The organism is Paenibacillus luteus (assembly GCF_006542765.1).
In the GTDB taxonomy this organism is placed as follows: domain Bacteria; phylum Bacillota; class Bacilli; order Paenibacillales; family Paenibacillaceae; genus Pristimantibacillus; species Pristimantibacillus luteus.
This window is the reverse complement of record NZ_SKCD01000023.1, coordinates 1-57,671: the sequence shown is the minus strand read 5'-3', so window position 1 is coordinate 57,671 and position 57,671 is coordinate 1. Positions and strand designations below refer to the sequence as shown.

Here is a 57,671-nt window from a genome sequence, read left to right as displayed (position 1 = left end):
CGTGCTCATGCCCTTGGATATCCTCGTGGCTATGATCATGCTTGCCCCCTTGCTTATCTTCGTGGCTGTGTCCATCATCATCACTCTTGTCACTACGTAAATGGGAGTGCGCTTGTACGGTTTGAGAATTCTCAACTCCGGGTAGAGCATTCCTTTCCTTTCTTGCTTGTTCGTCTTTGCTGCTCATCTTTCATTCCCCCGCTTCATTGCAAACCAGTTTGATTAGTTTGCATCATATCCAATCATTTCATCAGTTTTATTACTCTAATCAGTTGTTTCGCTTATTCAAGCTTCATCACCATGCTATCCTTTATCTCTGTGACCTTAATCAAATAACATATGAATACATGCTCATATGTATATTATATGAAAAACTTTCCTATCATGCAACCCTATCTTGGATGGAATACAAATAAAAAACCAACTTATCCTTATTTTTCGAGCAAACCATAACAAAGAAGAGACGCATTTCTGCGTCCCTTCTTTGCTAAATTTTTATTTAAGGCTAACTTGCTTATTTTCTCAAGCATCCTCTATGCATTGATTAAGCCTGCAAAGGCTCGACCGCCTCTACCAGCTTCTCTTCTAGCTCCACGGTATACGCATCGCGCTGCTCCTGCGTCCAGTGAAGAAGCTCCGCCATGGCCGCGATAACCGGCTCTTTCCATTGCTGTACGTAGCCAATGCGGAAAAACAAATCGCCCGTACGCCGAATGAAGAAATCGGCCGGCTTTACGGTCATTTCCGCTTCAAGGGAGTAACGAAGCTGCGTGGCCAGCACGAGCGGCAGCTTAAAGGCCGCTGCCTGCTCGGAAGCACTCTTAGCGAGCGCGAACAATGCATCCACATTGGACCCGTAGCGCTGCGCAAGAAACGCTGCTTCTTCCTTGCCGAAGCCAAACTGAGCGCCTTCCTTCGTTTTTCTTTGCACAAAGGCTTCAAAACCGGCGGAACCGCCTAAATCCCCGCCCGACATCGGTATCCGCTTGGTTTCGCTGGCCGCATAGCTCTTGCCGCCTTCGGCTCCGACCAGCTCCACTACTTTGTTAACAACAGTCTCGGCCATTTTGCGATAGCCGGTAAGCTTGCCCCCTGCGATCGAGATCAAGCCGGAGTCCGATACAAAGATTTCATCGCGCCGCGAAATTTCCGAAGGTGATTTTCCTTCTTGTTGAATAAGCGGACGAAGTCCTGCCCAGCTCGACTCTACATCTTCTTCCACCAGCTTCAGACTCGGGAACATAAAATTAACCGCCTGCAGCAAATACGTACGATCCTCCAGCGTCATGACTGGATTAACCGTATTGCCTTTATAGTTGGTATCGGTTGTGCCGAAATAGGTTTTGCCCGCGCGAGGAATCGCGAATACCATCCGTCCGTCCGGTGTGTCAAAATACACCGCTTGCCGAAGCGGAAATCTGCTCTTGTCGAAAACAATATGCACGCCCTTGGTCAAACGCAGCGTTTTCCCCTTCTTCGATCCGTCCATCTGGCGAATGTCATCGACCCAAGGACCGGTTGCGTTAATGATTTTCGCAGCTGCAATCTCAAATTCCTTACCGCTAATCGTATCTTTCACCAACGCGCCTGTTATTTTTCCGTCCTGTCCATAGCGCAGCGTCTCTACCTTCGCATAGTTAACCGATAGAGCACCCGTCTCTACAGCTTTCTTCATCACTTCAATGGTCAGGCGCGCATCGTCCGTCCGGTATTCCACATAATAACCGCCGCCCTTCAGGCCATCGCGTTTCAGCAGCGGCTCCTTGGAGAGCGTGTCCGCCACACTCAACATTTCCCGCCGCTCCTTACGCTTAACACCCGCCAGAAAGTCGTATACGCGCAAGCCAATCGACGTCGAAAACTTGCCGAAGGTACCGCCTTTATACAGCGGCAGCAGCATCCATTCTGGTGTTGTCACATGCGGCCCGTTCTCATATACAATCGCACGTTCTTTACCCACCTCTGCCACAACACCAATTTCAAATTGCTTCAAATACCGAAGGCCCCCATGCACAAGCTTAGTTGAACGGCTCGATGTGCCCGCAGCAAAATCCTGCATTTCCACGAGCGCTACCTTCATTCCCCTAGCAGCCGCATCCAGCGCTATGCCTGCTCCTGTAATGCCACCGCCGATTACCAATACATCCAAAGGCGAACGCTGCATCTCCTGCAGCACCTGCTCCCTATTTTTTGCTGCGAAAATTTCTTTTGTTTGATTGTTTGTCATCATGTTGCCCTCCCGATCCTCTATTTATTTAGTATTCTGCCAGATGCTGCTGGCTACTCACTCCTGTATAAAAGAAGCCCTGTACAAGGTGAAACGGCTGTCGCCGTCTTTTGGCTAATTTGAAAATCCGAAAAATGGTTATACTATAAAAAAAGAGAAACCACGCAAACCGCTTCCCCATCCCTATAAAGGGCTTGGAAGCGGTTCTTGTGGTTTCTCCTGATCTCCAACCGTTATTAACTTGGAATTAGTATACCATAATTATTGCGCAAAAGCCATGGCGGCTTTGACCGCGCGATGCCAGCCGCTATATAGGGAGTCTCGCTGTTCATCTTCCATCATAGGCGTAAACACCTTATCCACCTTCCGAAGATTAGCAAGCTCCTCACGATTTTGCCAAAATCCAACTGCAAGCCCGGCCAAATAAGCGGCTCCGAGCGCCGTTGATTCGTTAACCACCGGCCGCTCAACCGGAACGCCCAGCAGATCGCTTTGGAACTGCATAAGCAGGTTGTTTGCCACAGCCCCGCCATCCACAGAAAGCGATTGAAGCGGCAGACCTGATTCTTCCTCCATCACAGAGAGAACATCCTTGGTCTGGTAGGCCAGCGATTCCAGCACCGCCCTTACAAAATGAGCCTTCGAGGTGCCTCTGGTCAGCCCAAACACCGCACCTCTCACATCGCTGTTCCAATAAGGCGTTCCCAGTCCAACAAAAGCGGGAACTACATATACGCCTTCCGTGCCTTCTACCTGCTCCGCCAGCGCTTCCGATTCAGTAGCAGATTCGATAAGCTCCAGCCCGTCGCGAAGCCATTGGATGGCCGCGCCAGCTACAAACACACTGCCCTCAAGCGCATACTCCAGCTTGCCGCCCACTTCCCATGCAATCGTGGTAAGCAGCCCTTTCTCTGACACAATCGCCTTGGTTCCCGTATTCATCAACATAAAGCAGCCGGTCCCGTACGTATTTTTGGTACAGCCTTCTTCGTAAGCATTTTGACCGAACAACGCCGCTTGCTGGTCGCCCGCAGCGCCAGCCACCGGTATGCTGCGCCCTAACAGCTTCTCCTCCAAATGTCCGTACACCTCCGAAGAAGAACGAACTTCCGGCAGCATCGCTTTAGGAATATTCAGAATGTGCAGCAGCTCATCATCCCAGCTCCGCTCATGGATGTTGAACATCAAGGTGCGGGAAGCGTTCGTCACATCCGTAACATGCACGGCTCCGCCGGTCAGGTTCCAGATCAGCCAAGTATCGATCGTACCAAACAGAAGCTCACCATTCTCTGCCCGCGCCCGCGCGCCCTCCACATGCTCCAGCAGCCAGTTCACCTTCGTGCCGGAAAAATAGGCATCAATGAGCAGACCTGTCTTCTCGTGAAAGACCCGTTCGTAACCCGCTTGCTTCAGTCCGTCACTAATCCCTGCCGTTTGCCGGGATTGCCATATAATTGCTGGATAAATCGGCTGGCCTGTCGCTTTGTCCCACACCACTGTAGTCTCACGTTGGTTCGTAATGCCGATTCCTGCAATTTGTTCGGCGGCAATGCCCGTTTTAGTCAACAGCTCAGCCATCACCTTTTTCGTTGATTCCCATATAAATAGAGCATCCGCCTCCACCCACCCTGCATGCGGGTATTGGAGTGGAAGATCCTCCCTTACCATATCCACAATCGTTCCGCTCCGGTCGACGAGCAGCGCGCGCGTGCTTGTCGTGCCTTGATCAAGAGATAAAATATACGTTTCCAATTAGTCTCCTCCTTGCTATGAAGCCGGCTCTAGTTCCCGGTCTTCCATAGATCCTTCCTTGATGTCGTAATTGCCGAAGCGCCTGCTTCCAAAGCCTGCTTCACATGCTCCGAGGTCCGAATCAGCCCCCCCGCGATAATGGGAATGCCGCTGCGCTGCTTAACCTCGCTTATAATATCGGGGATGACCCCTGGCAGCACTTCAATAAAATCAGGACGGATCTTGTCCAGTACCGAATAGCTTCGCTCCAGCGCATCCGAATCGATCAGAAACAGCCTTTGGATGGCAATCAGTCCATTCTGCTTGGTCCGTCCGATTACGCTTGAACGAGTCGAGATGATTCCGGCAGGCCGAATCGTCTGGCACAGAAATTCTGCTGCATATTCGTCGTTTTTCAGGCCGTCGATGAGATCGGCATGCAGCAGTACCTTTTTGCCATGCTGGCCTACCAAATCCACAATATTTTTTAATTGCCCCAAATGCCCGCCAAGCAGCACCATATAGGAATAAGGAGAAGCTAGCACAGCCTCCACGTCCTTAAGCTTATGCACTGCTGGCAGAACGCTCTGACCGTTCAATAGCGACGCCATGCCGGCCACCTCCGTGAGTTTTGTCGAAGCTTTATCCATTCGAAGGCATCGCACTGCTGGCACGCAATTGCAAACGGGTCGGCAGCACGATTTTTTTCGAAATTTCACGTTTATGTGCCATCCGATCAGCAAGCAGCTCCACCGCAGTCTCGCCCATATGCTCCATATGCACTTTAACCGTCGTCAGCGGCGGCTGTAGAAATTCAGAAATGGCAATATCGTTAAAGCCGACAATCGATACCTCTTGCGGTACGCGGAGATTAGCTTCATGAAGTGCGCGAAGCGCCCCAACCGCCATGGAATCATTTTCGATAAAAAACGCAGTCGGACGATGTGGAGCACTAATCGCCTTCTTCATGAGCATGTAGCCATCCTCCGAATATAAATGATCGCCCGTAAAAACATATTCGGCATGAAACAAGCCCCGTTTGGACAGCCACTCCATAAAGACCAGCTCGCGCTCGTCTCTTACTCGTTTGTCATTTACTTTATTATGCCCACCTATATAACCAATGGCTGCATGGCCAAGCCCTACTAGATAATCAAGCACCTCGAACACAGACTTTCTCAAATCGATCACAACGGAATCAAAACGATTGTCATCCGGCGTCGAATCGACGAAAACAATGTTTTCAAAGCCTTCGGGAAAGCAATCCAAGTCCTCTTTCTCGAAACGGCCAATGGCAATGATGCCATCCAGAGACTCGCAGGGCAATCCTTTGTTCCCTGTATTCCCATGTACAAAAAATTTGACCAACTCAATTTGCCGCTGAAAGCATTCACGTTCAATGCCTAAACGAATCGCCAAATAATAAGGATCGAGCATTTCCTCCTGATCCGAATACCAGTTCACCAGTCCAACCTTGTAACGCTCTTTGACGACAGTTCCGTTGCGCTGGCGAAGCGTTTTGTAGTTAAGCTCCTGAGCAACCTCAAAAATTCGTTTACGAGTTTCATCCGCGACTGAAATGCCCGGATCATAATTCAGCACCCGCGATACGGTTGCAATCGATACCTTGGCTTTCAGCGCAATATCCTTAATGGTGGCCATTGTACCGTTCCCTTCTGAATGCACTTGTCATCAATCTAAAGCTCAAAAGCATACGCTATCATGTAAGCGATTTCCGCAAGATAAGTAAAATTATATATTATTTTTACTAAAAATCAAGCGATTTTTATAACGTTCCTGTCGCATATAAAAAAGGCCACCCAAGGGATCATCTCCCTGCTGAGCAGCCTTCGCCGATTATTATTCATGCTTCAAATGCTGAAGCGTCAGTAAAAAAATTTGCTCTACGTGATCGTCGTCAAGTGAATAATAGACGGTCTTGCCAACCTTTCTACGCTTAACAATTCGCATGTTCCGAAGCAGCCGAAGCTGGTGGGAAACGGCCGATTGGCCCATTCCGAGCACTTGCGTGAGATCGTGAACGCACAGCTCCGATTGAACGAGCGCATGGATCATTTTCACCCGCGTCGGATCACCTAGTGCCTTAAACAAATCAGCTAGTTGGAGAGCGGTAGTCTCCGGAATCAATTTACTGCGTACATTCTCTATATTGACCTCCGAGCCTGCGCAAGAATCATCGCATGCTGCGGCCATTTGATTTTCCATCATTATCCCACCAACCCTATATGTCCTAAAGCCTATTATAACATGTAATTCATAGCGCTGCTCATTGCCGCAATTAAAGGATACAGCTTTGCAGCAGACGCATGACACAGACAGATTCGTTAGCCGGATTCTCAACCCTTGCAGCTCTCCGGCACCCCAAGTAATTTTACGTGTTCGCCTTCCTTGCCTCTTGTCTTTCCATTATAATGATAAAAAAACAGTTGCCGCTCTGGCGGCGCAGCGCGTTTCATTCCGAGAAATATAGAGAAAGGATGGCGAAATGATATACTTTCCTATATTTTAAGAAATTCCATCGCCCGGCATGGCACTTAGACTGGAGGTTCTATACCCACATGCTTACATTGAAAGAAAAGCTTTATCTGCTCCAATTGCTTAAGAAGCAAAATCGGAAGAGACTGTTCAGCTTCGGAAAAAAAGACCCGTCCCACGACCAGCTAGTAGAGAAGCTTGAACAAATGATTCGCAACGAGCAGGTCAACCGTGAACAACTATAATCGACTGCCATAATTCACAATTACGCATCGTCAGTCACAGGAGGAACTATGACAGGAAAGACCCATCTCGCCATTGGAGCTGCCGTAGGGGCAGCGGCCTCTGTATATTACCCCTTTTCCTTAGAAAATGCCGCGTTGTATATAGCGGTTGCCGGTTTCTCCGCGCTGAGCGCCGATCTCGACGGCCCAAGCATGCTAAGCAGCAAGCTTAGCAAAATATCCAAGCTGATCCGCGAATTCACCCTTTGGTCAGGCATTTTGCTCGCCGGCATCATTTGTTATTATTTTTTTACCGATCGATCGCCTTCCCCTTTATATATAGGTGTTGCAGCTGCTGTCTTCCTTCTTGGACTTGTCGCCAAGCAGGGTGTTATCCGAAACGTGCTCGCCAGCACGGTTGGCTGCATCGTCATGTATGCGGGTTATTATTACCAAATGAACTGGCTCATTGGCTTCGGCCTTTTTGCCGCATGGGTACCGTGGCTTAAGCATCGCGGCATGACCCATACGATCTGGGCCGTACCGATTTGGGGAGCCATCGGCTGGGGGCTCGAAAACCAGCTGCAAGTGGAAGGCGTAGCCATCGTTGCCATGCTCGGCTACCTCTCCCATCTTATTGCCGATACCCTCACGCCTAGCGGCGTGAAATGGCTCTATCCATTAACGAAAAAATCATTTAAAATTCGGCTGTAAACCGAATCTAATGAAAACAGGCGCCAGAGCGGCTGGGGAGGTTATCCCCTGTGCTGCCTGCGCCTTTATTTTGATAACTCTACTTTGTCTTATGTGGACATTACCTTGCTAAACCATTTAGGAGAAAGCTTCAGGAGCCGCGCGGTGTCTCGTCGCCTGCTCGAAACCGTACGCGATTTTGATCAGGGTCGGCTCACTGAAGGCGGGACCGATGAATGTGATTCCCTGCGGTCCCTTGGTCGAGTAGCCGCCCGGCGCAATGATTCCATTGTCAGCAAAGCCGCCCGGTACGGTAATAACCGGATACCCTGCTCTCGCTGCAAGATCGTCGCCTTCATCGCAGCCAAAAAACAATAAAGCATCCAAACCATGCTGCTCCAAGGCAAGATCAATGCCTAACCTACCCGCCAGCTCTTGGTTTCTGGCTTTGCTGTCCAAATACTCCTGCTCGGTCAGCGTACCGCTGGTTTCCTCTGCCCAAAGCAGCGTCCCCTGCCCATACTTCAAAGCAACTTCCGCGTGGGCTTCATTATAGGCTATCAGCTCTGCTAGGGAATGGATGGGTACGGATTCATCCAATGCTCCCAAATAGTCATTCACATATTTTTTAAACTCATAGCGCATCACATCCCCGTCCCACTTCGTCTGCTCACACGCAAGCTCCACCGAATCAATGATTGACGCACCAGCATCCTTCAACATGGTTATGGCCGCTTCAATCACCGCAAGCCTATCCGCGTCCAGATGCCCATAATAAAAACGCGGAACGCCAATCCGTGCCTGCTTAATAAATTCAGCATCCAAAAATGGCGTGTAATCCTGATAGGCATACTGCGCGCCTGGCACAGTGACCGGATCATGTTCATCCGCACCCGTTAACGCACCAAGCAGGATAGCCGCATCCGCTACCGAACGCGCCATAGGCCCCGCGGTATCCTGGCTATTCGTAATCGGAATAATGCCGGTACGGCTGACTAGCCCGATCGTTGGTTTAATGCCTACCAAAGAGGTTTGGCAAGCCGGGCCTATAATCGAACCGGAGGTTTCCGTTCCTACAGCGGCAGCCGCCAAATTTGCCGCTGTTGCCGCGGCAGAGCCTGAGCTGGAGCCTCCGATAAACAACTCTCCGGGCCCATAAGGATTAAGCACTTGCCCGCCTCTGGAGCTGTACCCCGCCCACATCGTGCCAGACATAAAGTTAGCCCACTCCGTCATATTTGCTTTGCCAAGCAATACAGCCCCAGCTTTGCGTAACTGAGCCGCTACAAACGAGTCACGGGATGCCACGGAATCCGCTAGCGCCAGGGAGCCCGCACTGGTATGCATTTTATCGTGGGTATCGATATTGTCCTTCAACAAAATAGGAATGCCGTGCATTCGTCCTCTGCTTCCACGCTCCAAACGTTCTATATCCAATGCTTTTGCAATCGCGACTGCATCCGGGTTAATTTCCATGACGGAACGAAGCTCCTTATCATAAGCCCGAATCCGTTCGATATACGTTTTAGTCAACTGTTCAGAGCTTAGTACGCCCGCTTCCATAGCAGACTGCATACTCCTAATATCCGCTTCTATAATCCACTTATCCAAATCGATTGCCATACCGCCGCACGTCTCCCTTGTCCATTGACTCCAAGTGCATGTATCTGCATCATGAAGATGATGATTCTCCATTGAGCATATCCCAATTGATGGAAGATGTCTTCGTAAAAAACAGTTATAACCAATCTTGGCTTGTTCACTTTAGCCACCCATGCCCTATTTCTGACGCAGCTCAAGAGGTGGCACGCCGCCCTTTTCTTCCCGCTGCGTTCGCGCCTAATACGCCCACTATGATGACTGCCGCACCTACAAAATGATAATAAGCCAACTGTTCATTCAAAAAGATAAAGCCGCCGATAATCGAAACGAGCGTAGCTAGATGATTAAACACGCTAACTTTAGACGCCTCCAGCTTCGACAAAGCGTAGTTGCTGAGCAGACTGGATACGAGTGAGGATAATACGCCTAGATACAAAATGGAAATCAAAAATATCGGATGAGCAAAAGGTGTAAAATAATGACCAAGCGTCCCTTCAGCCAGATGACTGCCGACGGCCATCAGGTTAAATACAAGAAAGCCGATTGCCGTCATCACATAAGTCATGGACATAACCTTCATGCGCGAAGCAAGCCTTCTTGCCATTACGCTATAACCTGCTAAGGAGAGCGCGGACAAAAGAATAAGCAGCGTTCCTTTGACATTCGCTAGATCAATTGAGCTTCCTTTCATGACAAATATGAAGATGACGCCGGCAACGGAGAGCAGGGTTGAGAGCCTTTGCAGTTTGGTCGTCCGCTCCTTTAAGAAATAGGCTGCTGCAACCATGGTGAAAATCGGCACTGTCGCATGGATGATGCCTGCTTCCGCGGAACTCGTATATTGCAGTCCATACGCTTGAAAAGCAAAAAACATCGACGGATAAAAGACGGCGAGCGGAAGAACCGTTAGCAAATCTTTTAAGGTTAGCTTTAGTTTGACCCAGCCGAAGAGCACAGGTATCGTTGCCGCAGCAAAGGATATTGTAAAGCGATGAGCAAGACTGTCTAGCGGGCTTGCGACGGTTAAAGCCAATTTACCGAATAAGAAGGAGAGACCTACGATAATGGAATAAATGATGATGGCTGAATAGGCCAAACGTTTGCCTTTTGAATCAATATTAACGGTTTTCATGATGCGCCTCCTGATCATACGATTGTAGCTCTATCGTATCTTCCCGCTCCACATGCTACAATGTTCAAAAAAGTCATCTGTACCGATACAGATAACCGAAGGAGGCTGCCCCATGTATGTCTATTTAAAGCTAATGAACGAACTAGAACAATTAATATCGGTGCAGCCGTATAAGGATGGCCAGAAGCTTCCTTCCATTCGCACGCTTGCCGCGCAGTTTGGCTGCAGCAAGAGCAGCATCATCAAAGCGTTGGACGAGCTTGAGAAACGACACCTCATTTATGCGATGCCAAAAAGCGGCTACTATGTCGTCAAACGCGCGGATGCTGTCGACTTCGCGCCTAACGGTATCCTCGATTTTGCCGCCTCTGCCCCAGATCCTGCTCTGTTTCCTTATTTGGACTTCCAGCATTGCATTAACAAAGCGATCGACACTTACCAGAAGGATTTATTCATTTACGGCACCGTCAAAGGAATGGACTCCCTGATCGATATCGTCTGCAAGCAGCTGGCAGGCTACCAAGTATTTGCGAGCGAACGGAATCTGTTTGTGGTGTCCGGGATCCAGCAGGCGCTGTCACTACTGGCCGCTATGCCTTTCCCGAATGGAAAGGAAAAGATTCTGATTGAGCAGCCAGGCTATCATTTGTTCATTGAATATTTGGAGACGAGGGGGATTCCGGTCATTGGCATCAAACGAACCTCCACTGGCATTGATTTCGATCGACTGGAGCAGCTGTTTCGAACGGAGGATATTAAATTTTACTATTCCATGCCCCGGTTTCATAACCCGCTTGGCAGCTCTTTCACCAAAAAAGACAAACAGCAGCTGGCTAAACTGGCTGACAAATATGATGTATATATCGTTGAAGATGACTATCTGGCGGACTTTGAGCAGGACAGCAAGGCTGATCCTATCTTCGCTTACGATGGCTCGTCCCATGTCATTTATTTAAAAAGCTATTCCAAAATTATTTTCCCCGGTCTGCGGATCGGCATTGCCGTCATACCCGATTTGCTCACCCCATCCTTCCGTTTGTACAAAAAACAAAGCGATATCGACAGCTCCATGCTGTCTCAAGCCGCGCTGGAAATTTATTTGCGAAGCGGCATGTTTGACCGTCACCGCTCCAAAATACGCAGCCGCTACAGCGCCAGAGCCGCATGCTTGGATAACGCGCTTGCAAATGAGGCATTACGCAGCAGAGGTTTAATGGTCTATCAGCGCCCAAAGCAGCCTATTATTCATACGCATGTCACACTTGACCGTACGGTTTCAATGCCACGGCTCATCCAACGGCTCAAGGAAGAAGCCATTCTCATCGAGTCGATAGAACGTGATTATTTGACTGCGTTTCCAAAGGAGAACCTATTGAAGCTAAATGCTACTAATGTCGATGAAACGGAGATCGAGCGGGGAATTGAACGGATTGGCATCATCCTTGCCCAATCCGTCCGCATTTAAAGACTAAAACCTTTCGGATACCACTTTGGCTTGCATAAAGAGCAGCAAATAATCTCGTCCGCCTGCTTTGGAATCCGTACCCGACATATTAAAGCCGCCGAAAGGATGTACGCCCACCAATGCGCCCGTACATTTGCGGTTAAAGTACAGATTGCCTACATGAAATTGCTCTCGGGCCTGCTCTAGTCGGCTGCGGTTCCGCGAGATGACCGCTCCCGTTAAGCCATATTCGGTATTGTTGGCGATATCAAGCGCCGCATCGAAGTTGTCGGCTTTGATAAAGGCCAATACGGGACCGAATATTTCCTCCTGTGCGATACGCGCATTGGGAGCTACATCCTTAATGATCGTTGGTTCAATGAAATAACCGCTGCTGTCCCCGATTTTCCCGCCATGCACAATAACACCTTCGCTTCGGCCCACCTCAATATATTTTAATATGCTCAGATACGCCCTCTCGTCAATAACCGGACCTATATGATTACCCTGCTCACTGGCCTTGCCCAGCTTTAACAGCTTCGTACGTGCCACTACCTTCTCGATAACCTCATCATAAACAAGCTCATGTACGACTGCCCTTGAGCATGCTGAGCATTTCTGCCCTGAATAGCCGAAGGCGGAAGCCGTTATCGCATCGGCGGCCAGCTCCAGATCCGCATCCGCATCTACAATGATCGTATCCTTGCCGCCCATCTCGGCAACGACGCGCTTTATCCATTTTTGGTCCTGCTGGGTCTGTGAGGCCTTCTCATTAATCCGAAGCCCGATCTCTCTGGAGCCCGTAAAACAAACAAAACGGGTCAATGGATGCTCGACCAGAAAATCGCCTACTTCACTGCCTGCTCCGGGGAGAAAATTAACCACGCCGTCAGGCAGACCTGCATCCTCCAACAGCGCGACAAACTTGGCTGCAATGACTGCCGTCGCACTCGCAGGCTTCACAACGACCGTATTGCCCGCAACGACTGCTGCCATGGTCATCCCTGCGAGTATTGCTAGCGGAAAATTCCATGGCGGTATAATAATACCGACCCCAAGCGGAGTGTACACAAGCTCATTATCCTCGCCAGCCAGCGCAACGAGGGGCTGACGCTCTGACAGCCGCTCCATCTCGCGGCCGTAATATTCAAGAAAATCAATCGCCTCCGCGGTATCGGCATCGGCTTCGGACCAGCTTTTGCCCGCTTCGTAAACGAGCCAGGCGGAGAACTCATGCTTGCGCCGCCGCAGCAAAGCTGACGCCTTATACAGCACCCTCGCTCTTGCCAGAGGCGCTGTTTTCTTCCACTCCTCAAAGGCAGCCGCTCCCGCCAAAATCGCCTTATGAGCAAGCCCGGTATCCGCTTGCGATACGATGCCGACCAACTGCTTCACATCGGATGGATTGATTGATTTGCGTTTTTGTATCGTCTCTACCCAATCTGGGCCGATCTTCAGCATGTATTCCTGTCCAAGCTCCGATTCTACCTTACGCAGCGCCTCCTGAAACGCAACGATATGGTCCGTAATTGAGAAATCGGTAAAAGCCTCATTCTGAAATGGCTCCCGCATGGGCGTACTCCTCCTGTCCATTCGAATCACTTCAAGCGGCTGCCGCAGCCATCGTTACAAAATCTGATCGCCAAGCAGCGTGCCGATGAGCTCTACCGCAAGCTTAGCTGTCTGATCATGATGATCGAGGCTCGGATTAACCTCAACCCATTCTGCCGACGTAACAAGCCCCGACTGGTATAGAAGCTCAAGCGCAAGATGCGCTTCACGGTAGCTTAAGCCACCTTTGACCGGCGTTCCTGTACCTGGTGCTTCGATCGGATCGATGCTGTCAATATCGAAGCTGACATGTACGCCATCCGTTGTTTGCGCCAACCGCTGAATTACCTTTTCCATCACCTTAGCGATACCCAGGCGGTCGATATCATGCATCGTATAGCAAGTAATGCCGAGCTTGCGGATAAACTCCTTTTCGCCTGTATCCAGCGACCTTGCTCCTATGATGACTACATGTTCCGGTTTTATTTTGGGTAAGATGCCTCTCAAGCCCGTCAGCAGCGGAATGCCTCTTCCGAGACTTATGCCCAGTGACATGCCATGAATATTGCCAGAGGGACTCGTATCCTCCGTATTCAAATCCGAATGCGCATCGAACCATAGAACCCCAAGATTCTCATAATGTCCAGCCAGTCCCGCGACCGTTCCGATCGAAATGCTATGGTCACCGCCAAGCACGAGAGGGAAATCGCCCGACGCTACAATATCCGAGATGCGCTCCGCAAGCTGACTGGCAACCTCATGCACATCGGACAAATGCTTGGCATTGCCTGCATGAATCGGCAAGGGAGCCGCGGGCAAGGACACCGCCTCCGCCAAACGGCAGACAACTTTCAACTCAGTCAGTTTTTCTAAAAGGCCTGCGGCATTCAAAATATGAGCCGGACCGAGCTCCGTTCCTGCAATGCCTGCCCCTTTCCCGAAGGGGACGGCCACAATCGCTACCTGTTGCTGCTTGCTCATCGCTGTCACTCCCCTGCCATGGCGTTAGTCGCGAAGACAGCTGCTATTCGTTCATAAGCCCAATCTATCTCACTCTCTGTAATGACTAGCGGAGGAGCCAGCCGAATGACATAATCATGGGTTTCTTTGCAGAGCAGTCCCTGCTGCATCAATTGCTCACAATAAGCTCTTGCTGGTACCGTTAGCTCAAGCGCAATGAACAAGCCGCGTCCCCGAATTTCTAAAATATCCGGATGCGCGAGCCCGGCCAGCTTCTCCATCATGTAGCTGCCCAGCCGAAGCGAGCGTGCAGCAAGCTGCTCCTCCTCGACAACCTCAATCGCAGCGATGGCAACCGCACAACTGAGCGGATTTCCACCGAAGGTTGAACCATGAGAGCCTGGTTCAAAGACGTCCATGACCGTTCCGTCAGCAGCGATCGCCGACACCGGCAGAACTCCGCCACCGAGCGCCTTGCCCATAATATAAATGTCAGGGGTAACCCCTTCCCAATCGCAAGCGAACCTACGGCCCGTGCGGCCGAAGCCGGTTTGAATCTCATCCGCAACGAGAAGCACCTTCTCTTCTTTGCATAGCTGTGCCGCAGCAGCAAGAAAGCCATCCGCTGGAATCCGAATACCTGACTCACCTTGGATCGGCTCGAGTAGGACAGCTGCGGTATTCGGCTGAATTGCTGCTTTTAATGCAGATAAATCCCCATAAGGTATCATGCGAAAGCCAGGCGTGAACGGGCCAAAGCCTTGACGGTACGCCTCTGTTGAGGAGAAAGAGGTAAGCGTCACCGTCCGCCCGTGAAAATTGCCTTCAAAAACGATAATTTCCGCTTGATCCTCTGAGATGCCTTTAATTCGGTAAGCCCAACGCCTTACCGCTTTAATAGCCGTCTCGACCGCTTCCGCTCCTGTGTTCATAGGTAGAATCCGCTCTTTGCCCGTGTATTTGGCCAGCTTCTCACAGAACGAGCCTAGCAGTTCGTTATGAAAAGCTCGCGAAGTGAGCGTAACCTTGCCTGCCTGCTCAATCAATGCCTCCATAATGCGCGGATGACGATGCCCTTGGTTCAAAGCCGAATAAGCGCTAAGCATATCCATGTAGCGCCTGCCCTCCGAATCCTGCACCCAAACGCCCCCTGCGCGGTTAATGACAATCGGCAGGGGATGATAATTATGGGCGCCATACTGCTCCGTCTGCTCAATATCCTTGTGTGCCCTGTTCATCTCCTGCTCCTCTCTGCATAGTTTTGCAAAAAATAGCTGTTTTTGAATGTTATGCGGCACGCTGCCGACTCATAACAAAAGGGTCGCTTATCGCATCCATTATCGTAAGTTAAATAAGTTGAACTAACCATTTGGGTTTTGGTCGCTGCGCGAGCAGATCATGATATAGAAGCTTTAAAGCAGCCTGCAAAAAAAAGCAGCGGCCACCATATCCATGGCACCGCTGCTAACGATAATTGCTATTATTTCCTTTTACTTCGTCCTAGACGGAGCTATTCAAAGCTGACTTCCAAAAAACGTTTCCAGCCTTGCTCCATATTCTCAGCTGCCCATTTCAGATGATTAAGATCGTCATACTGGCGGAAAGGACATTCAATCAGCAGGATAAGATCAAGATACAAATCATAGAGCGCTCTTCTCCCCCGCTGCTGCGGCGTCAGCTCACCCATCCCATACCCTTCCAGAAAGGAAGGAGAGCCATTGAAGTGGCTAAAATAATGCTCCATCAGCGGGTCGCCCCATAGCGCGCGCTCAAAATCAATGATTCCCTCCACCGCTCCATCCTTGATGAACACATTGCCATCCCATAAATCCCAGTGCAGCAGTCTCGGGTCTGTAACCTCATCCAATACGTCTAACCGAAGCGCGACCTCAGATCTGATCGCATCGTATGCTGCCGGGAGACGAACGCCTTCGCTCTCGCCGTCAGCAAGAATGCCGAGCAGCAAGCGATGAAAGCTCTCTCTCCATGAAGCGCTAGCTTCTTCATCAGCCGCATAAAGGCCAAAACGCTCTCCCCGAATTTGATTCAGATGACGGTTATAAACGCCAAGCTGGTAATCGATCTGATTGCGCTCCTGCTCGGTCAAGCTGCCCTTTACTTTATTATAAGGCTCACCATCCAGCTTCTCCATGATAAAATACTCACAGTTCACAAGAGATTCCGAAACATCATGGGCATATACAGATGGAACCGGCACAGTGCCTGCCTGTTTCACAAGCTTCAGCACCTCGACCTCCGCCTTCATCAGTCCCTGCTCATAGCTCATCAGCTTCGTTCCCGCAGGCGGAGCCGCCTTAATGATGACCGAGCGGCCATCCTCAAGCTCAACCAGATAGGCCGCATTGGCCCATCCATCCGTCAGCTCAGTAGCCGCCGTTGTCACTTGATTGAAGGCTTGCCCCGCAATCGCATTTAATTCGTCCCCAGTCAGCTTGCGTTTAATTACACTCTCCATCAGAGGTCAACTTCCTTCCATGGTTATTGAGGCGTATCCTGATTATTCCCCTCGTAACCGCCGGCCTTTGCCGCTTCCCTGCGGCGTTTAAACCAAGACCAAATAGCAGCAGGAATTGCAAGGAGAACGAACCAGAATTTTTTGAGAAGCAAAGCTCCCGCTACAAGCAACCCTGCTTTCTTAGCAGCAAGCAAGCCCGCTCCTCCTAATATCAGACCCGTCAAGCCATACTCGGACACTTTATCCGTTTCTTTATTAAAATCAGTGTAAAGCTGCCCGCCCTTAACGGTAAAGTTAGGCAAAATAAGTGTATTAAGCGTTTGAACATCTTGATCCAACCGTTCCGGATCCGTTACTAATAGCGTAGAGATATAACCTTGGCGAGTCAAGGTTCTCACGTTGTAATTAATGATAGGATAGCCTTCGCTGTCTTTGGCTTCGAGAGCCCAAACGAGCGTACGATCCGCTTCATTGTAATAAGGCTCTGTATGCCATCCCGTCACATACAAGCGGTCTTCTTCCGCAAGCTCCTTATTGGACTCTTCGGTTCCTTCCTTATAGCTTTTGAGCAGCTTGTCCCCGTCAATTTTGTCCTTTTCCTTGTCGGAGATATGACCCACTTCTTCATATTCGAACAGAACAAACCAGTTTTGGCTATCATCTGCCGGGAATACACTCCCGAGCTCCGTTCCATACCAATGATTGCCTATGTATTCCTGAATCGTTTTTGTATCCGCCTTGTTTAAATAAAGCAGCGATTGATCCAGCTTAAGCATGGCCATGTCTTCCACCTGCACCGCTTTGCCGCCTTCAACCCAATTTACCTCCGGCGAAGCTTCGGTAGCATACGCCGTTGTTGTCAGCAGCAGCACAGCCGCCAGCAAACCCACCATCATTTTGAACATCTTCATCATAATCCTCCTGCTATCTTTTAAATTTCCCTGATTCTTATCATTTCTTGTCGAAAATGACAAATTTTCAAGTCATATGTGAGTATATTAGCATAATTCCGAAAAAATAGAAGGGGTTTTATGGAAAAAAATGCAGAAAAAAATAGGACACAATCATTTGTGCCCTACTTCGTCTTATGGCTATTCGGTCTGGCTATAATGCTCCGAACAAAATTCGAGTACCATCTTTTCTTCATCTTCCTCAAGCTCAAAGTCAAGATAAGTGTTTGTGGTCATCGTTAGAAACTCGTATTTGGCAATGCGCGGCCCACTCTCCTCGATGACATAAATGACCCGCAGGGAAATGCCCTCCTCGTGATCAAGCTCATCATCCTCGGGGATCTCCAGGTCAAGCACCATCTCATATCGCTTGCCGGATAAGATGCCAAATGGATCTTTAACCAGTTCACTGCTGAACTCCTTGATTGCAAACATGCCGTCCGCTCCTTCTTCGTTGTGCGATTATCCAGCTCTAGTATAACATCATAACAAAAAAACAGCCCGAAACTTGCAAGCAAGCTTCAGACTGCTTCTGCCAAACGGTCAAGCGGCTTTTCTTACAGACTGCTAAGTGTTTCTGTAAGCACAGGAACGATTTGCGATTTGCGGGAAACAACGCCCTTCAATACCGCTTTATTGTCGGACAAAGTCACGTTGTAAGCTTTCTCTACCGCATGAGCTTGAGCGCCGAGTGCAAGAGCTACGGAATCATTGTTCAAAATATCCGTAACAACAAGCACGAACAGGTCAAGGCCTTTCGTTGCGATAATATCCGTAAGAGCTGCTTCAAGCTCAGCCTGACGGGAAAGCACATCGTTTGTATCCACCGCGTTCACCTGTGCAATTTCAACTTTATAGCTGCCCATCGCAAATTCTTTCGCATCAAGGGAGATCAATTGAGCAATGGTTTTGTCGCTTAGGTCTGCGCCTGCTTTAAGCATGTCAAGACCATAGCTTTCCGCATTTACGCCAGCAATTTCAGCAAGCTCGCGAGCTGCTGCAACGTCTTGTTCTGTGCAGGTTGGCGATTTGAACAGCAAGGAATCCGAAATGATAGCGGACAGCATCAGACCAGCAATTTCCTTACGGATTTCTACGCCGTTCTCTTTATACAATTTATTCAAAATCGTCGCTGTGCAGCCTACTGGCTCAGCGCGGAAGTATACCGGGTGGCTTGTCTCAAAATTAGCAATACGGTGGTGGTCGATAACCTCGAGAACACGTACTCTATCGATATCGTTTGCGCTTTGTTGACGTTCGTTATGGTCTACCAAAATAACCGTATCTGTCTCGTCTGCAACATTCTCAATCAAACGGGGCGCAGCAATACCGAAATAATCAAGCGCATATTGCGTTTCACCGTTTACGTCCCCAAGGCGAATCGCCTCAACGTCAGCACCAAGCTTTGTTTTCAGCTCAGCGTATGCAATCGCTGATGTAATTGTGTCGGTATCCGGGTTTTTGTGCCCGAAAATAAGCGTTTTAGTCATTTTGGAGTACTCCTTAAAGGTTATTTGTTAGAAAGGCTTGAACTTGGCTCAGCAGCCTAGGTCCCTTGGTTGATTATACACCAAGCAAACAGGGCTGTCGCCGTCCTGTAACGGCTATCGTACGAATCGAAGGAATGAACTGCACCAGCTCGTGTACGATGCCTACTGCCGTCTTTTCTAATTAAAACCATTATAAATTTAAGCTTTCTTTATTCCTATACCTTTACACTGAATTCAATCATGAAATTCGTGAATAATCATTTTCGATTACACAATAAAACGCTTGTTCAATGAAGTAAGCTCGTTGGACATGGTGCGGATTTGCTCCGCGGAGCCGCTCACCTCGTCCATCGCTGCAATCTGGGCGCCTGAGTTGGATACGATCCCTTCAAAATGCTGCGCCGCCTGGCGCGAAATTCGCTCCATCTCCTCGACCGAGGCTGCGACCTCCTCCGATTCGGAAGATACCTCTTCCGATGCTGCTGATACCTCCTGCAATTGCACGTTCACCTGCTCCAGTCCCGATACAATCACTTGAAACGAAGCCCCTGCATCCTTCACAAGATGAAGTCCTGATTCCACCTTCGTCGCGCTTAGCTCCATGTTCGAAGACAGCTGCGCTGTTTGCTCCAAGATCGCGGCAATTAACTCGCCAATCTGCTTGGCAGAATCTTGCGACTGTGTAGCGAGCTTACGCACTTCATCGGCCACAACCGCAAAGCCCTTGCCATGCTCGCCCGCATGGGAGGCTTCGATGGCAGCATTTAACGCAAGCAAATTCGTCTGCTTCGCAATGCCAGCCATGACGTTCGTAATCGCGCCGATTTCACCTGAACGGCCCTCGAGTCTTCTTGTTGCTGCCAGCATGTGCTCCGCTGTCTCGTGAATCGCCTGCATCTCCGTCATCGCATGGACAATCAGGCCGTTGCCCCGCTCGCTTTCCTCCATCGTCTCCTGCGCGACATGAGACACGATTGTAGCCGATTCCGTGATGCGAAGCATGCTATGCGTCATGCCTTCCACTGCCTTCGTCATGTCGGCTGCCCTTATGACCTGTATATTAGCCCCTCCGGACGCATCCTGAATGCTTGCCGCAATCCTGCGACTCGCTTCTGTTGTGGTACGGGCATGATTCGAAACGCCCTCCGAGGTATGGAGCAGCCGCTCGGAATTATCCCGCATGCTGCGGATAACTGATCGCGTGTTTGAGACCAATTGGTCAAACGTATTGGCCAAATGGCCGATCTCGTCCTTTCGGCCGGCTTGGATTGCGACCGTCATATCCCCTTCCCGCACCCTAGCTACTTGCGTGGTCAGCTTGTTTAATGGCCGTGTCAAGTAGCTCGCCATCAAATAAACCAGAATAATCCCCGCCGCAATAATGCCAAGAGTTACATAAAGCGTGGCCTTTTGATTGTCCTTCATAAGCTTAAACACACCGGATGCATCAAAATCTGCACCAACAACGCCAATCAGCTCGCCATCTTTGCTTTTGAGCGGAACATAGGCGGTAATCGTTGCACCGTATTCCGGATCATCCGACAAATCCCCTACTTGCGGAGTGCCTTCGGCAAAAGCTTGAATCATGCGTGGATAGTCATTTTCCTCTGGGTCTCCAAGCGCCGAAAAACCCTCAGTCTCTGTATCCAGAGGTGCTCCATCGACGACATAATAATAAACGGCTTGCCCGCCTTCCTCTTTCTTTGCCAGCGTATATAAATATTTCAAACCATTCATTTCGCGAAGCTCGTTTAGCTGGGTGCGCAGGCTTGTATAATACTCGTTCTCCCCTGCTTCGACGCTAATCTCGGCATACGCCTCAAGATCAATTAGTTTGGCTGCATTTTCCGCCACAAGCTGTGCCTGTGCTCCCAATGAGTCCTCCACCAAGCCCGTGGAAGAACGATAAATGGTAAATCCAAGCACAGCGCCCGCAAGTAAAATAAGACTTGAGAAAAACAAAACCATCCTCGTCAATAAGCGATTCAACCTTATCCCCCCTTCCCATGTCACAAAACATTACTTAGCACCATTTTACAAGATTCGACAGCTTTAATCTATCCTTTCATCGGTTTTGTAGCGTTGGTTGGACTCAGGCGGAATGATATCCTTCGTTGCAAAAAAAGAGAGGCTTCCTCTCGCATATCCTGTGATATAATACTATAAATTGGAACACAGCTTGATTCAAGGCCTTGCCTCCTTGCCACCAAACTCAAAACACTTGCTGCATATGGCAGCTTCATAACAAAGGAGAGATCGCATATCCGTCCGTTCATTCGCATTTTTTTGGTCTATCTATTTATTTTTATTATCTCTGCCATTCTAGCTTCCCTGAATGTAACGCTCCCTTATATTTTCGGCAACGGTTTTCTAATTGCCGTGCTTTTTCTTGGTGTTCCTTACTGTTATATGTTGTTTCGAGAGACGAATATGGACCGTCTTGAAAAGTTTTTAATCAGACAGCGAAGAAAGCCTGCCTTGTACTTATTTTATGTGAGTGCGAACAGGCAAGATGAGGAGTTTGAGCGCGTGATCGATCAGTTGCTGAGGAAATACAAGCAGCCAGCAAGACAAGCCCTGTATAAGGTGGTCCATGGTGTATATCACAAGAATATTTCTACATTAAAAAATGAAATCCCCCATATCCGGCCGATTCAGTACCGTCAATATTACGAAGCATATGTTCAAATTGAGGAGGGCAAGCTTGAACAGGCACGGGCCTCAGCGGCTCAAATGGCCAAGCCATGGATGAGATATGCCCTACTCTGTGAGATTGAGCTAAAGTCGGGCAACCGAAGCGAAGCCATTGCACTCGCCAGAGAAACGCTGCGACACTGCAAAGGATTGCAAAGATACCTTGTGCACAAAGGCTATGAGCTTGAGCTGCCTGAGGCTGTAGCGTAAGTTTAGGAAACGCCAGCATGTAAAACAAATCGTGAGTTTGTGGTGAAAGTTTAAGTATGCCAGCCCTAGAGACAATCGCAATTCAGTTGCGAGCGTTAGGATGGGGGGAGGCACACCTCAATGCTCAGTCATCTTCTATAGCAAGTTAATTTATAATTGTGAAGTTCCGGATACGCGGAGAATAACCTTTAAGTAAAGCAAACTGTTGACTTATGGTTGCTGTGATTGCTAGTTTGCTGTGTAGATACGATAGCTAATTAACTGTATTGACTATTATGCGGGGTTTACTGTGTGACTTGGATGCTAGTTTGCTGTGTGCCATGATAGTTAGTTGGCCGTGTTGGCTATAATGCTGTTTACCATGATGGTTAGTTGGCCGTGTTGGCTATAATGCTGTCTACCATGATGGTTAGTTGGCCGTGTTGGCTATAATGCTGTGTGCAATGATGGTTAAGTTGGCCGTGTTGGCTATAATGCTGGGTGCAATGATGGTTAAGTTGGCCGTGTTGGCTATAATACTGCGTGTTATGTATGATGGCTATCCTGTACGCCTGCATTAACTTTATACTTTTAGACTCTTCTTTGGATGCTATCCTGTATATCTGCACTAAAAAGGGCTGATTCCACGCCCTAGTGAACGATTATCAGAGCCTATATTGTAAAACTACAACATAAATCTAGCCCGACGGAGCAAAGCAGCCGCTATCCTGCAAAAGTGCAAGATAACGGCTGTTCCGTGTTAATTATCAAACATTTTGACATGTACTGCATATGTCCCTTTTCTACAGTCCGTATGCTTAACTTCAACACAGCTTTTTCTGCAGTTAATGCTATGTTAGCTGTATTGGCTATAGTGTTATGTTTGCTGGGTTTGCTGGGTTTGCTGGGTTTGTTGTCTGGCTTGGATGCTGTGTGCCATAATAGTTAGTTGGCCGTGTTGGCTATAATACTGCGTGTTATGTATGATGGCTATCCTGTACGCCTGCATTAACTTTATACATAGAGACCCTTCTGCGGCTTCTATCCTGTATATTTGCACTAAAAAGGCCTGCTTCGACACCTTAGTGAGCGTTTATCAGAGCCTATATTGTAAAACTACAACATAGATCCCGCCTGACGGAGCAAAACAGCCGCTATCCTACAAAAGTGCAGGATAGCGGCTGTTGCATGTCAATTATCTAATCATTTTGACCTGTACTGCATAAGTCCCCTTCCACACTCCGTATGCTTAGCTTCAACAAAGCTTCTCCCGCAATTTTACAAGAAACAGTCTTTGTGCATACGTCTTCTCTATTTCTTCTTCAAGATGCGGCTATCACTACACCATTACTTCCCTAGGGTTTCGTCAAGTTATGGCCAGCACTACACCATTACTTCCCTAGGGTTTCGTCAAGTTGTGGCCAGCACTGCGCCATTTCTTACCTAGGGTTTCTTCAAGTTGTGGACAGCACTGTGCCATTTCTTCTAAATAACCTCTTCATATCAAGGCAACTGCCTCGCTATACTTCGCCATCACTTCTCCATTTGCCCACTCTATTTCTTCCTCAGACTATCTTCAGCAATGCTAGCTTTCGACAACCCTATTTCTTCCTTGCACCTCTGATCCTCTACAGCGCAAATTGTGGCAAATAACGCTGATGTGCCGCAAGCAATTGGTCAAGCACCTGCTTCGCTGCCGCCACCGAGCCTATGAGCGGGTGTATGCAAAGCGCCTGCAGAGCTTTGTCATAGTCGCCGTGAACAGCTGCTTCGACCGTTAGCTCCTCGTAGGCCTTCACGACCTGCAGCAGTCCGCGAATTTGTGGTCCCGGCTGCTCGGATAACGCGATTGGATGCGCTCCTTCAGCATCGATAATCGCATTGACCTCTACACTGGCATCATCCGGCAGGCAGGCAATAATGCCATTATTGCGCACATTAACCGTCTGGACATCGCCTTTATTGTTATAGATTGCCGTCATCAGATTAACCGCTACCTCGGAATAGAAAGCTCCGCCCCGCTGCTCCAATTGGGGAGGCTTAATCGCAAGCTGAGGGTCTTGGTACAGCTTGAACAGCTCGTCTTCCAGCCGCATGACCGTTTCCGCTCTCGTTCCACCGGACTGTATCGCCGCAAACTGCTCTTCCAGCATCTCATCGCGCAAATAATAGTAACGATGATAGGCGCATGGCAAGGCCCCTAGCGATTGCAAAAACTGCGGATCCCAGTCCAGATCGGGTATATTTTTCATGGTCATTCCACCCGCGCCTGCCATCTCACGCAGAAATTGCTCCGTAATATCTCTGCCCCGCACGATAATGCGGGTGGTCCAGTTCAAATGATTGATGCCCACCCATTCCAACTGGACTTCGGACACGGGAACCTCACACAGCTCCGCAATCTGATTGCGGAGTCCAATGGGCAAATTGCACAAGCCAATCGTCTTTACGCCTCCGTATTTCAGCACCGCTTCCGTAACGATTCCTGCTGGATTGGTAAAGTTAATCAGAAAGGCATCCGGCGCAAGCTCACGGATGTCGCGGCAAATATCAAGAATGACCGGAATGGTGCGCAGCGCTTTAGCAAAACCTCCCGCGCCGGTCGTCTCTTGCCCAATCATTCCGAGCTCGGCAGGAATGCGCTCATCGAGTGAGCGCGCCGCCAATTGCCCTACGCGGATTTGTGTGCTAATGAAATCAGCATCCTTAATCGCTTCACGCCGGTCGAGAGTCACGCGAATATCGACCGCAAGCCCCGCCTTCTCGAACATCCGTTTCGCAAGCTCGCCGATAATACGCAATTTCTCGGCGCCTGCCTCCACATCAACAAGATAAAGCTGTTTAATCGGAAATTGATCATAGTTTTTAATAAACCCTTCCATAAGCTCCGGCGTATACGAAGAGCCTCCGCCAATAACCGCGACCTTCAAATCTTTATGTTTCATTCTTGATAGCCTCCATATTGTACAAAAATAGGTTCGAGCGCTTCCGTCTCATAAATACCCGCTCGCTCCAGTGCAAGCAGTACCGCGCCATACACAGGCGCCATTTCTGGAATGACAAGCTGGTCATCGTTGTTCTCCGACCGCAGCATCGCCTGCAGCTCGTTCATCAAGTGGGAGCTGCGCCCCTTTTGCAGCACGCTGCCAATCAGCACGATCGGAATAGGCCTAGCTTGGTGCCCGCCCAACTTGCGGATAACGGCGCTTGCTGCCAGTCCAAGCTCTCTTCCCGTATCTTTCAATAGCCTGATAGCGAGCGTATCCCCCTTAGCGGCCGCTTCATGCAATACGATCGTAAGTGCTTCCGGTACGGAGGAAATATCCTCGTCGAGCAGCCGCTCAATGGTAGTACCCAGATGGTCATCGCCAAAGTAGGCAGCTACGTGATCAGTCAGCTTGCTAGCCGCTTCCCGGCCTTCCCATGAGCGAACGGCAGCCTGAAAAGTCAGCGCGGCCAAATATTCCCCGCCTGCCCGGTCACCGAACAGTTCGCCAAAGCCACCTACCTGGACGATCTCCCCCTCGCTGTTTCGACCGGCCGCATTCGTCCCGCTGCCGCAAACGAGTACGACACCGGTATGGCTCCTGCTGCCCGTCCGCAAGCCGATCATCGTATCGCAGACAACATCCCAGCTTTTGAACGGGATCGTGGCCAGTGCAGGCAATAAAAGAGAAAAGTCGATAGCCCGATCGGCTCCAGCAAGTCCGTATTGTACAAAATCAATCTGCTCTATGCGGAGTTCCGCCTTTTCCAGCGCTAGGTCAATCGCCTGTTTGATATGGCCTAAGGCCGCATCTATGCCAATCCGCTGATGATTGCCGCAGCCTGCAACCCCGGCTCCCAGCTTGATGCCTTGATCATTTACGATGACGGCATACGTTTTGCTGCCGCCGCCGTCAACCCCCATTACGATAGCCATAACAATCTCCTCTTTCCTCATAGCCGCAAGCGCGTTCGGCAGCAGTCCTGCTGTGTGGCAGAAGCAGCCGGTTCAAGGTAATAAGAAAGCCTGGACGGCTAATCAGTCATGACGACCGACAGCGCCCAGGCCAGGTTACCGAAACCCTTATTCGCCTTCGATCATTCCGTAATAACGGCCCATCCAGTAAGGAAGCGTAAAGGCCGTTGAATTGCTCATATATCCATCGTTGTAATTCACGCCACCATATACGCCGTTGCTAACATTCTCATCCGCAACGAACGGATTTTTGTTGTATTTGTATATTTTGTTCTCATCCGGCGGAAGCACGCGGTTAAGCAGCAGTTCCTCTTCATCCCTTGCGCTGTAATCATCTAGATGCAGCACATCTTTGCGGGTTGAATTCATAACAGGCAGCTCAATGCGAATTTGCGGCGAGCGGTACATCATCCATACCGCCGATTCCAGGTCGACATCCGTGTTATCTTGATTAGAGAATTGATAGACGAAGGTGTACAGCGGATTGAGCTCGCGGCTCATATTTACCCACCATTGGTCCAAAATTTCCCGTAAATCCTTCACCCGGCTGGAGCCTGGGTCCTCTTCCAGCTCCAATTCGATCAATGGCATGAACGAAATCGTAAACAAATGCTCATCGGAGTAGTTGACCGACAACGTCACGTCCTGACGGGCAACGATGTCTTCGATCCTTGCCGGATCAGAGCTGTAATCGTCAAACTCCATATAATCGCGAGGAACGATATCCAGCCTCCGCTGCAAATGCTCTTTGGCGAAGCGGATATAGCCTTTGCCGTTTTCCGTGCCGTCGTAGCTGTAGTCCCAAAGATCATTGTAGGCTTGCTCATACTGCGCATAGTGCTCGCTGTAATCCGCTTTGCCCTTCGTTAAATACATCGTCGTTTTCAAAAAGCTCATAATTTCAATCGCGTTCAGCGGCCCGTCTTCATAGCCATAAGCAAACTCCCCCGGATTTTCCGGATCGTCTTTTAGAAAATAGGAAGCAAACCACTTGGACCACGTCGTGGAATTGCCATGCGCATCGATAATTCTAAAATCATTCGTAAGAATATGGTTCATCATTCGGTCTGCGAATTGGACCGTAAGCTCTTTCAAGTGAGCATCCTCATCAGAAGCCCCATCGAATAAATAGCGGTCTGCATAATAGAAGAGACTGAAATGAGCCAGCACTTCATCTGCTGATGTATCGGCTTTATAAATGATGTCCGTATCCGAAATGCCCATGTCGCGGTACAACGCCGCCAGCATCGGATCAAGATCCTCATTGATATCGGACTTCAAGCGCCAGGCGACGCCGGGCTCCAAATAACCGACATTGCGCGGCCCAGACACCTTCGTATCGAATACGACAGGATAAATCCAATTCGGACCGTAGTAATTTTTCGTGCCCCAATCCACATCATATGTTCTTCCGGTCATCGCCTCGTATGCCTGCTTCGCTTCAAGGATTAAGTCCGGATCGGTAATACGGAAGTTTTCAGCACCTTTATCGCCAACAGCCTCGCGTGATTTCACCGCAAGCGCGTAACCGCCTGCTCCGGCTTCCTTCACTTCGAACCATAAGCCGCTGCGCTGCTCCTGACCCTTCACGATGTAGGAACGCGTCGGGAACCCGTCCGCGCGGCCCGAAATTTGATTCAGCAGCAGCACCGCCTTCGTTGCTCGTGTTGCCGCAGCTTTAGCCTCCACGCGCTCTTGCTCGTTTCCTTCGCGCAATGCTGTCTGGTAACGGAAAATCTCGCCAATGGCATATGCCGCTGTCCATAAGCCGTCATTATCATTCGTTCTCGGCTTGCCTACATATTGTCCATTTACAATTGAATAATATTGATCTGGAATCATTCCGTTACGGTCATTGACCGTCTTCATGATGTCTTCCTGAATATCCGCTTTTTCCTTCAATGTCTTATTTTCCATAGCCAAATGGACAACGCCCTTGGCATTCTGGATCCAGACGCCATTGCTGCCGTCACTGTAAAGCCCGGTTACAACGTCATCGCCATTGTAAAGGTAGCGAGGGCCTGATAAATATTGCACGTAATCACGCGTATCCGTTTCGCTGAAATTCATGCGCGTAACTCCGCTTTTCGTTCCAATCCAAAGGGTTTCGCCATCCTGCACAAATGCGGTTAATTGCTCCTCACCGATCACTTTAAGCACCTGCAAATCGCTAGGTATCACCAAGGATGCTGCAAATCCGGCTAGGATTTTATCTTTGTGAGCTAGCGCCGAGAATTCCGAAGCGCTGTAATACTTCATGTCTTTCTGAGCCCGCTCCTCTAACGCGACGGGAGCAAATTTAGCGCTTGGCAAGGCTGCCGTGGCAGCAAAAGCACTGAGCGGAATCGAAGCGAATACACTGGCGCCAATAACGGCCGATACCATTGACTTAGTCCATCTTTTCATCGTGAGCCCTCCTCGTTATTTTATGGACGATTTATATTTGATTTGAGATACGGAATCATTGGTCAGTACCCATATGACATCGCCTTCCACAAGCAGCGCTTGAATTTCGCCCTTGAAATGCTCATCCTGATGGAAAACCTCGGCTTTGCCTGCATCCTGCTCATAGATGTTGAACCTAGTCAGCTCATTGGCCGAAGCTACCCATACCTTACCATCCGTATCCAATACGGAAGCGACGATATGGTCATCGCTGACTGGAAAAATCGATGGCTGCAAGGTCATCGTGTAATCAAGCGTTTTTTCGCCGATCAGCACGAGATGATAGTCTCTAAGCTTCACAGGCACTTTTTGATCAGTAAAGCTAAAGTATTTCACGCTACCTACAGGATCCGGTGTTGGCGTTGGAACTGGAGTGGCCGTCGGTTCAGTTGTTGGTGTTGGCTCCGTTGTTGCCGTTGGAACTGGTGTTGCTGTCGGAGTTGGCGTTGGCGTAACTCCAGGTGTAGGCGACGTGCCCGAGTTTCCGCCGCCCGTGCTGCCCCCAGTATTATTCGCTGTTCCCTTCACTTCTTTGCCATTCACAGTCGCCGTCAGGCCATCCTTCACGATAACCGTGCTAACGCTTTGTTCAATCGTAACGCCGCTAGCATGAATCTCGGCTTCGTTCACCTTGCCCGTTCCTTTTATGGAGGCCGCACCGCTTAGCGTTGCTTTGCCGATTTGTGAGGATGCGTCTACCGTTACGGTCGCACCTGCGCCGGTGCCTTTGACTTCCAGCACCTCAATCTCCGCATTGCTCAGGTCTACCACTGCTCCGCTTTCAATTACGAGCCGCTTGATTTTTCCCGTAATGGTGATGACAGCCTTGGAATCAGAAGGAGCCACCGTCACTGTATCAACCGTATTGGGCGATTCAATGACTAGCTTGCCGGAGCGCTGGAAGACAAGATTAGACAAGGAGCTCTCCCCGCTGATGACGACTCTAACCGGTGCTTGCTTGCGGTTGATGACCAGTTGTCCACCAACCGACGTGCCATCAAGCGTAACACTGTTGACGCCGCCGCCTTCCACGTATAGGTTGCCTTTGATTGTGACTCCCTTCAAAGTCGCATCGCCTTCTCCAATTCCCGAAGTCAGATATAGATTCCCGGCAACCTTCGATTGATTGAGCGAAATGTCTCCTGCATTTAATACCGCATTTCCGCTTGCATCGCGGTTGTAGGTACCCGCTGCATGAATCAGATAACCCATCACGTTATCGATCATGACTACGGCTTCCGCCCTTGTAATTTTCGCTGAAGGCGCAAATTGATTACCCGTTCTTCCTTGTACGTACTCTTTCTCCAGCAAAGCGCTAACTGCATCCTGCGCCCATGCCGCAACCGCTTGTCCGTCGCTGAAGCTGCTATACGTATTGGCATTTTGAGCAGTCAGCTTGAACGCATTCGCCAGTACGACCGCGACCTCCGCCCGCGTAATGCTCGCATTTGGCTTCATTAGGCCCGAAGCGTCACCCTGCACAATTCCGGCGGCAAACGCTTTGGAAAACTCGTCCGCATACCACTTCGTTGCGGCAACATCCGCAAATACTTGCGAGGAGGTGTCGCTGTAATTGAATACACGATTGACCAAAGCCACGAATTCGGCTCTCGTTATCGATTGGTTTTCATTCAAATTACCCGTGGCATCCCCTTTTAGAAGCCCTTCCGAAACCCATTCCTGAAGCGTGTCTGAAGCCCAGTGCTTCGAGCTGCCGTCTGTTGCAGCGAATGCTGCGGCGGAGAACAATAACGTACAAGCTGTTGTGAGCACAAGTGCCGGTTTGCCGATTTTTCTCAACATCTACGATCCCTCCTGTTTTCTATTGAAATCCTATTGATCAAAAGCCTGTTTTGCTTTCTTGAAGCCTATATTCACTAGGGGTCATGGACACCGCTTTCCGAAATACCTGCGTAAAATGCCGCATATCCTGGTAGCCGACCCGCTCCGCGATATCCGTTATTTTGCAGGTCGAATGCTTAAGCAGCTCCTTAGCCTGCTCGATCCGAAGCTGAATGACATATTCCTTGTAGCCCATCCCATTGCTTTGCTTAAACAAATGGCTGAAATACACGGGATTCAAATATACGGCGGCCGCGACCTTCTCGAGCGTCAAGTTATTTTGGTAATTGTCCTGAATATATTTCAGCGCGGTCTGAACGATCACATTGTTGTTCGCTTCAGGCAGGCTCAGCTTTTCTACCGTTTCTTCTGCTTGTGCTTGCATGAGCGTGACCTGCTTAGGAATGTCGTCAAAAGCAGCCACTGGCAGTGAAACCTGCAGCCGGAACGCTCCGTTTAATGCCTGACTCAGCTCAGCTTGCAGCTTGGCTACCCCTTTCTCGTCCCGGAACGACGCGGAAGCGAGAAACACGCCGAGCAGCGAGCGCTGGCCGAAGCTGACGCAAAACCCTTTTCCGCTGCTTCCCATCCAAGCCGTCAGCGCTTCCTCCGCAAGCAGATGCCTTCTGCGGGTATCCTCCTCAGGCAGCAGGCTGACCATAATCAGCCTGCTGCCTGCATATTCCCGTGCAATCGGAGTCATATCGTAGTGGCCCGTATCAAGCCCCGAGGCCCAGCGCTGGAACACCGCTTCCCGAATATAGTGGATATGGCGGTCGAGCTGCTCGAGCTCCACTTTGAGTGAGCGTTCGGCACGTATCGCCTCATCTGCCTCCAGCAGCAATTCAATGACCTTCTGCTTGCCAACCGGCTTCAGCAAATAATCTTTTGCTCCATAACGAAGCGCCTGTTGGGCGAAAGAAAAATCAGAATACGCGGAGATGACGATCCATCGAATGTCCTCGTAGTCTTTTTTTCCAATTCGCAGCAGCTCAAGTCCTCCCATTCCCGGCATCATCACATCAAGGAATACGATGTCGACCTCCGGCAGGCAAGGCAACGCAGCTTCCCCGGAATCGGCCGTTTGCACAATGGCAGACGGAAAGGCAGCCTCAATCGTCCGCTTCACCCCATTGCGTATCGTCGGTTCGTCATCCACAATCAGAATCCTCATAACGCCGCCTCCCTGTCTGCACGCCGAATCCCTTGAAATGGCAAGGTAATCATCACCTGTGAGCCTTGGCCAACAGCAGATCGAACCGAAAGTCCGTAAGCTGTCCCGAAGCGATAGGCAAGCCTACGATGAACATTTGCGAGGCCAACGCCAGATCGTCCGCTTAAAGGTACTGAATTTTCAAACATCTCATTCATGATGGCGACCTTCTCCGGGGCAATGCCGATCCCGTTGTCCTCGATGGTTATAACGAGGTTCTGGTCCATACGAGCGACCGCAATGCGGACAACCCCTCCGCTTCCCGCATGGCCAATGCCATGTATGACGGCGTTCTCGACGATCGGCTGCAGGGTCATTTTCGGTAGGGTCAGATCTAGACCATACTCTTCGCCTTCGAATTCGAATTTCAGCTTATCTCCGAAACGAGCCTGCGTAATGAGCGCATAGCGCCTGATCTGCTCCATTTCTTCCCCCAGCGTGGCTGAAGAGCCATTCGACCAATCGCTGCTGTAGCGGAAAATGCTCGATAACGCTAACACGACATTGCCTAAATACTCATTCTCCTTCTCGTCGAGCATCCAATACACCATATCGAGCGTATTGTAGAGAAAATGAGGATTTACCTGGGATTGAAGCGCATTCAATTGTGCGATTTTCTCGCTCTCAGACACCTGATTGTTTCGTTCTATCAGCTCGTTGATGCGCCGTACCATCTGATTGAAGCCCTCGGTCAGCAGCTCGGTTTCCTTGAACGATTTTAAAATCGGAGCCTCCTCAAACCTCCCTTGGCCAACCAGTCTCATATGCCGCATTAATTGCTTGAGCGGCGCCGTAAACGTAACCGAGACCAGCAAGGCGAATACGAGCGATACCACAAGCAACCCGATCGTCAGACCCGTTAATAACCGCTGAATGGTATTAATCTCAACCGTCAAATCGGATATCGGCGTCACGCTTACCGCATACCAGTTGTTCGTATTCAGCTTAGATACAACGATCTGATCATCACTGGCAACAAAGCGGCTGGACGTAGCGTTCTCAATTATTGGCATCATGAAGCTTGGTTTCGACTGGAGCAAGGAAACATCCAGATGGGCAATAACCTTATCCGCCTCCGCAAGAAACGAGATCGTATGGTCTGTGACATTCATATTGCTCAAAATCGTTTGCAGCGCGTTCGGTTTAATCTCGATCAGCACCATGCCAATCGAATGGGATTTGTGCAAGTCTGTCAGCTTTCTTCCAAAAATGAATACGGGTCCCTGCTCGTTCTGATCGATAACCGAATGCTGCCTCATGCCGATCCATACGGTTTCCCCTGCCGATTGCTTAATCTGCTCATACCACGCCCGGCTGGCGAAGTCCGGGTCGATCACTTGCGTGCTGCTTCCATAGCTGTACAAGCCATTATCCAGATTAAACAGGTGGATGCCCAGAACATCGTCCCAAGAATAATAGATCGATCCCAGCGCGTTTGTAATGGTCCGCTCGTTAATTGCCCTAACTGCTGAGTTGGACTCTTTCTTGCCAAGCAGGCGCTGAATATCGGTGTTGGTAACGATCGATCGGCTTAAGCTGTCATAGCCCTTCAAGAGCAGCTCGACATGCTCGCGTGCTTGGGACACGTTTTTGTAAGCCGCGTCGCCCAGCATGCTGTTGATTTGCTCGGTGGAGCGCTTCGAATACGATAACGAGAAAACGATAAGCAGGCAGAACGAACATGCAGAGAATAAAAGAAATAAACGTGTGCCGAATGAACGAAATTTGAACATTGTCATCATTATTGAACACCTTTTTCGTCGCAATATAATGAATAATGTCCGAATTATAACACGATATTTCAGCCTTTTATCGCTCCTGCAACCATTCCTTTCGTTATTTTTTCAGATAGTATGAAATAAATGGTTATAACTGGAATAGCACCCATAATTAAATAGGCTCCTATGGCTCCATGATTCGTTGAATACTGGCTGAAGAAGCTGTAAATCCCGAAAGGCAGCGTTTTTAAGCTTATTTTAGAAATGAAGGTCGATGCTAGAATATACTCGTTCCATACGTCAATAAACGTCAGAATCGTCACGGTCATGAGCGGCGGTGCAATAATCGGCAGCATAATGTTAAAGAAAATGCGGTAAACCGACGCCCCATCCATGCTCGCCGACTCTTCAATTTCTCGAGGCACCGTCCGGAAGAAGCCAGATAGTATAAACACCGCAATTGGAATTGCAAAGGCGATGTACGGCAGAATAAGCGAGAGATGCGTATTCAGAATGCCGATATTTTTGAAAATGACCACCAGCGGCAGCAGCGTCGATTGAATAGGAATCATGATGCCGATCAGGAAAAGCAGCATCACCGCCTTGCCCCACTTCCAATTGAACCGGGTAATGGCATACGACACCATCGCGCTTAATACTAGAGTGAACAGCAGCGTAATGCTCACCACGATCAGGCTGTTCGTTAAATATTGCAAATAATGTCCCGCGGTATAGGCCGAGGAGTAATTGTCCCACTGCAGCGTGGCTGGCAGCGATAGGAATTGCCCCGACATAATCTCCTTATTCGTCTTGAATGAATAAAGCAGCAGCCATACTAACGGATACACCTGTGATACAAATAGAACTGAAAACAATATCCATACCGCAATTTTTCTCATTCGGTCCACCTCATTGCCTGTTATTCCTTCCCTTGCTTCCTGTACGTGTGCATGTGCAGCTACTGCATGCTATCCTCGGAGCTTTTGAACAATTTATTGAGCAGCACCGTTGCCAGCAAACATTCGATAACTAGGAAGATGGAGATCGCACTTCCGTACCCGTACTCGAGCGCCGCAAATGTCTTATTGTACATGTGGGTCGAGATGACCTCGGTCGCATGTGCCGGACCGCCTGCGGTCATCACCATCACCATGTCGAATACCTTCAAGGAGCCGATTACGGCCAGAACCATCGAGATTTTGAAGACAGGAACGACGAGCGGGAACGTAATGTAACGATCAGCTTTCCAACCGTCTGCGCCGTCGATTTTGGCTGCCTCGTATACCTCCTGCGAAATATTCTGTATACCGGTAAACTGAATCAGAATATGGTAGCCCAGATACTGCCAGAGCGATACGAAGAACAAAGCAAAAATCGATACCTCAGGATCAGCAAGCCACGTTCTCGTCCACGATTCCAATCCTACAAAATCAAGAGCATTGTTCAGCAGTCCGCCAAGCGAAGCCGGATTATAGATCGATTTCCAAAGCTGCCCGATTACGACCACCGAGAGAATGACCGGTAGAAAGTAACTCGAAACGAGGAAATTCGGCTTTCGCACATAACGGGTCAGAAGCACGGCAATGAGCAAGGCGATAGGAATCTCAGCCATGGAGAAGAAAGCAAACATAATCGTTCTCCACACCGATGGCCAAAAGACAGGATCATGAGCCAGCATTGTTGAATAGTTGGACAGGCCGACAAATAGCTTCTCTCCGATGCCGTTCCACTGGAACAGGGAATAATAGGCGGCGACGGAAATCGGTACGAAGACGAGCACCACATATAAAATCAGACAAGGGAGAACGAAAACCGAAAGGGTTAGTTTTGAAATTTTGGCGGCGTGCATCGAATTATCCTCTCCCTTGCTTTAACTGATTTTGTTTACTGGTTGTTGGTGGCAAATGCATTTTGATGCTCTCGAGCGGTATCTTCCGGTGGAATGGAGGATACGAACAGATTTTGAATGCTGTTGAGATGCGTCTGTGTCGTACTTGGGTCCATCGTGTTATCGAAAGCAATATCTCCGCCTTTTACCTTCTTGAAAATATCGAGTACGTCAATCGCCAGCTGCGAATACCCAGCCTGTGCAAAATCTCCTTGCACGACTTGCGCCACGCCAACCGCGTTTTTGAATTCAAACGATACCTTCGGATAATTCGTCATAAAATAATGAAGGAAATCCTTCGCTTCCTCCAGATGCGCGCTGTTCGCCGACAAGGCGAAGCCTGTGCCCGGACCCAACATATACTCATCTAGATCGCCTTTACCGTCTACCGTAGGGAAAGGGAACACGCCGACCTTACCTTTAATTTCCGCGTCATCCATGGCCCCAGTCGCCCAAGTGCCCATGAAATACATCGCCGCTTTACCGGATGTGAACAGGCTCTCCGCCGAATCGTAGTCGTAGGATGTTGCCCCTTCTTGGAAACCCTTAGCTTCGATAAACTCACGGAACTTCGCTACCGATTGAACAAAAGCTGGGTCCATAAAATCCTTCGTTTTCGCTTGAACCTCGCTCAGGTAGCCCGGGCCTGCCAGACGAAGGAGGATATTCATGAAGAAGTAAGAACCGGTCCATGTTTCCTTCTCGCCAACAACCATCGGGATGATTTGTTTGCCGTTGAACGTCTCGGCGGCCTTGATCAAATCGTCAAAGGTCGTTGGAATTGCTACACCTGCCTGCTCAAACAATTCTTTGTTGTAATAAATGACGGCAATGTTATTGCCATCAGGCAGCGCGTACACTTTATCGTCGAACGTATAGTAATCTAAAATTCCGCTATGAAAGCTTGCTCCTAGACCGTCGCGGTCCAAAATATCATTGAGCGGCGCCAGCTTGCCGCCTTCGACGAATGGCGCCATCTGCGCCGCTGCATTCACAACCGTAATATCAGGCATATCGTTGGATGCCGCTTGCGTTTTTAGTTTAATTTTTTGCTGGTCGATATTCAGGGAATCGACTTCGATCTTGATGTTCGGGTTAGCTGCCATGTAATCATCCGTAATTTGTCTCATCACCTTATGCTGCACATCGGTCGCATCGGGATAATGATTTTGGAAGGTCAAGGTAATCTGTTTCTTTGAGTCCCCACCTTCCTTAACGGCCGTAGTCGGCTGCTCTGCATTGCCATTGTTTCCGCTGCATGCGGTCAACACGAATAGCAGGCTGCACATCAGCAGTAAAGCAGACTTTCGTTTTGCATGTTTCAAACCTTTCGTCCCCCTTGTCGAATGTTGTCATTCCTAACTATAATTATGGGCCGCCCCGCCGTCACTGACTATGCGTAAACTATAGGGAGAATGTTCAATTATTATAGAAATGTAAAGAAAACACCCCCTTCGGGCGAAACGGACTATGATATGTGACCGCATTGTACGAATCATCTATCCCAAATCCGCCGACGATCTAACCGCATTCTAACTTAACTTACACCCACACCCCTTCCACCTTTTAACACTTCCAATAGCGGCGGGATTTGCTGAGGTATTTGATGCGGTAGGCGGATGGGAGCCAGTTGGGCACGTATTTGCTGAGTTGGTGTGATTTAGATCTACTTTTTAGATCTATTTGGTGGAAATTGGTTAGTTTTGAGGATTTAGATCTAAAAAGTAGATCTATCAAGGCGGATGGGAGCCAGTTAGGCACGTATTTTCTGGGTTGACGGGATTTAGATCTACTTTTTAGATCTATTTGGTGGAAATTGGTTAGTTTTGAGGGTTTAGATCTAAAAAGTAGACCTATCGGGGCGGATGGGAGCCAGTTAGGCACGTATTTGCTGAGTTGGTGGGATTTAGATCTACTTTTTAGATCTATTTGGAGGAAATTGGTTAGTTTTGAGGATTTAGATCTAAAAAGTAGACCTATCGGGGCGGATGGGTGCCTGTTGGGCACGTATGTGCTGGGTTAGTGGGATTTAGATCTACTTTCTAGATTTATTTTTTGGAAATGGATCGTCCCTTCGTACCTATTTAGCAGCGAATGAATGGATATTCACCAGAACCCGGCTAAACAACAAAAGAAGAGACCATCTCTCGCAGCAAACAAACTGCAAATGATATGCTCCGCCAGCAGCAGCAGGTTTTCAAGTACAACCTTGCTACTGTGGCGGGAGCATACCACGTTGAGACAATCTCTTCAATGGCTAGTTTTCTCCATTCACTAATAGAGAGTATCAGATACAGGCTTTCTTAACTCACTAATAGAAAGTATCAAATACTAGCCTTTTCAACTCACTAATAGAGAGTATCAGATATCAGCTTTAATACCTCACTAATAGAAAGTATCAAATACTAGCCTTTTCAACTCACTAATAGAGAGTATCAGATATCAGCTTTAATACCTCACTAATAGAGTGTAACAAATACCAGCCTTCTTAACTCACTGATATAGAGCATCAGTTTACCGCCTCATCAATAGCTAATAAAAAGCATCAGAACCAATGAGTTACTAGCCTTATATTAAAACAACTCCATAACGCTAAGCTTTGTAAGCTTTGAGGAATTGAACCGCTTTGCCGATATCCGTCTCCGGGCTCGTGCCAACCTCGCGTTCAATAGTCAGATAACCGTTATAGCCGATTTCCTGCAGCGCACGCAGGTATGCCGGCCAATCCACGCTGCCCTCGCCAAGCGGAACCTCACGGAAGGATTCGCCGGATTCAGCCATCGCTGCGATCTGCTCGTGATCAAGCGTTTTTTCGTAGCCATAATAGCCATAGACGTCGCGGGGATCAATATCAGCCAGCTTCAAGCCATCCTTCGCATGGGTATGCACGATATAGTCCTTAAGCAGGTGTACCCCTTGCACCGGATCATCACCCGTTACCATGACCATATTGGCAGGGTCAAAGTTGACCGCTACCCCTTTGGTGCCAAGCCCGTCGAGGAACGACTTCAGCTGTGCGGAAGTTTCCGGACCCGTTTCGATTGCGAAATACGCATTCATGTCATTGGCAAAACGGGCAAGCTCCTCGCAGGCCGAATGCATCGTCTCATAGACCTGGCTGTTCTTATCGCTTGGGACAATGCCGATATGCGTTGTAATAATGTTCGTCCCTAGCTCCATGCCGAGCTCCATAATGCGCTTGGATTTATCGATCTTCTGGCGGTTCTCCGCTGGATCCTGAAAGCCATGGCCGCCTAAATCGCCTACCAATGCCGATATCTCAAGGCCCAATGACGCGATGTAGGCCTTCCACTCTTTTCTTGCCGCTACTGAGAGATTAGCCGGATCAAACTCGCCATGCACCGCGTACATTTGCACACCGTCCGCGCCAACTTGCTTCGCTTTGAGCAAGCCTTCTTTTACCCCAACCTGAAAGCTGTCCACGATTACGCCAATTTTATTCGTTATGATCGGCAATGCCATTTTCGCCACGCTCCTTCTGCTATAGTTCGTTCCATACCCGCTTCACAAATTCAAAGCCAAGCCTCGTTCCAAGCTTGCAATGCTCCAAGCCTTCAAACTCGATTGAAATATAATCGTCGTAGCCGCTTTCTTTGACGATGCGAAGCACCTGCGGTATGGCGATATCCCCATGCCCGACGATAGAGCCGCGCAGCCAGTTGCCCGCCGCGGATTTGAACCAACCCTCGCCAGGCTGGTCCGTGGAGGAACGGTAATAAAAATCCTTAATATGCACCATCGAGGCAAATTTGATATTATTGGCTACCGCCGCTTGCGGATTCTCATCCGTGCACAGGAAGTTGCCGACGTCGAGCGTCGTTTTAAAATTCGGACGGTCCACGACTTCCACAAGCGCCTGAACCCGGTCGCTATGCTGAATGTAATAACCGTGGTTTTCTACACTAGTCGTAATGTCGAGCGGAGCCGCATAATCGGCGATAACTTGGCATGCTTTTGCAAGCTTCGGAAGCTCCTGCAAAAAGTGTGAAATCGACAGGTCCGAAGACGAAGCCACGTCATGGCGCATTTTCTTCACGCCAAGCGCTGCCGCAATGTCCACTTCCTTTTTCAACCGCTCAAGCTCCTGCTCGAACTGCTCTTCGTTCAAGCCGGAGAAATTGGCTCCGACCGCATAGTTGGACAGCTCAATCCCGCTCTCGCGCGCTTGCTTCTTAATAGCTTCTATTAGCTCTGGACTTTCGGTAAGGTTAAAGCCAAGCGGTACGATCTCCGCATGCTCCGCACCAAGGGAAGCGATATAATCAATGACTTCCAGAATCGTCATTTCGCCGGAATTAAGCGCCTGATATAAGCTGTACGTGCTGATGCCTAGCTTCATAGTCGAACTTCCGCTCCCTTCGCTGCCGATTCATAGATTCCGATCAATATTTTCATAATCTCAACGCCATCCTCTACGGGACTGATCGGCTGCTCGCCGCTTGTCACGCAATCAATGAAATGATTGATTTCATTTTGGAAAGCACCATTAAATTCGAAGCCTTTGCTATCCGTTTGCGGATACACGTTCAAAATCGTATTATTTTGCTCTGTTACGATAACAGTCTCCGGATCGATCTCGAAGCCGCCTTTCTCGCCGTAAAGCTTCACCGTGCCTTCATTCGATTTCGCATGCAGCGTAAAGCTGACATCAACGAGCAGCGAAGCGCCGTTCTCGAAGCGGATCAAGGCATTCGCCATATCCTCGACCGTATTTTTTTCCGCATCATAATCTGCCGCCTGATAAAAGCTCAAATGCTCCACGTTCGACCGGTTGCCCAACTTGTGGTAAGTATTTGCGCTAACTGAAACCGGCTTTGGCCGTCCCATCATATACCAGCAAAGATCGATGACATGAACACCGATGTCAATCAGCGGCCCGCCGCCGGAGCGTTCAATGTCTGAGAACCAACCGCCTGGATTCCCAAGACGTCTAATTGTTGAAGCTTTGGCAAAATAAATCTCGCCGAACTCGCCGCGGTCAGCCATCGCGCGCAGCAATTGTGCATTCGTGTCGTAACGGCGAACGAAACCAACCTGCAGCAGCTTGCCCGATTTTCGAACCGCCTCCTGTACAAGAAGCGCTTCCTCTACCGTACGGCATAACGGTTTTTCAACGAGTACATGTTTGCCAGCTTCAAGAGCTGAAATGCTGATCTCCGCATGCGTATTGTTCCATGTACAGATGCTGACTGCATCAATTTCCGAATTTGCGAGCAGCTCGCGGTAATCCGTATATACTTTCTCTGCGCCGTATTTTTCGGCAGCCGCCTTCGCCCGTTCCTCGTTCAAATCGCAAACCGCATATAAATTTACGTTTTTGTTGTTCTTATAAGATTCCAAATGAAGTGATGAGATAGAGCCCGTTCCAATAACCGCGATTTGTACCGGTTTCATTGTCAATCTCTCCTTAATTATAGTTAGGTTTTGCACGTCTACACTTTCGTATTATAATGGTTTTAAGGCGCAACTCCATGCAAAGCTGTGCGGTTTGTTTGTACGATTGTGCTATCCCGATTAGGAGGTTTCTCCATATGGAAAAATTCGAGGCGCTTCGCGAGCCTATGGACATGCCGGATCCCCATTTTCCGATTAAAGTGCATCGCAACGCCTTTGATCAAAAGGGCATCGTCGTTTTTCCTCACCATTTTCATGAGCATCTCGAATTTCTATATATTGTTACGGGATCAGCGATTATTGAATGCGGTTCAACGACCATTAGAGCTTCCGCTGGCGATTTTATCGTGGTGAATAGCAATGAGCTGCATTACGGATTCAGCCTGTCTTCAGATTTGTGCTACTATGCGCTCATCGCAGATATCTCACTGCTTCACAGCCAATCGGTGGATGCCGCGGAAACCAAGTTTATTACCCCTATCACCCAAAACCGGCTGCTGCTGCAAAATGACATCGGCAGCGACAGCAAGGTCACTGCCAGCATGCTCGCGATTATTCATGAGCTGCAGCATCGGGAATTCGGCTATGAGCTCGCTATCAAGTCTGAGCTGTACCGGCTGCTTACGCTGCTGCTGCGCGGACATGTCGCTACTGTGCTGACGCAGGATGAATATGCAGAGCGGATGAAAAATGTCGAGCGCTTCGCGCCCGTCTTCCAATATATTGAGAAATGTTATCCTGAGGAGCTGTCGGTCGATCTGCTCGCGGGCATGGCCAATCTAAGCCGCTTTCACTTCAGCCGTTTGTTCAAAGAACTCAGCGGTCATACTGTAACCGAATATATTACGATGACTCGGCTCGGTAAAGCCGACTATTTGCTGCGCCATACTCCGCTTACAGTGTCAGAGATCGCTGCCGCCACGGGCTTCAACGACATCTACTACTTTAGCCGAACGTTCAAAAAACACAAAAAAGTTTCCCCATCATCACTCCGGGGAAACTAGTCCTGTTGCTTATAGTCTATTCATCATTTGCTGTTATTTGCGTCCGAAGTCGGCTTTGATCTCGCCCCACTCTTCAGTATTCCACTTCATCACCTTATTGGTATAGGTGTTCATCTGAATCCATCTAACCGCCTGATCGGTGAGCTCCCATATTTTTGCGGTAGAAGCGTCCCGTTTGAGCGTCGATGCGACTTTCTTATTGCGAAGCCAGCTCAATGCGGTTTTGGAATCGGTGTAAACCGTTTGCTCGCTGCCCTTCTCTTTTAAGTACCTAAGCGCATGGACGATTGCGATAAATTCGCCCAGGTTATTCGTCCCGTTCGCGATCGGACCGACATAAAACAAAATATCACCTGTTTGCGTATCTACGCCTTTGTATTCCACAGGCCCCGGATTTCCTCGGGTTCCAACGTCTACGGAAACGCTGTCGTAATCGATCGACTCTTCCTCGCCAAATAAAACCGGCTGCTTTACGCGCGGAGCAGCTGCTGCTCCTGCCTTTGTGCCCGTCTTTGCTCCAGCTGTGCCTGAGGAGCTGCCCTGCCCCCAATGCTTTTGCCATCCATCCTTATAGGCGGCATCCGCAAGCGGCTTGCTTTCATAGGATTTAAACTTTGCATCCTTCACGCCGCTAACCTGCGCTTGGCATTCCGCCCAAGTAGAGAATACCCCCGTTTTTTTGCCTACCCATACAACGTAATATTTTCCTTTTGCCATCCTTGTTCATAACCACCTTTATTCTAATCAAAGCCTCGCTTTACGCTGCAACTGCACTACCCATAGAATAAACGAAAAGAGCGGAAATCGCGAATCCCTTGATGTCAGATTGATACTCTTGTTATATACAACCATCTTCACATAAATTTAAGAGAACCATTTGACAAGATATTAGCTAGTTTAGATTAATCTTACTTACACTTTTATAAATATGAACGATTCCATAAATGCAAAAGAGAGAAGCGATATCTGCTTCTCTCTTTAAGCCGTTGTGATAGTAGTCAGCCCCAGCTAAGCTAACTTTTGAATTTTTTCAAAAACTGCACCGCTTTGATAATATCCGTTTCGGGATTCGTGCCAACCTCACGTTCAATCGTTAAATATCCCCTATATTCAATATCAACCAGCGCCTGCAAATAGCTATACCAGTCTACGCTGCCTTCACCTAGAGGAACCTCGCGAAAAAACTCGCCTGATTCCGCAGCTACCGCTACCTTCTCATGATCTAACGGCTCATACCCCAGCGACCCATAAATCTGACGTGGGTCCGATGCACGCAGACGCACTCCATCCTTTGCATGGGTATGGACGATGTAGTCACGTAACGTGTAAACGCCTTGAACGGGATCATCCCCCGTCACCATAACCAGATTAGCCGGATCATAATTGACAGATACGCCCTTAGTGCCAAGTCCGTCGAGGAAATCCTTTAAGGTTGCTGCGGTCTCTGGTCCTGTCTCAATAGCGAAAAAAGCATTCATACTTTCGGCATACGCACTCAGCTCGGCACAAGCCAAATGCATCGCCTCGTAAATCTCACCATTTTTATCTTCAGGCACGACTCCAATATGAGTGGTCACAACGTTTGTCCCGAGCTCAATAGCCATATCCAATATTTGCTTGGATTTAGCTATCTTCTCGGTATTAGCCCGTTTGTCCTGAAAGCCATGCCCGCCCAAATCACCAACTAACGCGGAGATTTCTAGCCCTAATGAAGCTATATAGTCTCTCCATTCTTGACGAGCGGAAGAGGTCAGCTTATCCGGAACGAAATTCCCGGAAGCAGCATGGATTTGTACGCCATCGGCTCCGACCTCTTTCGCCTTGAGCAAGCCCTCTTTTACGCCAACCCGAAAACTGTCCACAATGACTCCAATTTTATTAGGAACATGAATCATAGGGTAACCTCCACACCCTTCGCTGCCGACTCATAAATTCCACACAGTATTCTCATAAGCTCCACTCCATCCTCAACCGGACTTAATGGCTGCTGTCCCGTCTGAACACAGTCGATAAAATGATTGATTTCATTCTGAAATGCGGAGTCCACGTCAAGGCTGGCATGATCCACTTGCGGCACGATATTCAGGATTGTATGATGTTTCTCCGTTACCATAAGTAATGAAGGATCAATTTCGAAGCCGCCTTTGTCTCCATACAGCTTTACCGATCTTTCATCCTCTTTGATGTGAAGGGAGAAGCTGACATCAACCATCAAGGAAGCGCCGTTGTCAAAACGGATCAAGGCGTTAGCCAAATCCTCGACGGTATTCGTCGCCGGATCCCAGTCTGCTGCTTTGTAGAACGATAGATGCTGAATATCTGCGCGGTTACCGAGCTTTCGATACGTATTGCCGCTGACAGACTTTACCTTAGGCTTACCCATCAGATACCAGCAAAGATCAATCATATGCACTCCGATGTCTATTAGCGGTCCACCGCCCGAGCGCTCAATATCAGCAAACCAACCGCCAGGATTGCCCAGTCGACGCAGTGAGGAAGCCTTCGCATAATAGATTTCGCCAAATTCACCTTTATCTATAAACGACCTTAACATTTGCACATTTGCATCATATCTGCGGACAAATCCAACCTGCAGCAGCCTCCCGCTGCGCTTCACCGCTTCCTGCACAAGCAAAGCTTCCTCTACCGTTTTGCATAGCGGTTTCTCCACAAGCACATGCTTGCCGGCATCAAGCGCAGCGATACTAATTTCAGCATGTGACTCATTCCAGGTGCACACGCTAACTGCATCAACTTCCTTATCCAACAGCAGCTCCTGGTAACTTGAATAGATGGTAGAAGCACCATACTGTGCACCTTTCAGTCTGGCACGTTCCTCGTTTATATCGCAAATGGCATAAATCTCTACATCCGGATGATTTCGATAAGCCTTTAAGTGTTCATCCGATATCGAGCCCGCACCAATTACGGCGATTTTCAGCTTCTGCATTTCTCTGAACTCCTTTAATCATGATTTAGCCTTTAACACCTGTCCACGCCACCCCACGTTCAATCAGCTTCTGACAGCTGATGAACACAAGCAGCAGCGGAATGGTTGCGATTGCAAGTGTTGACATTACAATATGAGGGCCCATCGATTGATTGCTCGTAAAGCTGTTTATGGCTACGGTTAGCGTCCAAACCTCTTCCTTGCGCCCCACAACGAGCGGCCACAAAAACTCATTCCATGTCGCCATAAACGACATAACGCCAATCGTCGTAAATATAGGAATCGACAAAGGAATAACCATCGTAAAATATATGCGGTACTCCGACGCCCCATCAATACGGGCAGCTTGCAGCAGTTCACCAGGCAACTGGTCGAAAAAGCCTTTGAATAAAAAGATCGCGATTCCCCATGCGGAATGCGGCAGAATGATTCCCCATAGCGTATCTACCAGTCCCATCTGTTCGATGGTCAAATACAAGGGGACAAGCACAGCAAATTCCGGAATCATAATCGTAGCTACAAAGAACATCGTCAAGCCGACACTCCATTTCTTGCTGACAAGCCTGGACAAGGCGTAGGATGCGGTACCGCCAATCAATACATGAAGCACAATCGTCACAACCGTAACGAAAATACTATTGCCAATATATGTTTGTAGACCCACACCCGAATCAAGGCCCTTCGTCTTAAAGACAACCTTATAATTATCAAAAAAATGTGCCCAACTTCCCGCCTGATGAACGGTGAGCAATGATCCTTGCATGAAATTAGCCGTATCTAGATATTCGCCAAGTTGTGTGCTAAGGCTTTGATCAGCGGCAATGCCCTCACGCAAGTTCTGCGTCTCAGCCCCATCCAAATCAACGCCATTTGCATAGGTCTTAAATTCGGTATAACCCTTCGCACGAATAATTGGAAGCTTTACCTTCATCATCTCATCGGTAAAGACTTGAGCAGGCACAATTTCGGGTCTTCCCGCCGTGAATAGATAAGAAGGCGTTGTGGCTTCGAATATTTTGCGATCATCCTTCATCCCAATCACTTTCAATTCGCCAATCGCTTCATTCTGAAACTTCTTCCATGTATACCACGTCGCTTTGGCAGCCTCACGCTCATAGAATTGCTCATCGGTCGCAGTAGTTCCGCTATAGTCAATGATTATGGAGACAGCTTGCGGCAAAGAAGGTATCCATTTGGGTGGAAGAGAGTAGATCGACTTCCCATCTTTAAGTGACGAACTGAGCATCCAGGCCATCGGAATCAAACTGACGGCAATAAATAGAATCGTAATAATATAAGCTGCCAGTTTAAGACTGCCCGCGCCTTTCTCTCGAATTCGATTGGATTTCATGTTGTGTCTCTCCTTTCCTCCCCTATTGGGTCTGATCCTTGGATAACCGCAGCTGTACTATGGTGATGGCCGCTATTAACAAAAACATAATGAAAGAAATCGCACCCGCTAGACCAAAGCGATAGGATTGAAACGCATAATCAAATACAAGCATCGTCAGTACACGCGTGCTATCGACAGGACCACCTCCTGTCATAATGTACATCGGTTCGAACGATAGAAATACAGCAGCAATAAACGCGACGAACTGAATGCCAATGATGAATCGGAGTCCTGGGAATATCACGCTAAGGATACGCTGCCAAGGATTCGCCCCATCTATTTTAGCCGCCTCAACCGTTTCTTCCGGTATGCTTCTTAATGCTGAATAATAGATGAGCACATTGATGCCGCCGCCCAGCATACTCGGGATAACGATTGCCAACTTGGCAATTGCCGGATCGCTTAACCAGTTATAAGGTCCAAGACCAACAAGGGCCAGCCATTCGTTTAGAAGTCCGTAATCGGGATTATATATCCACTTCCAGAGCACCAATCCAGCTACAGCTGGAACCGCTGCAGGGAGCAAATACAGAACACGGAACAGCGAGTTGTTACGATGAATTTCATTTAGAAATAGTGCTTGAACAATCGGCACCCAGAAGGTCAATCCGATATATAACGCGCTGAAAGCAAGTGTATTGCCAAATGCCGTCCAAAATACAGATGATTTAAACAACAATACATAGTTACCCAGCCCTAAAAAGTTGCCAGGAGGATTCATCAGGCTGTAATCAAAAAAACTCATATATACGGCCCGTAACAACGGAATATATTTAAACATTAAGAAAGCAACAATGGCTGGCGTTAAAAAAAGAATCGCTATCCAGTTGATTTTGCGACGATTACGCGGCGGCTTAAGCAACAGAGCCTTAGTTTGCGACGGTATGTCCAGCTTGATTACCTCCGTTAAATAAATTCCTCAGGGAATCGTTGAACTAGCATAAGCTGCCTGCCCGTTTCAATCCCTGAGGAAATATTCGAGACTTTACTCTTTATTCCTTAATTTCCTTGTTGTACGGATCAGCGACTTCCTTTTGTGCCAATTTCTCTGCAGCTGTCAATTCAGCTAGCGGATCAGCGCTCTCATCCGTTAATACTTTCTGGATCGCTTTCACGACATAGCTTCCCAGGCGTTCCTTCAGAAAGTACTCCAGTTGAACGTTTTCCGCTGTCTTCGTCACGCTGCTCACCAGATCTGCAGGCACATTACTTGAAAATTGCGATGCATCAACATCCTTCCGGACGGACAGCAAGTTAGGCAAAATACCATTTTCAGACTGAAACTTCAGCATTTTCTCAAGCGATTCTTTGGAATTTCTGAAAGCCACATAGGTCAATGCCGCATCCTGTCTTTCTTTGGGTACTTTTGGATTCACAATCCAATACTGTCCACCTGTTTGCGAAGGCGCAACGCCAGCAGGTCCAACCGGATATGGCGCAAAGCCTATGTCGTTCAAATCCATCCCGCCCTGCACTACCCCTGCAAACCAGTCAGAGGCAGATAGGATCATTCCTACACGTCCCAGGAAGAAGTCCTTCTGATTATCCCCGATATCCTGCACAATATTTTTCTGAACAACCTTGTGCTTCCACTTTAGATCCTTATAGAATTGCAGTGCAGTTACAGCCGGCTGCTTGCTAAAGTCTAGCGTGACAGAACCGTCTTCATTCTTAGTTGTGAGATCTCCACCAGCCTGCCACACATAATACTCAAACCACCAATCTGCCCAGTCCATGCCAAGCAAAGCGTAACCATATTGATTTTTGTCCGGTATTGTCAGTTTTTTAGCATAATCAACGAATTCATCCCAGTTGGCAGGCGCTTTATTTGGATCCAGTCCCGCTTCTTTAAATAGCTTCTTATTGTACAGAAGCCCCATCGTATACATATTATTCGGGATACCATAGATCTTCCCATCAATCGTCCCAGCTGCCATTGCCGAAGGGAGATACTGATCCTTATCGGCATACGTCTCCCAGAAGGACGTCAGATCTAGAGCAAAGCCCTGTTTTGCCCAATCGCTCATAATCGGAAAATAAGCCGAAGCGTAGGCATCCGGACCGTTCCCGCCAGCCATCGAAGTGACGAATACTTCCCGATCATTGTTGCCTGCAGGCTGAACCTCATGCTTTACCTTGATATGTGGATACTTCTCCTCGAACTCCGCAAAAATTTCATCATAGACCGGCTTCAATATGTCATCTGGCTTCGCTTTATCCCAGACGGTAATTTCTATCGTTTCCTGTTTGACTGCGCTTTCATTCGTGGCGCTTTCCGTTGCTTTTTCTGACTGTTCCGGAGCTGTCGTTCCTCCATTCGAATTGCCCCCTTGAGTACACGCCGCCATAACAAGCATCATCGCAGTAACGATAATGATGCCAAATCGTTTCGATAAAACCCCTGGTTTACTGTGCATCCCTTTACCTCCTCTGTATTGTGTACTTCATTATCATAAGGGGTACTACAAGGAGAAAAAATCAATATATTAACCATTCCATTTTCGATTTCTTAACACGATGCGAGAATATTTTCACGGTATTTTTTGGGAGATACTCCGTATATCTTGCGAAAAACGCTGCTGAAATAAGCATGGCTGTCATAACCGACAATGCTCGCAATTTGCGCCAGCTTCAGATCGGCATTGGACATCAGTCGAACGGCATGACTCAACCGCACCTGCGTAAGATAATTGTTGAAGTTTTCACCGCTGCGCATCTTAAACAGCTTGCAGAAGTAGTTGGGATGAATAAAGTAATGATCCGCCACCCATGCCAGCGTAATATTCTCATAATAATGATGATCAATGTAATGCCTTACTTCATCAATAACATCATCATGCGATGCCGACTTGTCATCTGGGATAAGCAGCATAACGGTACGCGCCGTTTGGAAAAGTGCATCCTTCGCCAACTGCCAGGAACGACAGGACAATAGAACTTCAGTAAAATGCTGCTGCTCGTTCAGAATAAGCTCGCTAGGATCGATATACTCACTTAGAACTCTTCTTAGCAGAGAATAGATATGCAGTGACAGTTTCTCAAAGTCTAAATAACCTGCTTCCGGTAAACTGCACAAACTTGTATACTGCTGCTCCAGCCAACGACTGATGCGCTCCTCATCCTTGTTTTGCAACAATTTTGTAAATACCATTTCCTGATCAACTGCAATAATAGTCGATCCTGATGCTCGTTCCTTGAAAGCCGAAACACGAAGTGCAGAATAGGAATACACTTTGCCTATTCCATGCAAAACCTCTCCCCGTACCGCCATTCGAGCTTGTTCATAGGCATTCTTCAGGCTTGCACCAGGAGCATTCGAATTACTGATGCCGATTGCCGCTTCCAGCTGCAAATACTGGCGCAGGGCATCCAGAGTTTGACTCGCAATATGGGTAAAGTCGTGGCAGTTCCCTCTTCCCCTTGTCGGGAGAACGGCAATCATTTCGTCAGAGTGATAGGTGTGTCGGAATGCAATGCCATTATGCCCGGATTGAACAAGCAATTGCTCGACAATGTTTTGCACGCCGAACCAGATCAACTGCTCGTCCTCTACCTGAAACCCTTTATGAGGAAAGGAAAACGGACGCACACGAATAACAAATAAAGTAAAGTCCGAAGCTTGTATACGTATGATCTGCGCTAGATCTTCATGATCATGCCGTTCGCGAGCCTCTTCCTGAATTCTCCATGTCAACATGCGCTCACGCTGTGACATCCTGTTCGCCTCGTAATGTCTGAGCAGCAAGCTGCGGTAATCCTGTTCACTATCTTTGGCCAAGAAATGTGCCTTTAGCTTCTCCAAAACCTCCGATAATTCCAGTGCATTTACCGGTTTCAACAAGTAATGAACAACTCCGAAGTTCATAGCCTTGCGTGCGTATTGAAAATCATCATACCCACTAATGACAACGAATTGGATGTTAGCATCTATTTGTCTCGCCCGTTCCAGCAGCATGAGGCCATCCATCACAGGCATACGAATATCAGTCAGCACGATGTCTGGTTTTTTGTCTTGAATTTGCTGGAGTGCGTCCTGTCCGTCTGCCGCATCACCGACAAATTCCAGCTGCATGGCTTGCCAGTTTATTTTGCAGAAAATACCTTTTCTCATGAATGGCTCGTCATCAACGATCAGCACTTTCAGCATCTTCTTCACCCCTCATTACGTTTAATGGAACAACGAAAGAAACGGACGTGCCAGCCCCATATTCACTATCAATGGTTAAGCCGGCTTTTTCCCCACAGAACAGCTTTAATCGCTGATTGACGTTTTGCAAACCGATGGATACCCGATCTCTATTCAAGGGTTGTGCCTGTTTATAGTTGTAGGGATCCTGCATCATTTCCCTGATTTCTTGCAACCGCTCGGGCTCAATTCCGGTTCCATTGTCGCTAATTTGAATAAATACCCACTGTCTATCAAGCGCTCTGGCCATAATGGTAATCATTCCTCCCTGCTGGATATGCTCTATGCCATGCTTGAAGGTATTCTCGATGATAGGCTGTAAAATCAGCTTGGGCAGCCGAATTTGCTCCAGCTCAGGCTCCACGTTACATTTATAAGAAAACCGATCTTCATAACGGATTTGCTGTATGGACAAATATAGCCGTACCTGATGAATCTCTTCCCGCAAAGTGGCATATTGGCCACCGCTAATATTGTAGCGAAACATTCCGCCGAGCGATTGGCTAATAAAGCTGATGGACTCGTTGCCATCAATGGCGGCAATCGCATCGATGGTACCCAGCGCATTGTATAGGAAATGGGGATTAATCTGAGTTTGTAAAGATATCCATTCAGCATCCCTTTTAAGCAGATTGGCCTCCATGTTTTTTTTGACCAATCTATCGATTTTCTGTATCATCCTGTTAAAGCTAACGCCGAGAAAGCCGATTTCATCATAAGTATGAATCGGTACCGAAACGTTGAAATTCCCCATCTCCACCCGTTTCATATGGTGGCGAAGCTTGTGAATGGGCTTAATCATCCTACTTGAAATGAAATACGAGGCCAGCATGGCGACCAACAAGCTAAGTATGCCGATTATAATCGCATCATTGCGTACCTGCTTGACATCCGCCAATATCGTGTTAAGGGGTATTTTTCCAACCAGCATCATTTCATGGTTATTGAATTTACGATATATGGTGACGTATTGCTTGCCATCCATGACTAGTTCTCCTTGACCCTTTATGCCAAGAAAATCATGATTCGAGTATCCTTGATCATGCAGAATCGAGCGTCCGATCATCTCATCATCCTCACTGGCAATAATATTTCTATCGCCATCCACAATACTGAAGTTACGCATACCATTCGGGTCCATATCGGCTAACGCTTTTTTCAATACTTTCCCTCGCATATCAATGCGCATGACGCCAACTAGCTTTTGGCTGTAGCTGTTTAATTTTTTGAGCGGCTGTATGTAACTGAGCGTATACTCAGGCTCCTGAAGGTCTTCCGGTACCGTTCGGCCTACATGCCACTGCGGGGTACTATCATCCTGATTGATTAACCGAAACAGTATTTCCTTTTCCTGCTTCATCAGGCTTTCGTAATCAAAGTCGCTTCTTTTCCCATCCAAATCGGCAATATTTCTTTCCCCGCTATTAAATTGATGACCTTGCTCATCATAAATGGCAATAATAGAAATTTGATCATTTCTTAGTCGTGTCATATGAATTTTAGATTGATAAAGGATTTCTTTTGTCGTATCCACTGACATGTCTGCGAGAAACTGCTGCAGCACCGAATCGGTAAAAAATGCCCATGCCTCGTTCTGAATACCACCCATTTGCAGTTCAAGCCTCTCTACCGTCTGATCTGCCAACTTCTCTATGTTGGCGAGCGTATTTCTCTCTACGCTCACAGACATCCGATGATAGTAAACCATACCTGATATAAATATGGCTAAATAGGCAACACCAAAGAAAGAGAGAATCAGCTTAGTTTTAAAACTGTGCTGAATCCATTTCCATAGATTTGAAATGGGCTTCCAATTGTTATTCAACATATCCCTCCTCATGTGACGAATATTCTCTGCTGCTCTATTTTCCTTGTTCTACAAAGTATTCATTCTATTATGTCACAGTTTATTTCCGATTTGCTGCCTTGTTCAACGCATGAAAACCCGGACCGCTTCACCAAAGATGGCAAGGAGGTCCGGGCCTATCAAACTATTGTTTCAGATCGAGCATTCGTATAAGCAGAACGATCCCTTCCGCTCTTGTAGCCTTATCATTAGGCGCTAATTGATTACCCTGTCTCCCTCTAAGCAATCCTTTATTTACAGACGCTGACATGGCCTCCCTCGCCCAAGCTGGGATATCCTTTGAATCGGCAAAGGTTAATTCTGCGTCAACATCAGCCTGCAGTCGGATTGCCCTAGCAACAATAACAGCAATTTCTGCGCGACTAATCTGCTGGTTAGGTCGGAACGTATGATCTTCGTAGCCTTTAATTAAGCCTGCCTCGACTACTTTTCCTACCATGCCTGCAGCCCACGCCGGAATTTGTCCGCTATCAGCAAAGGCTATCTCCGAAGAACTACCTTCAAGCTTTAATGCGCGGGCCAGCATCGTAACGAACTCGGCGCGTGTAATGAGGCCGTTTGGTCGAAATGTACCATCGGAATAACCCTGAACAATACCAAACTCTACCGCCTTCTCAATCTGCCCCTTCGCCCAGTGGAGCTGAACATCCTTGAAGGCCACTTTTACAGGATTCGGATTCTCCCCTTCAGTATTGCCCGTCTCAGTTGTTTCTGTTCCGTTGTTGCCGCCAGTACCTGGTTGAGGGGGATTTGAGTTCTCTTCGGGATCTGTTGGTGTTTCGGGAAGCTCAAGCGACAGCAGATAAGGGACTAATGGTGTCACTGCCATCGGCTCCGCTGCCACACTCTTACCGCTGATCAAATCTGTCCATAACGTCTTTCTAATTCCATTAACCATAACGTAAGCTTGCTTTGGCAACGAGGTGTAATTGACGACATTAACAAGAAGCTTGCCATTATACTTGACACTACGCCATTCCGTGCCTTGTATCGGTTCATTGGTCTCTGCATCAATGAGCATGACATCAATCATCTCGGAGGCTGTGAAGCTCGGAATTAAAATATTCCTGATCCCTTCTGATGAGGTATTGGTAGGAATAAGCAGCGTGTTGCTATTGCCCATCACTGCACTGCGAACGACATCCTGTAAAGGTTGATTATGTTCATCAAATTTCAAGGCGCTATTGCCGATTATAACCACCTTACGCCCTTGTTCAACATAATCGCGAATCGCCGTCAGCGTCTCCTCGTTCACATGCGTCGCTTCAGGTATAATCAAATATTTGTACTGCTGTGAGTGCCCCTCTTTTAGCTGTTTTTCCGAAAGAAAGCCAACTTTTAGCCCGCTTAAACTGATTGCTTCATAAGCGTTCGTTACCGCAGAGTAGTATTTCGGTGCGAAGACGGATGAAGGAATCGAGTACAAAATGGCAACTTCCGCTTGATCCTCCTGAAGGGCGGTTACTTCAGTGGCAAGACGATTCAAGTCTAAGTTTGTCTTGCCTACAGCCGCGACAACATCCGGACGATGTAATATGCTTCCGTAGAAATCACTCGTCGTGTTATTGCTTCGTTCCCATGACCATATGGTTGTTGCCGATTGACCATGAACAGCATCCTGCCACAACACAGAACGGACGTGATTCGCTTGCTCCGGAATGTATAGGCTGTCGCCGTCACGGATGACATGATTCTCAGAGTTAAACACGGGTGCTTTCTTAAACGAAGTTTGCATATCATAAAATTTCAATTCGCTCAAGAAACCATCCTTCCCTTGACCCCAGTAATTGGAGTTGTCATTTCCGTTGATTTGGCTTAGTTCGCTGAACTGCTCCGGATCCGTTCCCCATGTTAATTGTTTGGTCGAATCCACCGATGTGTCCATGACCTTCGAATGAATCGGTAGGTTGGCATCAATCTCATGGATGATTCCAGCCATCCAGCTATGCCAATCCGAGAACAACTTATTGTTGAATATCACCCAATCATAAAACTGTGGTGTCGGCTCCGCGTGAAGCGGTACCGCTTTCGTGTGTGGAGGCATGCCCACTTCATCAAATGAATCATAATTTGTTCCGTATACCTGGTTCAACGCACCGATATTCCCTTCATAAATTCCCGATAAATACGTATGCCATTTGGGTAGATTTATCGGATCTACTGCAGAAAAATAGGCAGGTTCATTTGATATTGTAATACTATGCAACGACGGATAGTCTTTAACCAGTGGTATGATCGTTCGTAAGTATGCTTCCATGATTTCTCTGGCTTTCGGCGCATCAATGTCAAATTTAATCCAGCCTTCGCCGTTAGTCTTTAGTTCAGGCCACTTTTCCAATGCCCATGCAGGGAAATAATGCGGCGATAATAATAAATTGACTGCTATATTATGATCGCTTGCATTTTCTAGTACTTTCTGAATATCGTTTTTGATCGCAGCGGTGGATATGAGGTAATCTTCTCCTCCACCCGACGCTACATTGTTCTCAAATCCAGGATCCGTCAATAAATTAACCGTGCTTCCCTGCTCGGTCATACTGACATCATCAATCCAGACTTTGCCGATTTCATTCTCCGATAAAATAACAAACGGGAATGAAGTTTCATTTGCTCCAGTCGTATATTCATAGGTAATCTCGGTCCAATCATACGTTCCCGTAGGGAACATCATTCGGTAATCCCAGTTCTTTCCTCCGGGGAACCAGACATCCTTTACATGCTGTCCTTTCACCCATGCCTTGAACTCGTACGTCGTATTCGGTTTCACAGCGATATTCTGCATAACACTTATATATTTATTAGGACTAAGCGGGGTACTGTTCGTAAGGAGAAGCGCTGCTTCACCGGAATGGTATACACTCCAATCCACCTTGGCTTTCGCCTGTACGCCGTTTGTCGCATTGACGGTCCATCCGTATAATGAATCAGCCGATCGAATGACACTGTCCGGTCCAATTTCAATCTGTACGATATTGGTTCCATAACCCTCGAATTGCGGAATATCCTGCCTGACTTGTTCGAAATGTCCGTAGCCTGTGAAAAAGACGGGTCTTTGCTCTGTTTGGTTAGTCGTCGAATCGTACGTATTCGCAATGAAAGAATAATTATGAATGGTTGGCCTCTGTAAGCCCGTAATGTAGCGCGGCACAAGCTTTGAATGCTTGCTTCCATTTATATAGCCTTGCAAATTCCCTACAGCTTCGTCATAAAGCTTCTCCAATTGCTCAATAACGTAGAAGGAACGTTCAAGCATGCCGTTCGCCGCATCTTCCTTGCCATACTCGATGAAGTTGCGGATAACGGTTGCATTCACTTGTTCATAATCCGTTGGAATTTGGAGCCCCTTAGCCTCAAGCAACAAATTTTCCAACAGCGGCATCTTAGCTGCCAATTCATCGAACTGTGCATGGTCAACCTTAAGTGTCAAGTTCTCGCTTTTACTTATACCACTAGCCGCTTCATGGACAGCAACCGTTATGGGGTATATTCCAGGCACCGAACGAGTGATTTCTATCTTTTTCTTCAACACCGTTTGTGCGGGAATTGTAATTGTACGATCCAGACCAAGCTCTGACGAGTTCAGGTCTAACGTGATTTCATGATTACTATAGTTCGGAATTTGCAGCAGATACATCGATGTTTCGTCTTTGGAGAGCACAACTTTTCCATCGAACCAAACGCCCCAGTCCTCATTCTGCTGAACTAGATCGAGAACCGCGAATCGGCTAGCATCTTTGCCGTTACCTATACCACCGGTCCACTCGATCCACCCTCTTCGTCCATTACCATCGTTATCATTAACCAGCAGCTCCGCTCTGAACCGATGGTCTGGCTTTCCTGTAGCAAAAATCGCCTTCCACGGAATCTTCGCTTCATAGGTTGTCACGTTTAAATTCCGCTCAGAATTGAACGCTACCGATTCCTTGTCCAGTGATGCGGTCCCGCTGCTCCAGCGCCAAATATCAGGCTGACCATTCACAAGAGCGAGCCCATATTCCGGACCATATGAATTGCCATCCTGACTGAAGGCGATTTGAACGCTGTCACCCAACCAAATCCCGTCACCAGCAACTGCTTCGTGGATATTATCTTTCACCTCGACACCTACATATAAAGCATCTTGGTCATAAGCAAACTGTGCCTTGGCCGATAAATCGTCATTGCCAGACCATCCGTCGAGTATGACTTGACGGTTATTATCCGAAGGCAGCGAAAGACTTATAAAGCTGTCCCATTCATCCAGCAACCCATTAATCTCAATTCCCTCAGTCGCGTTGAATACGCTTGCATATTTTCCGCTACCAAGCGTGCTATTGAAGTGGTTTAAGCTTATGAATGTCTCGCCTGCCGTATCCGTTCCTAACGTATAGGCATAATCGGAAACCGCACTATCTACCAAGTCTGTTGCAGTAGCGTAAGCCCTAATCAACATGGCTTTGTCCACAATGATGGGCTGACTGTAAGTGGTCCGTGTTCCTGAATTCCTCGGGTCTGTACCATCAACCGTGTAGTATATCGTTGAATCCAAGGTCTCGGAAGAAAGCTGAACCGTTGAGTTAAGCAACACTTCTCCAACCTGATCAGCCATGACCTGTTTCACTTGCATCGGAATCAAGCTTCGCATGTTATCCAATAAATAAGTCACGCTTGTACGTCCTTCAAGATCTGACTTGCTGTGTATGAAGAAATTAATCATGCCGATCTGATCCTTTGGAATGCTAATCGAAGCCAAGTCGATTTCCACTGTATTCCATTGGTTGGCAACCAATTGTTCAAGCCCTCTTTCGTAGACCACTCCGGAATTACCTGAAATTTTCAATGTAAGAGGCTCATTTGCACCAGCTGTTTGCGACACCGGATAGATATCAATTAACAGCTTATCTGCCTTAGCAATATTAAGCTTTGGCACAGGATTCCAATAAAAATTAATATAACCGTCTGCCTCAGAATGAACACTATAGGCGATTCGTACCGCCTGAGTCCCTTCCGTGAGAAGGGTATTCTCCTGTTCCACGACAACATTGCCTGCTGCAGAGCTATCCCCCGTCCATTCCGCTAGATGATTGAAGCCATTTATAACTTCACTTTGCAGTTGCTTCTCGAACCCCGCATTCTGCAGCAGGTTCACACCTGCGCCTGACTTGACCATGGACAAATCGTCAAACCAAACAGAATCGGTATTATTTTCTGTAAGAATTCGGAAATCAAAGGTATGTTCATTGCTGCCAGTCGTATAGGTTGTCGTCACTTGCTGCCAGTCATAGCTTCCTGTAGGAACTCCTTGCTGCAGTGACCAGCCTGGAGCTCCACCGAACCAAGTATTGCTCACATTCGTTCCTTTAACCCATACGGAAAGGACATATTCCGTGTTCGGTTCGACTGATACCGTTTGTGAAGCCGTAAAATATACATTAGCTGATAATGGGGATTCATTGGTTAATCTTAGCGAATGCCCTCCCCGATGATACACATTCGAATCGACTGCATAGCTGCTAACAACGCCGCCGCTCCGATGAAATGACCAATTGGTAACCGTAGGGTTACCCGTTTCACTTGCCCATACCTTGCTTGAACGCGTTCCTAAAGATAGTACGGTCAGAGTAAATATTAAAATTGCTGCAAGATGAATGATTCCAACTTTTTTCCACATGACTTTTCCTCCCTTATCATTTGTGGTACTGCAACTAGGTAAGTAAGATTATTATAATTTTGGAGGGAAACATTACATATGAATTAATTAAGTATTTAGTTTCACTTTCTTAACTGTCTCTCCTAAAACAAAAAAAAGGTCTCTCCTTATTGAGTGAAGTGCTCCCTGTCAAGTAGACAGTGAAAAAAACAAAAAAAACGGTTAGGCCTATCCCTCAGTTCAAGTACAGAGAACTGGGGGATTATTTCATTACGCAGCTCGACGATACTCATGGGGAGAC

42 protein-coding genes (1 of these 42 running past the window's edge) are annotated in these 57,671 nt (G+C 48.2%); 5 read left to right on the top strand and 37 right to left on the bottom strand.

Going from position 1 to position 57,671, the window contains the following annotated elements; translation table 11 throughout:
• The 6 genes from E0496_RS19035 to E0496_RS19010 all read right to left on the bottom strand — a co-directional run.
• Positions 1-19, bottom strand: the 5' portion of a protein-coding gene (locus E0496_RS19035; RefSeq protein ID WP_421924254.1) for a cation diffusion facilitator family transporter. Its footprint begins 956 nt before the window's first position; only the first 19 of its 975 coding nucleotides appear in the window; the start codon lies at positions 17-19; its stop codon lies beyond the left edge, outside the window.
• A gap of 525 nt (positions 20-544) precedes the next feature.
• On the bottom strand, positions 545-2,227 hold the full coding sequence (locus E0496_RS19030) for a glycerol-3-phosphate dehydrogenase/oxidase (protein WP_141503483.1): 1,683 nt from the start codon (positions 2,225-2,227) through the stop codon (positions 545-547).
• 261 nt (positions 2,228-2,488) lie between these two features.
• Entirely contained in the window at positions 2,489-3,979 is a 1,491-nt protein-coding gene (gene glpK, locus E0496_RS19025) for a glycerol kinase GlpK (RefSeq protein WP_141503441.1), read from the bottom strand.
• Between the two features lie 29 nt (positions 3,980-4,008).
• Positions 4,009-4,569 carry a glycerol-3-phosphate responsive antiterminator gene (locus E0496_RS19020; RefSeq protein ID WP_139990466.1) on the bottom strand — a complete coding sequence of 187 codons (561 nt, stop codon included), beginning with the start codon at positions 4,567-4,569 and terminating at the stop codon, positions 4,009-4,011.
• A gap of 31 nt (positions 4,570-4,600) precedes the next feature.
• A complete protein-coding gene (locus E0496_RS19015; protein ID WP_141503440.1) occupies positions 4,601-5,620 on the bottom strand; it encodes a LacI family DNA-binding transcriptional regulator in 1,020 nt (339 codons plus the stop codon).
• Positions 5,621-5,818: 198 nt separating this feature from the next.
• Positions 5,819-6,184: an ArsR/SmtB family transcription factor gene (locus tag E0496_RS19010; RefSeq protein WP_139990464.1), complete on the bottom strand. Its 366-nt coding sequence runs from the start codon at positions 6,182-6,184 to the stop codon at positions 5,819-5,821.
• A 353-nt stretch (positions 6,185-6,537) separates the two neighbouring features.
• Between E0496_RS19010 and E0496_RS35640 the strand changes: the two genes are divergently transcribed.
• Positions 6,538-6,699 (top strand): hypothetical protein, encoded by a 162-nt coding sequence (locus E0496_RS35640; protein ID WP_161601488.1) that lies wholly within the window; start codon positions 6,538-6,540, stop codon positions 6,697-6,699.
• Positions 6,700-6,747: 48 nt separating this feature from the next.
• Positions 6,748-7,392: a metal-dependent hydrolase gene (locus E0496_RS19005; protein WP_141503439.1), complete on the top strand. Its 645-nt coding sequence runs from the start codon at positions 6,748-6,750 to the stop codon at positions 7,390-7,392.
• 117 nt (positions 7,393-7,509) lie between these two features.
• On the opposite strand, the gene E0496_RS19000 is transcribed toward E0496_RS19005, so the two are convergent.
• Complete coding sequence (locus tag E0496_RS19000; RefSeq protein ID WP_141503438.1) at positions 7,510-8,994, bottom strand: amidase family protein; 1,485 nt, start codon at positions 8,992-8,994, stop codon at positions 7,510-7,512.
• Positions 8,995-9,166: 172 nt separating this feature from the next.
• Complete coding sequence (locus tag E0496_RS18995; protein ID WP_141503437.1) at positions 9,167-10,105, bottom strand: DMT family transporter; 939 nt, start codon at positions 10,103-10,105, stop codon at positions 9,167-9,169.
• Positions 10,106-10,217: 112 nt separating this feature from the next.
• Here E0496_RS18995 and E0496_RS18990 point away from each other — a divergent pair, with 112 nt between their 5' ends.
• Positions 10,218-11,570, top strand: coding sequence for an aminotransferase-like domain-containing protein (locus E0496_RS18990; protein WP_141503436.1), 1,353 nt, complete (start codon positions 10,218-10,220; stop codon positions 11,568-11,570).
• A 3-nt stretch (positions 11,571-11,573) separates the two neighbouring features.
• Here the strand turns inward: E0496_RS18990 and pruA are convergent, their stop codons facing one another.
• The 8 genes from pruA to E0496_RS18950 form a co-directional block, all read right to left on the bottom strand.
• Complete coding sequence (gene pruA, locus E0496_RS18985; RefSeq protein WP_141503435.1) at positions 11,574-13,121, bottom strand: L-glutamate gamma-semialdehyde dehydrogenase; 1,548 nt, start codon at positions 13,119-13,121, stop codon at positions 11,574-11,576.
• A 54-nt stretch (positions 13,122-13,175) separates the two neighbouring features.
• Positions 13,176-14,081: an arginase gene (gene rocF / locus E0496_RS18980; protein ID WP_141503434.1), complete on the bottom strand. Its 906-nt coding sequence runs from the start codon at positions 14,079-14,081 to the stop codon at positions 13,176-13,178.
• 5 nt (positions 14,082-14,086) lie between these two features.
• On the bottom strand, positions 14,087-15,298 hold the full coding sequence (locus tag E0496_RS18975; RefSeq protein ID WP_141503433.1) for an ornithine--oxo-acid transaminase: 1,212 nt from the start codon (positions 15,296-15,298) through the stop codon (positions 14,087-14,089).
• A 272-nt stretch (positions 15,299-15,570) separates the two neighbouring features.
• Positions 15,571-16,536: a phosphotransferase family protein gene (locus tag E0496_RS18970; RefSeq protein ID WP_141503432.1), complete on the bottom strand. Its 966-nt coding sequence runs from the start codon at positions 16,534-16,536 to the stop codon at positions 15,571-15,573.
• Between the two features lie 23 nt (positions 16,537-16,559).
• The gene (locus E0496_RS18965) at positions 16,560-17,447 is read right to left on the bottom strand and encodes a DUF2167 domain-containing protein (protein WP_161601487.1); all 888 of its coding nucleotides are present in this window, start codon (positions 17,445-17,447) and stop codon (positions 16,560-16,562) included.
• Positions 17,448-17,627: 180 nt separating this feature from the next.
• Positions 17,628-17,921 (bottom strand): DUF6509 family protein, encoded by a 294-nt coding sequence (locus tag E0496_RS18960; protein WP_141503430.1) that lies wholly within the window; start codon positions 17,919-17,921, stop codon positions 17,628-17,630.
• Positions 17,922-18,043: 122 nt separating this feature from the next.
• A complete protein-coding gene (locus tag E0496_RS18955) occupies positions 18,044-18,976 on the bottom strand; it encodes a manganese-dependent inorganic pyrophosphatase (RefSeq protein ID WP_139990453.1) in 933 nt (310 codons plus the stop codon).
• A 267-nt stretch (positions 18,977-19,243) separates the two neighbouring features.
• Positions 19,244-20,965 carry a methyl-accepting chemotaxis protein gene (locus tag E0496_RS18950; protein ID WP_141503429.1) on the bottom strand — a complete coding sequence of 574 codons (1,722 nt, stop codon included), beginning with the start codon at positions 20,963-20,965 and terminating at the stop codon, positions 19,244-19,246.
• A gap of 297 nt (positions 20,966-21,262) precedes the next feature.
• Here E0496_RS18950 and E0496_RS18945 point away from each other — a divergent pair, with 297 nt between their 5' ends.
• Positions 21,263-21,880, top strand: coding sequence for a hypothetical protein (locus E0496_RS18945; RefSeq protein ID WP_206669815.1), 618 nt, complete (start codon positions 21,263-21,265; stop codon positions 21,878-21,880).
• Positions 21,881-23,487: 1,607 nt separating this feature from the next.
• Here E0496_RS18945 and E0496_RS18940 read toward each other — a convergent pair.
• From E0496_RS18940 to E0496_RS18885, 12 genes are all read right to left on the bottom strand, one after another.
• Positions 23,488-24,804: a 6-phospho-beta-glucosidase gene (locus tag E0496_RS18940; protein WP_141503427.1), complete on the bottom strand. Its 1,317-nt coding sequence runs from the start codon at positions 24,802-24,804 to the stop codon at positions 23,488-23,490.
• A complete protein-coding gene (locus E0496_RS18935) occupies positions 24,801-25,781 on the bottom strand; it encodes an N-acetylglucosamine kinase (RefSeq protein ID WP_141503426.1) in 981 nt (326 codons plus the stop codon). The genes E0496_RS18940 and E0496_RS18935 overlap by 4 nt, the downstream gene beginning before the upstream one ends.
• A 147-nt stretch (positions 25,782-25,928) precedes the next feature.
• Positions 25,929-28,226: a hypothetical protein gene (locus E0496_RS18930; protein WP_141503425.1), complete on the bottom strand. Its 2,298-nt coding sequence runs from the start codon at positions 28,224-28,226 to the stop codon at positions 25,929-25,931.
• 15 nt (positions 28,227-28,241) lie between these two features.
• Entirely contained in the window at positions 28,242-30,068 is a 1,827-nt protein-coding gene (locus E0496_RS18925) for an S-layer homology domain-containing protein (RefSeq protein WP_141503424.1), read from the bottom strand.
• Positions 30,069-30,105: 37 nt separating this feature from the next.
• Entirely contained in the window at positions 30,106-31,281 is a 1,176-nt protein-coding gene (locus E0496_RS18920; RefSeq protein ID WP_141503423.1) for a response regulator transcription factor, read from the bottom strand.
• Positions 31,278-33,059 carry a cache domain-containing sensor histidine kinase gene (locus E0496_RS18915; RefSeq protein WP_206669814.1) on the bottom strand — a complete coding sequence of 594 codons (1,782 nt, stop codon included), beginning with the start codon at positions 33,057-33,059 and terminating at the stop codon, positions 31,278-31,280. Before E0496_RS18915 ends, E0496_RS18920 begins: the two co-directional genes overlap by 4 nt.
• A gap of 62 nt (positions 33,060-33,121) precedes the next feature.
• A complete protein-coding gene (locus E0496_RS18910; protein WP_175598084.1) occupies positions 33,122-33,937 on the bottom strand; it encodes a carbohydrate ABC transporter permease in 816 nt (271 codons plus the stop codon).
• Positions 33,938-33,996: 59 nt separating this feature from the next.
• Positions 33,997-34,887, bottom strand: a complete 891-nt coding sequence (locus tag E0496_RS18905; RefSeq protein WP_139993136.1) for a carbohydrate ABC transporter permease — start codon at positions 34,885-34,887, stop codon at positions 33,997-33,999.
• A 35-nt stretch (positions 34,888-34,922) separates the two neighbouring features.
• Positions 34,923-36,251, bottom strand: a complete 1,329-nt coding sequence (locus E0496_RS18900; RefSeq protein ID WP_241674883.1) for an extracellular solute-binding protein — start codon at positions 36,249-36,251, stop codon at positions 34,923-34,925.
• 1,267 nt (positions 36,252-37,518) lie between these two features.
• The gene (locus E0496_RS18895; protein WP_141503420.1) at positions 37,519-38,409 is read right to left on the bottom strand and encodes a sugar phosphate isomerase/epimerase family protein; all 891 of its coding nucleotides are present in this window, start codon (positions 38,407-38,409) and stop codon (positions 37,519-37,521) included.
• 19 nt (positions 38,410-38,428) lie between these two features.
• Positions 38,429-39,286, bottom strand: a complete 858-nt coding sequence (locus tag E0496_RS18890) for a sugar phosphate isomerase/epimerase family protein (RefSeq protein WP_141503419.1) — start codon at positions 39,284-39,286, stop codon at positions 38,429-38,431.
• The gene (locus E0496_RS18885; RefSeq protein WP_141503418.1) at positions 39,283-40,341 is read right to left on the bottom strand and encodes a Gfo/Idh/MocA family protein; all 1,059 of its coding nucleotides are present in this window, start codon (positions 40,339-40,341) and stop codon (positions 39,283-39,285) included. The genes E0496_RS18890 and E0496_RS18885 overlap by 4 nt, the downstream gene beginning before the upstream one ends.
• 137 nt (positions 40,342-40,478) lie before the next feature.
• Here E0496_RS18885 and E0496_RS18880 point away from each other — a divergent pair, with 137 nt between their 5' ends.
• Positions 40,479-41,345 (top strand): helix-turn-helix transcriptional regulator, encoded by an 867-nt coding sequence (locus E0496_RS18880; protein ID WP_141503417.1) that lies wholly within the window; start codon positions 40,479-40,481, stop codon positions 41,343-41,345.
• Between the two features lie 33 nt (positions 41,346-41,378).
• On the opposite strand, the gene rnhA is transcribed toward E0496_RS18880, so the two are convergent.
• From rnhA to E0496_RS18835, 9 genes are all read right to left on the bottom strand, one after another.
• The gene (rnhA, locus tag E0496_RS18875) at positions 41,379-42,062 is read right to left on the bottom strand and encodes a ribonuclease H (RefSeq protein WP_141503416.1); all 684 of its coding nucleotides are present in this window, start codon (positions 42,060-42,062) and stop codon (positions 41,379-41,381) included.
• Positions 42,063-42,358: 296 nt separating this feature from the next.
• Positions 42,359-43,240, bottom strand: a complete 882-nt coding sequence (locus tag E0496_RS18870; protein WP_141503415.1) for a sugar phosphate isomerase/epimerase family protein — start codon at positions 43,238-43,240, stop codon at positions 42,359-42,361.
• Positions 43,237-44,295, bottom strand: coding sequence for a Gfo/Idh/MocA family protein (locus E0496_RS18865; RefSeq protein ID WP_141503414.1), 1,059 nt, complete (start codon positions 44,293-44,295; stop codon positions 43,237-43,239). The genes E0496_RS18870 and E0496_RS18865 overlap by 4 nt, the downstream gene beginning before the upstream one ends.
• 25 nt (positions 44,296-44,320) lie before the next feature.
• Positions 44,321-45,646 carry a carbohydrate ABC transporter permease gene (locus E0496_RS18860; protein ID WP_141503413.1) on the bottom strand — a complete coding sequence of 442 codons (1,326 nt, stop codon included), beginning with the start codon at positions 45,644-45,646 and terminating at the stop codon, positions 44,321-44,323.
• A 22-nt stretch (positions 45,647-45,668) separates the two neighbouring features.
• The gene (locus E0496_RS18855; RefSeq protein WP_241674882.1) at positions 45,669-46,433 is read right to left on the bottom strand and encodes a carbohydrate ABC transporter permease; all 765 of its coding nucleotides are present in this window, start codon (positions 46,431-46,433) and stop codon (positions 45,669-45,671) included.
• 247 nt (positions 46,434-46,680) lie between these two features.
• Entirely contained in the window at positions 46,681-48,105 is a 1,425-nt protein-coding gene (locus E0496_RS18850; protein ID WP_241674881.1) for an extracellular solute-binding protein, read from the bottom strand.
• A 92-nt stretch (positions 48,106-48,197) separates the two neighbouring features.
• Positions 48,198-49,835, bottom strand: a complete 1,638-nt coding sequence (locus E0496_RS18845; RefSeq protein WP_141503411.1) for a response regulator — start codon at positions 49,833-49,835, stop codon at positions 48,198-48,200.
• The gene (locus tag E0496_RS18840; RefSeq protein WP_161601486.1) at positions 49,813-51,699 is read right to left on the bottom strand and encodes a sensor histidine kinase; all 1,887 of its coding nucleotides are present in this window, start codon (positions 51,697-51,699) and stop codon (positions 49,813-49,815) included. The genes E0496_RS18845 and E0496_RS18840 overlap by 23 nt, the downstream gene beginning before the upstream one ends.
• A 166-nt stretch (positions 51,700-51,865) precedes the next feature.
• Positions 51,866-57,391, bottom strand: a complete 5,526-nt coding sequence (locus E0496_RS18835; protein WP_141503408.1) for an S-layer homology domain-containing protein — start codon at positions 57,389-57,391, stop codon at positions 51,866-51,868.
• Positions 57,392-57,671: the final 280 nt, after the last annotated feature.

Excerpts from the sequence above, each read along its gene's own strand:
- E0496_RS18940 (WP_141503427.1), bottom strand. The coding sequence starts at position 24,804 with ATGAAACATAAAGATTTGAAGGTCGCGGTTATTGGCGGAGGCTCTTCG.
- E0496_RS18960 (WP_141503430.1), bottom strand. The coding sequence starts at position 17,921 with ATGTTTGCAATCAAGGAGTTCAGCAGTGAACTGGTTAAAGATCCATTT.
- E0496_RS18855 (WP_241674882.1), bottom strand. The coding sequence starts at position 46,433 with ATGAGTTTTTTTGATTACAGCCTGATGAATCCTCCTGGCAACTTTTTA.
- E0496_RS19010 (WP_139990464.1), bottom strand. The coding sequence starts at position 6,184 with ATGGAAAATCAAATGGCCGCAGCATGCGATGATTCTTGCGCAGGCTCG.
- E0496_RS18835 (WP_141503408.1), bottom strand. The coding sequence starts at position 57,391 with ATGTGGAAAAAAGTTGGAATCATTCATCTTGCAGCAATTTTAATATTT.
- rnhA (WP_141503416.1), bottom strand. The coding sequence starts at position 42,062 with ATGGCAAAAGGAAAATATTACGTTGTATGGGTAGGCAAAAAAACGGGG.
- E0496_RS18920 (WP_141503423.1), bottom strand. The coding sequence starts at position 31,281 with ATGAGGATTCTGATTGTGGATGACGAACCGACGATACGCAATGGGGTG.
- E0496_RS19030 (WP_141503483.1), bottom strand. The coding sequence starts at position 2,227 with ATGACAAACAATCAAACAAAAGAAATTTTCGCAGCAAAAAATAGGGAG.
- E0496_RS35640 (WP_161601488.1), top strand. The coding sequence starts at position 6,538 with ATGCTTACATTGAAAGAAAAGCTTTATCTGCTCCAATTGCTTAAGAAG.
- E0496_RS18860 (WP_141503413.1), bottom strand. The coding sequence starts at position 45,646 with ATGAAATCCAATCGAATTCGAGAGAAAGGCGCGGGCAGTCTTAAACTG.
- E0496_RS18970 (WP_141503432.1), bottom strand. The coding sequence starts at position 16,536 with ATGGAGAGTGTAATTAAACGCAAGCTGACTGGGGACGAATTAAATGCG.
- E0496_RS18905 (WP_139993136.1), bottom strand. The coding sequence starts at position 34,887 with ATGCACGCCGCCAAAATTTCAAAACTAACCCTTTCGGTTTTCGTTCTC.
- E0496_RS18910 (WP_175598084.1), bottom strand. The coding sequence starts at position 33,937 with ATGAGAAAAATTGCGGTATGGATATTGTTTTCAGTTCTATTTGTATCA.
- pruA (WP_141503435.1), bottom strand. The coding sequence starts at position 13,121 with ATGCGGGAGCCATTTCAGAATGAGGCTTTTACCGATTTCTCAATTACG.
- E0496_RS18850 (WP_241674881.1), bottom strand. The coding sequence starts at position 48,105 with ATGCACAGTAAACCAGGGGTTTTATCGAAACGATTTGGCATCATTATC.
- E0496_RS18930 (WP_141503425.1), bottom strand. The coding sequence starts at position 28,226 with ATGAAAAGATGGACTAAGTCAATGGTATCGGCCGTTATTGGCGCCAGT.
- E0496_RS18880 (WP_141503417.1), top strand. The coding sequence starts at position 40,479 with ATGGAAAAATTCGAGGCGCTTCGCGAGCCTATGGACATGCCGGATCCC.
- E0496_RS18990 (WP_141503436.1), top strand. The coding sequence starts at position 10,218 with ATGTATGTCTATTTAAAGCTAATGAACGAACTAGAACAATTAATATCG.
- E0496_RS18965 (WP_161601487.1), bottom strand. The coding sequence starts at position 17,447 with ATGAAGATGTTCAAAATGATGGTGGGTTTGCTGGCGGCTGTGCTGCTG.
- E0496_RS18935 (WP_141503426.1), bottom strand. The coding sequence starts at position 25,781 with ATGGCTATCGTAATGGGGGTTGACGGCGGCGGCAGCAAAACGTATGCC.
- E0496_RS19005 (WP_141503439.1), top strand. The coding sequence starts at position 6,748 with ATGACAGGAAAGACCCATCTCGCCATTGGAGCTGCCGTAGGGGCAGCG.
- E0496_RS18845 (WP_141503411.1), bottom strand. The coding sequence starts at position 49,835 with ATGCTGAAAGTGCTGATCGTTGATGACGAGCCATTCATGAGAAAAGGT.
- rocF (WP_141503434.1), bottom strand. The coding sequence starts at position 14,081 with ATGAGCAAGCAGCAACAGGTAGCGATTGTGGCCGTCCCCTTCGGGAAA.
- E0496_RS18925 (WP_141503424.1), bottom strand. The coding sequence starts at position 30,068 with ATGTTGAGAAAAATCGGCAAACCGGCACTTGTGCTCACAACAGCTTGT.
- E0496_RS19020 (WP_139990466.1), bottom strand. The coding sequence starts at position 4,569 with ATGGCGTCGCTATTGAACGGTCAGAGCGTTCTGCCAGCAGTGCATAAG.
- E0496_RS18895 (WP_141503420.1), bottom strand. The coding sequence starts at position 38,409 with ATGGCATTGCCGATCATAACGAATAAAATTGGCGTAATCGTGGACAGC.
- E0496_RS18995 (WP_141503437.1), bottom strand. The coding sequence starts at position 10,105 with ATGAAAACCGTTAATATTGATTCAAAAGGCAAACGTTTGGCCTATTCA.
- E0496_RS19000 (WP_141503438.1), bottom strand. The coding sequence starts at position 8,994 with ATGGCAATCGATTTGGATAAGTGGATTATAGAAGCGGATATTAGGAGT.
- E0496_RS18915 (WP_206669814.1), bottom strand. The coding sequence starts at position 33,059 with ATGACAATGTTCAAATTTCGTTCATTCGGCACACGTTTATTTCTTTTA.
- E0496_RS19015 (WP_141503440.1), bottom strand. The coding sequence starts at position 5,620 with ATGGCCACCATTAAGGATATTGCGCTGAAAGCCAAGGTATCGATTGCA.
- E0496_RS18885 (WP_141503418.1), bottom strand. The coding sequence starts at position 40,341 with ATGAAACCGGTACAAATCGCGGTTATTGGAACGGGCTCTATCTCATCA.
- E0496_RS18975 (WP_141503433.1), bottom strand. The coding sequence starts at position 15,298 with ATGAACAGGGCACACAAGGATATTGAGCAGACGGAGCAGTATGGCGCC.
- E0496_RS18870 (WP_141503415.1), bottom strand. The coding sequence starts at position 43,240 with ATGATTCATGTTCCTAATAAAATTGGAGTCATTGTGGACAGTTTTCGG.
- E0496_RS18865 (WP_141503414.1), bottom strand. The coding sequence starts at position 44,295 with ATGCAGAAGCTGAAAATCGCCGTAATTGGTGCGGGCTCGATATCGGAT.
- E0496_RS18890 (WP_141503419.1), bottom strand. The coding sequence starts at position 39,286 with ATGAAGCTAGGCATCAGCACGTACAGCTTATATCAGGCGCTTAATTCC.
- E0496_RS18955 (WP_139990453.1), bottom strand. The coding sequence starts at position 18,976 with ATGACTAAAACGCTTATTTTCGGGCACAAAAACCCGGATACCGACACA.